This window comes from Lentzea sp. NPDC051208, assembly GCF_040682435.1.
Classification (GTDB): domain Bacteria; phylum Actinomycetota; class Actinomycetes; order Mycobacteriales; family Pseudonocardiaceae; genus Lentzea; species Lentzea kristufekii.
Genome location: NZ_JBFBAW010000020.1, coordinates 108084 through 150187 on the forward strand (window position 1 = coordinate 108084; position 42104 = coordinate 150187).

At 71.3% G+C, this 42104-nt stretch carries 41 protein-coding genes and 2 pseudogenes (1 of these 43 only partly in view); 18 read left to right on the forward strand and 25 right to left on the reverse strand.

Features of this window, described 5'->3' with window-relative positions; all coding sequences use genetic code 11:
* Positions 1-376 carry the start of a SpoIIE family protein phosphatase gene (locus tag AB0M48_RS37020; protein WP_363851131.1) on the reverse strand. It extends 1238 nt beyond the left edge of the window, so the window shows 376 of its 1614 coding nt (coding positions 1-376); its start codon is at positions 374-376; its stop codon lies off the left edge, out of view.
* A gap of 443 nt (positions 377-819) precedes the next feature.
* Between AB0M48_RS37020 and AB0M48_RS37025 the strand changes: the two genes are divergently transcribed.
* Genes AB0M48_RS37025 through AB0M48_RS37035 form a run of 3 tightly spaced genes read left to right on the forward strand, consistent with a single transcriptional unit; the run spans position 820 to position 2927 of the window.
* Complete coding sequence (locus tag AB0M48_RS37025; RefSeq protein ID WP_363851134.1) at positions 820-996, forward strand: hypothetical protein; 177 nt, start codon at positions 820-822, stop codon at positions 994-996.
* Positions 997-999: 3 nt separating this feature from the next.
* The gene (locus AB0M48_RS37030) at positions 1000-1332 is read left to right on the forward strand and encodes a metalloregulator ArsR/SmtB family transcription factor (RefSeq protein ID WP_363851137.1); all 333 of its coding nucleotides are present in this window, start codon (positions 1000-1002) and stop codon (positions 1330-1332) included.
* Positions 1329-2927: a SulP family inorganic anion transporter gene (locus tag AB0M48_RS37035; protein ID WP_363851140.1), complete on the forward strand. Its 1599-nt coding sequence runs from the start codon at positions 1329-1331 to the stop codon at positions 2925-2927. The genes AB0M48_RS37030 and AB0M48_RS37035 overlap by 4 nt, the downstream gene beginning before the upstream one ends.
* 3 nt (positions 2928-2930) lie before the next feature.
* Here AB0M48_RS37035 and AB0M48_RS37040 read toward each other — a convergent pair whose 3' ends face one another.
* Together AB0M48_RS37040 and AB0M48_RS37045 are read right to left on the reverse strand one after the other, a co-directional pair.
* Complete coding sequence (locus tag AB0M48_RS37040) at positions 2931-4100, reverse strand: hypothetical protein (protein ID WP_363851143.1); 1170 nt, start codon at positions 4098-4100, stop codon at positions 2931-2933.
* Positions 4101-4292: 192 nt separating this feature from the next.
* Positions 4293-5210 (reverse strand): LysR family transcriptional regulator, encoded by a 918-nt coding sequence (locus AB0M48_RS37045; protein ID WP_363851146.1) that lies wholly within the window; start codon positions 5208-5210, stop codon positions 4293-4295.
* Positions 5211-5316: 106 nt separating this feature from the next.
* Here AB0M48_RS37045 and AB0M48_RS37050 point away from each other — a divergent pair, with 106 nt between their 5' ends.
* From AB0M48_RS37050 to AB0M48_RS37075, 6 genes are read left to right on the forward strand one after another with little or no spacing between them, the layout of a single operon-like run.
* On the forward strand, positions 5317-6294 hold the full coding sequence (locus AB0M48_RS37050) for a fumarylacetoacetate hydrolase family protein (RefSeq protein ID WP_363851149.1): 978 nt from the start codon (positions 5317-5319) through the stop codon (positions 6292-6294).
* A complete protein-coding gene (locus tag AB0M48_RS37055) occupies positions 6291-7244 on the forward strand; it encodes a cyclase family protein (RefSeq protein ID WP_363851152.1) in 954 nt (317 codons plus the stop codon). The genes AB0M48_RS37050 and AB0M48_RS37055 overlap by 4 nt, the downstream gene beginning before the upstream one ends.
* Positions 7245-7257: 13 nt before the next feature.
* Complete coding sequence (locus AB0M48_RS37060; protein WP_363851155.1) at positions 7258-8382, forward strand: FAD-dependent oxidoreductase; 1125 nt, start codon at positions 7258-7260, stop codon at positions 8380-8382.
* Entirely contained in the window at positions 8379-9383 is a 1005-nt protein-coding gene (locus AB0M48_RS37065) for an amidohydrolase family protein (protein WP_363851158.1), read from the forward strand. The genes AB0M48_RS37060 and AB0M48_RS37065 overlap by 4 nt, the downstream gene beginning before the upstream one ends.
* A complete protein-coding gene (locus AB0M48_RS37070; protein WP_363851161.1) occupies positions 9380-10318 on the forward strand; it encodes a VOC family protein in 939 nt (312 codons plus the stop codon). The genes AB0M48_RS37065 and AB0M48_RS37070 overlap by 4 nt, the downstream gene beginning before the upstream one ends.
* Position 10319: 1 nt before the next feature.
* Positions 10320-11243 carry a fumarylacetoacetate hydrolase family protein gene (locus AB0M48_RS37075; protein WP_363851164.1) on the forward strand — a complete coding sequence of 308 codons (924 nt, stop codon included), beginning with the start codon at positions 10320-10322 and terminating at the stop codon, positions 11241-11243.
* Between the two features lie 278 nt (positions 11244-11521).
* Here AB0M48_RS37075 and AB0M48_RS37080 read toward each other — a convergent pair.
* The 3 genes and pseudogenes from AB0M48_RS37080 to AB0M48_RS37090 all read right to left on the reverse strand — a co-directional run.
* Positions 11522-11617: pseudogene (locus AB0M48_RS37080) on the reverse strand (oxidoreductase); the annotation flags it as partial.
* Positions 11618-11656: 39 nt separating this feature from the next.
* On the reverse strand, positions 11657-12859 hold the full coding sequence (locus tag AB0M48_RS37085) for an MFS transporter (RefSeq protein ID WP_363851254.1): 1203 nt from the start codon (positions 12857-12859) through the stop codon (positions 11657-11659).
* A gap of 177 nt (positions 12860-13036) precedes the next feature.
* Positions 13037-13909, reverse strand: coding sequence for an alpha/beta hydrolase (locus tag AB0M48_RS37090; protein ID WP_363851167.1), 873 nt, complete (start codon positions 13907-13909; stop codon positions 13037-13039).
* Between the two features lie 132 nt (positions 13910-14041).
* Between AB0M48_RS37090 and AB0M48_RS37095 the strand changes: the two genes are divergently transcribed.
* Positions 14042-14665, forward strand: coding sequence for a hypothetical protein (locus tag AB0M48_RS37095; RefSeq protein WP_363851171.1), 624 nt, complete (start codon positions 14042-14044; stop codon positions 14663-14665).
* Positions 14666-14687: 22 nt separating this feature from the next.
* Here the strand turns inward: AB0M48_RS37095 and AB0M48_RS37100 are convergent, their stop codons facing one another.
* From AB0M48_RS37100 to AB0M48_RS37120, 5 genes are all read right to left on the reverse strand, one after another.
* A complete protein-coding gene (locus tag AB0M48_RS37100) occupies positions 14688-15074 on the reverse strand; it encodes a hypothetical protein (RefSeq protein WP_363851174.1) in 387 nt (128 codons plus the stop codon).
* A gap of 20 nt (positions 15075-15094) precedes the next feature.
* Positions 15095-17680, reverse strand: a complete 2586-nt coding sequence (locus AB0M48_RS37105; RefSeq protein WP_363851177.1) for a CHAT domain-containing protein — start codon at positions 17678-17680, stop codon at positions 15095-15097.
* Entirely contained in the window at positions 17677-18144 is a 468-nt protein-coding gene (locus AB0M48_RS37110) for a hypothetical protein (RefSeq protein WP_363851180.1), read from the reverse strand. Before AB0M48_RS37110 ends, AB0M48_RS37105 begins: the two co-directional genes overlap by 4 nt.
* 240 nt (positions 18145-18384) lie before the next feature.
* Entirely contained in the window at positions 18385-18711 is a 327-nt protein-coding gene (locus AB0M48_RS37115; protein WP_363851182.1) for a hypothetical protein, read from the reverse strand.
* A gap of 148 nt (positions 18712-18859) precedes the next feature.
* Entirely contained in the window at positions 18860-19804 is a 945-nt protein-coding gene (locus AB0M48_RS37120) for an acyltransferase domain-containing protein (RefSeq protein WP_363851185.1), read from the reverse strand.
* A gap of 304 nt (positions 19805-20108) precedes the next feature.
* Here AB0M48_RS37120 and AB0M48_RS37125 point away from each other — a divergent pair, with 304 nt between their 5' ends.
* Together AB0M48_RS37125 and AB0M48_RS37130 are read left to right on the forward strand one after the other, a co-directional pair.
* Positions 20109-21632, forward strand: coding sequence for a non-reducing end alpha-L-arabinofuranosidase family hydrolase (locus AB0M48_RS37125; protein ID WP_363851188.1), 1524 nt, complete (start codon positions 20109-20111; stop codon positions 21630-21632).
* Between the two features lie 268 nt (positions 21633-21900).
* Positions 21901-22512, forward strand: coding sequence for a glycoside hydrolase family 11 protein (locus AB0M48_RS37130; protein WP_363851257.1), 612 nt, complete (start codon positions 21901-21903; stop codon positions 22510-22512).
* An 86-nt stretch (positions 22513-22598) separates the two neighbouring features.
* Here the strand turns inward: AB0M48_RS37130 and AB0M48_RS37135 are convergent, their stop codons facing one another.
* Entirely contained in the window at positions 22599-23159 is a 561-nt protein-coding gene (locus tag AB0M48_RS37135; protein WP_363851191.1) for a hypothetical protein, read from the reverse strand.
* 28 nt (positions 23160-23187) lie between these two features.
* Here AB0M48_RS37135 and AB0M48_RS37140 point away from each other — a divergent pair, with 28 nt between their 5' ends.
* Entirely contained in the window at positions 23188-23589 is a 402-nt protein-coding gene (locus AB0M48_RS37140; RefSeq protein WP_363851194.1) for a helix-turn-helix domain-containing protein, read from the forward strand.
* Positions 23590-23643: 54 nt separating this feature from the next.
* On the opposite strand, the gene AB0M48_RS37145 is transcribed toward AB0M48_RS37140, so the two are convergent.
* The 3 genes from AB0M48_RS37145 to AB0M48_RS37155 form a co-directional block, all read right to left on the reverse strand.
* Positions 23644-23937, reverse strand: a complete 294-nt coding sequence (locus tag AB0M48_RS37145) for an STAS domain-containing protein (RefSeq protein ID WP_363851197.1) — start codon at positions 23935-23937, stop codon at positions 23644-23646.
* The gene (locus tag AB0M48_RS37150; RefSeq protein ID WP_363851200.1) at positions 23867-28090 is read right to left on the reverse strand and encodes a SpoIIE family protein phosphatase; all 4224 of its coding nucleotides are present in this window, start codon (positions 28088-28090) and stop codon (positions 23867-23869) included. The genes AB0M48_RS37145 and AB0M48_RS37150 overlap by 71 nt, the downstream gene beginning before the upstream one ends.
* Positions 28091-28220: 130 nt before the next feature.
* Entirely contained in the window at positions 28221-29063 is an 843-nt protein-coding gene (locus AB0M48_RS37155; protein ID WP_363851203.1) for a YhjD/YihY/BrkB family envelope integrity protein, read from the reverse strand.
* A 21-nt stretch (positions 29064-29084) separates the two neighbouring features.
* Between AB0M48_RS37155 and AB0M48_RS37160 the strand changes: the two genes are divergently transcribed.
* A complete protein-coding gene (locus AB0M48_RS37160; RefSeq protein WP_363851206.1) occupies positions 29085-29807 on the forward strand; it encodes a CDP-alcohol phosphatidyltransferase family protein in 723 nt (240 codons plus the stop codon).
* Here AB0M48_RS37160 and crtI read toward each other — a convergent pair.
* From crtI to AB0M48_RS37185, 5 genes are read right to left on the reverse strand one after another with little or no spacing between them, the layout of a single operon-like run.
* Entirely contained in the window at positions 29769-31241 is a 1473-nt protein-coding gene (gene crtI / locus AB0M48_RS37165) for a phytoene desaturase family protein (RefSeq protein WP_363851209.1), read from the reverse strand. The two genes, AB0M48_RS37160 and crtI, sit on opposite strands and share 39 nt — an antisense overlap.
* Before the next feature lies 1 nt (position 31242).
* Positions 31243-32361, reverse strand: a complete 1119-nt coding sequence (locus tag AB0M48_RS37170) for a glycosyltransferase family 2 protein (protein ID WP_363851212.1) — start codon at positions 32359-32361, stop codon at positions 31243-31245.
* Positions 32358-33194, reverse strand: a complete 837-nt coding sequence (locus AB0M48_RS37175) for a carotenoid biosynthesis protein (protein WP_363851215.1) — start codon at positions 33192-33194, stop codon at positions 32358-32360. Before AB0M48_RS37175 ends, AB0M48_RS37170 begins: the two co-directional genes overlap by 4 nt.
* Positions 33191-34708: an FAD-dependent oxidoreductase gene (locus AB0M48_RS37180; protein WP_363851218.1), complete on the reverse strand. Its 1518-nt coding sequence runs from the start codon at positions 34706-34708 to the stop codon at positions 33191-33193. The genes AB0M48_RS37175 and AB0M48_RS37180 overlap by 4 nt, the downstream gene beginning before the upstream one ends.
* 11 nt (positions 34709-34719) lie before the next feature.
* On the reverse strand, positions 34720-34929 hold the full coding sequence (locus AB0M48_RS37185; protein ID WP_319984716.1) for a DUF2795 domain-containing protein: 210 nt from the start codon (positions 34927-34929) through the stop codon (positions 34720-34722).
* Between the two features lie 617 nt (positions 34930-35546).
* Between AB0M48_RS37185 and AB0M48_RS37190 the strand changes: the two genes are divergently transcribed.
* From AB0M48_RS37190 to AB0M48_RS37200, 3 genes are read left to right on the forward strand one after another with little or no spacing between them, the layout of a single operon-like run.
* Positions 35547-36407, forward strand: a complete 861-nt coding sequence (locus tag AB0M48_RS37190; protein WP_363851222.1) for an alpha/beta hydrolase — start codon at positions 35547-35549, stop codon at positions 36405-36407.
* A gap of 28 nt (positions 36408-36435) precedes the next feature.
* Positions 36436-36999 carry a redoxin domain-containing protein gene (locus tag AB0M48_RS37195; protein ID WP_363851225.1) on the forward strand — a complete coding sequence of 188 codons (564 nt, stop codon included), beginning with the start codon at positions 36436-36438 and terminating at the stop codon, positions 36997-36999.
* Positions 36996-37838 carry a cytochrome c biogenesis protein CcdA gene (locus AB0M48_RS37200; protein ID WP_363851228.1) on the forward strand — a complete coding sequence of 281 codons (843 nt, stop codon included), beginning with the start codon at positions 36996-36998 and terminating at the stop codon, positions 37836-37838. Before AB0M48_RS37195 ends, AB0M48_RS37200 begins: the two co-directional genes overlap by 4 nt.
* 1 nt (position 37839) lies before the next feature.
* On the opposite strand, the gene AB0M48_RS37205 is transcribed toward AB0M48_RS37200, so the two are convergent.
* From AB0M48_RS37205 to AB0M48_RS37220, 4 genes are read right to left on the reverse strand one after another with little or no spacing between them, the layout of a single operon-like run.
* The gene (locus AB0M48_RS37205; RefSeq protein WP_363851231.1) at positions 37840-39099 is read right to left on the reverse strand and encodes an APC family permease; all 1260 of its coding nucleotides are present in this window, start codon (positions 39097-39099) and stop codon (positions 37840-37842) included.
* A 55-nt stretch (positions 39100-39154) separates the two neighbouring features.
* The gene (locus tag AB0M48_RS37210) at positions 39155-39535 is read right to left on the reverse strand and encodes a VOC family protein (RefSeq protein ID WP_363851233.1); all 381 of its coding nucleotides are present in this window, start codon (positions 39533-39535) and stop codon (positions 39155-39157) included.
* Complete coding sequence (locus AB0M48_RS37215) at positions 39532-40299, reverse strand: ArsR family transcriptional regulator (RefSeq protein WP_363851236.1); 768 nt, start codon at positions 40297-40299, stop codon at positions 39532-39534. The genes AB0M48_RS37210 and AB0M48_RS37215 overlap by 4 nt, the downstream gene beginning before the upstream one ends.
* Positions 40300-40354: 55 nt before the next feature.
* Positions 40355-41254 (reverse strand): NmrA family NAD(P)-binding protein, encoded by a 900-nt coding sequence (locus AB0M48_RS37220; protein ID WP_363851239.1) that lies wholly within the window; start codon positions 41252-41254, stop codon positions 40355-40357.
* Positions 41255-41341: 87 nt separating this feature from the next.
* On the opposite strand from AB0M48_RS37220, the gene AB0M48_RS37225 reads away from it, so the two are divergent.
* Positions 41342-41905, forward strand: a complete 564-nt coding sequence (locus tag AB0M48_RS37225; RefSeq protein WP_363851242.1) for a helix-turn-helix domain-containing protein — start codon at positions 41342-41344, stop codon at positions 41903-41905.
* A gap of 19 nt (positions 41906-41924) precedes the next feature.
* Here the strand turns inward: AB0M48_RS37225 and AB0M48_RS37230 are convergent.
* Positions 41925-42104: pseudogene (locus AB0M48_RS37230) on the reverse strand (IS982 family transposase); the annotation flags it as partial.

The following is a 42104-nucleotide window of genomic DNA, read 5'->3' on the forward strand; positions in this document are numbered from 1 at the left end:
ACGGGAACAGGTTGAGCAGCAGCTGCTTGGTGGCGCTCCCCGCCTCGGTGCTCATCTCGATGTCGCGGTGCACGGCGCCGGAGGTCAGCACCTCGGCGATGAGAGGTTCCACGGTCGCCGTGTAGGCGGCCGGAAGCACCTCGTTCATCATGCGCCCGGCGTGCTCACTGGTGGCCGGATCGCCGTGCACCGACAGGTATGCCGGGTTGACGTAGAGGAACCGCATCTGCGCGTCCACCACCGCGAAGCCGACGGGCGCCCGCTCGAGCACCGCCGTGATGTCGAGCAGCGATCCGCCGGACCCGGCGATGCCGCGCGCCATCTGGATGCTGCCTGCCTGCGCGGCCTCGAGAAGCTCCGCGTCTTTCCCGTCCACGGACCACATGACTGCTGGTTCCTCCTGTCTCACCACACAGGTCTGACTCCAACTCCTTTGCGTGGCAGTACTTGCGGCGACTTTGATACCCGGCTGGGCGCACTGGTAAACAAGATCGGTCGCCGGCGCCACAGGCTTCGAGGCGAATCGCCGGTCTCCTGCGGAGGGGAGAACACGGAGGAGCGGCGGCGCGATGGTGTGATCGTGACAATCTGCGCCGCGCGCCGCCGCCGCTCTCCAGCGTCCTGAACGGTGCTTCCGGGCGACAGGGACTTCCGACTCCGTCGAACGGCCCCTCGTGATCTGACGTCAACGCCGGTGCTGCAACGACAACCGCCGTTCGGTCGAACCGATCACCGCCCGGCGACGCCGGGTGCGTCACAGCCGGCGGAGTTGTAGCATGTCGAATTGAAGAATTCTTCAATTCGACAGGTCGTGGTGCCGTGAACGAGTTCGAGGACAACCTGCTCGCCCGCGTGGAGCAGGCGGAACAGGCGGTGCGGCAGGCGTTGCAGCAGCAGGACGAGTACGGCGCCGAGGTGCACGGCGCTGATCTCGCCAACCTGCGGCGCCTGGCGGCCGAGCACGGAGTGCCGATCGGCGCGCCCGAGGAGGGCTGAGCGGTGCCGGTTCCGCTGTACCAGGCGAAGGCCGAGTTCTTCCGGATGCTCGGCCACCCCGTGCGCATCCGGGTGCTGGAACTGTTGCAGGACGGCCCGAAGGCGGTGCGTGAGCTGCTCGCCGAGATCGAGGTGGAGCCGTCCAACCTCTCCGCGCAGCTGGCCGTGCTGCGCAGGTCCGGCATCGTGACGGCGACCCGCGAGGGGCCGACCGTGGTCTACGCGCTGGCGGGCGCGGACGTGGCCGATCTGATGAAGGCGGCGAGGAGGATCCTCACCGAGCTGCTGGTCGGGCAGAACGAGTTGCTCGCGCAGTTGCGCGAGGACTCCGCGTGAGAGCGTTCCTGCCGGCGAAGGCGGACTGGTCTGCCGCGACACCGAGGGACGTCGTCGCCGGTCTCACCGTCGCGGTCGTGGCGTTGCCGCTGGCACTGGGGTTCGGGGTGGCGTCGGGACTCGGTGCCGCCGCGGGCCTGGCGACCGCGATCGTGGCCGGCACCCTGGCCGCGGTCTTCGGCGGCTCGAGCCTGCAGGTGTCCGGGCCCACCGGCGCGATGACCGTGGTGCTGGTGCCGATCGTCGCGGCGTTCGGGCCGGGCGGTGTGCTGACCGTCGGCCTGCTCGCCGGCGTGCTGCTCCTCGCCCTGGCGGTGGCCAGAGCCGGGCGCTACATGCGGTACGTGCCCGCTCCGGTGGTCGAGGGCTTCACCCTCGGGATCGCCGCGGTCATCGCGCTGCAACAGATCCCCGCGGCGCTCGGCGTGCCCACCCCGGACGGGCACAACGTCGTGGTGAACGCCGTCCGCGCGTTCGGGTCCGGCCCCGCTCCGCCCGCCGTCGCCCTCGCGGGCGGAGTCGTCGTGATCATGCTCGTCGGCGCCCGCTGGAAACCGGCGATCCCCTTCTCGCTGCTGGCCGTCGCGGCAGGCACGGTGGTGGCGGAGATCTGGTCGCTTCCCGTGCCCCGGATCGGCTCGTTGCCCGCGTTGCTCCCCGCGCCGTCGCTGTCCTTTCTGGACTTGGGTGCGCTGTGGTCGCTGCTGCCGTCCGCTGTCGCCGTGGCCGCGCTCGCCGCCCTGGAGAGCCTGCTGTCCGCGACGGTCGCCGACGGCATGAGCGTGAACCAGCGGCACGACCCGGACCGCGAGCTCTTCGGCCAGGGCATCGCGAACGTCATCACGCCGATGTTCGGCGGCGTGCCCGCGACCGCGGCGATCGCGAGGACGGCGGTCAACGTCCGGTCCGGTGCGACCTCGCGGCTGGCGGCCCTGGTGCACGCCCTGACGCTCGCCGTCATCATGCTGGCCGCGGCCCCCGTGGTCGGCCGCATCCCGCTGGCCGTGCTGGCCGGTGTTCTGCTCGCCACCGCGGTGCGGATGGTCGAGGTCGGCTCGGTCCGGGTCCTGATGCGCGCGAACCGTTCCGACGCGGTGGTGCTCGCCCTCACCGCGATCGCGACACTGGCACTCGACCTCGTCACCGCCGTGATCGTCGGCCTCGTCGTGGCGGGAGCGCTGGCGTTGCGAGCCGTCGCCAGGTCGGCGCGGATCGACGAGGAACCGCTGGAGCCCGGCGACCACACCCTGGAGGAGCACGAACTGCTCGCCCAGCACATCGTCGCCTACCGCCTGGACGGACCGCTGTTCTTCGCCGCGGCACACCGCTTCCTGCTGGAGCTCACCGAGATCGCGGCGGTCTCCGTGGTGATCCTGCGCATGTCCCGCGTGTCCACGATGGACGGCACCGGGGTGCTGGTCCTGCGCGACGCCGTCGAGAGGCTGGAGCACAGGGGCGTCACCGTGCTGCTCTCCGGCGTGCGCGAGGAACACCGCCGCCAGCTGGAGACCCACGGGGTGCGCACGTTCGCCAGCACCCCCGAGGCCATCGAGCACGCGCGGAACCACCTGCGCCGCAACGGCACCCTGCCCTGACGGTCAGTGGTCGTACATGCGCTCCAGCGCCGCGCGGCGGGTGGTGACGTCGTCCGGATCGTCACCGAAGACGAGCAGGTGCAGCGTGGTCTGGTTGATCGGGTTGTCGGTGCGGCGGGTGTCGTGGCCGCCGGTGACGAGGAGCCCTCCGCGCAGCAGTGCGGGCCTCAGCGCGGCCAGCAGTGCGGCGACGGGGGCCGAGGTGGTGATCTTCGTGGACTCCGACGGCCGGTCCAGGGCGTCGGGGCGGATGGTGTGCAGCGCCAGCAGCGGGATGGACCCGCTGGTGATGCGGAAGTTGAGGTCGAGCATGACCATTCTGCCGTCCTGGGTCTGCGCGCAGTCGAGGCTGCACATGCCCCGGTAGCCGACGTCGGCGGCGCGCTGGGCGATCGCCAGGCACTCGGTGAGCAGGTCGGCGGGCAGGGGGATGACGAGTCCGAAGCGGCCGCCGGTGTAGACGCCGTCGGCGTCGATGCGCTGGTCGGTCACGGCGAGCAGGCGGGCCTTGCCGTCGGCGGCGACGTAGAGCTGGACGCCCCAGTTGCGGTGGATGTCGAGGTACTCCTCGACGACCACCTCGCTGAGGATGTCGGTGAACGCGGGCAGGTTCACCAGCTCGCCGGCCCGGTGCAGGTAGACGTCGAGGCTGGCGCCGTGCGCGGCGTTGGTGGCGGCCTTGAGGACCCAGGACTTCTCGGCGGGGGTGGCCTCGGCCAGTTCGCCGATGGTGACGATCTGCCGGCGGGCCTGGAAGCGCGGGTCGACGAAGGTGCTGATGCTGGCTTTGTTGTTGAGGTAGCCGACGAGCTCGGCGCTCTTCACGGAGCGTTCGTCCGGGTACAGGCTGGTGGGCTGTGGATATTCCATGGACATGAGCAGGCCGTCGCTGAGCGCTTCGGTCACGCGGGTGGCGAACTCGGCCTCGGTGCGGAACTCGCGCGGGTCGGTGCCGACGGGCAGGCCGCCGTCGCGGAGGGCGGCGAGGAGGTTGGGTTCGGTGCCGCCCGCGCTGCTGATGACGGGGGTGTCCGCCGCGATGGCGAGGGGACGGGCGGACAGGACGTCGCGGGTGTTGCGGTGTCTGCTCGACGGCACCGTCGGTTCCTGGGCGGGGCGCGCGCAGACGGCGATGTCGGGACCGTAGATGTCGGTGAGCGTGCGGGGGGCCACGGTCGGCGTGAGCGCGGAAGCGGTGATGGGAGATCTCCCTCGTGGGGTTGTTCCTGTACCCGGTCATGGGCGTGGAGCGGGGCGAACTGACCGGGAGCGGTGAAACGCGCCTGGATGAGGCGGCGTCCGCTCCGGGGTGAAGGCGCGCCGCCGGGGTGTGAACCGCGTGGGCGGGCGTAGGCGTCCACTGTCTCACGTTTCCCGGCTCCTGCCGTCCACGGTGAGACCGACTTTTTTGATCACCTCACGCAACCACGCATGCCCGGCGTCCTGGGCGTGCACCGGATGCCACCACATGGCCTCCTGGAGCGGCACGGAGGGGAAGGGCGAGGGCAGGACGCGGACGCCGGGAGCCGGCAGGAGCTCGACCAGTCGCCGCTGCGCGAGCGCGACGCGTCCGGTGCCGGCGACGAGCATGGGCAGCAGGTGGAACGAGGGGACCGAGATGTCCACGTGCGGGCTGATGCCGAGCATGCTCAGCTGCCGGGTCACGGGTGCGTCGTAGGCGCGTTGGTAGACCGCCCACGGCATGGTCGCGAGCTGGTCCAGGGTCAGTTCGTCGCCGATCTCGGGGTTGTCGTCGGCCACCAGGCAGACCCACTGGTCGCTGAACAGCTCCACCGCGGGATAGCCGTCGATGACGCCGTGCGGGAGCAGGAGACCGTCCACCGTGCTCAGCAGCGTGCCGAGGTTCTCCAGCAACGTCGGCGACGTCTGGTGGAAGGTCAGGTGGACTCCGGGGGCCTCGGCGTGCAGCGCGCGGGCCAGGGGGACGCCGAGGACCATCGCGCCGTAGTCGGAGCTGACGAGCGTGAACTCGCGGGTGTCGGTGGCGGGGTCGAACGTGGCCTGGCTGGTGAACACGCGTTCCAGCACGTCGCAGGCCGTGGCGGCGCGGTCGCGGAGAACGGCGCCGAGCGGGGTGAGGCTGTAGTGCGAGCCGGCGCGGGAGAGCAGCGGGTCGTCGAAGTGACGGCGAAGGCGCGCCAGGGCCGCGCTCATGGCCGGCTGCGTCAGGCCGATGCGCTGCCCTGCCCTGGTGACGTTGCGCTCCTCCAGCAGGGCGCGCAGGGCAACGACCAGGTTGAGGTCGAGATTCGACAGGTTCACCGCACCTCCAGTCATCCACAGCATGGATGGAGAGCATCAAGAACATTCATTTCCGTGATCCTCTGGTGGCGGCCACAGTAGTCCTCACGACACGGGAGGACACCTCATGGCAACACCGCCGCAACCCGTCCGGTTCGCGCTCGGCACCTTCTCCGGGACGGCAGGCCCGTCGTTCCCCGGTCTGGTGGTGGACGACCGCGTGGCCGACCTCGGCCGGGCCCTGGACTGGCGGCCGGCCTCGACGCTCGACGTCCTCGAGCGGTGGCCGGAAGTACTGCCCTCGTTGCGCCACATCGCGAGCGAGGCACAGGAGTGGCAGCCGCTGGACGGGCTGCGCGTGCACGCGCCGGTCGCGCCGCGGCAGGTCTTCCAGTCGGGAGCCAACTACCGGCAGCACGTCATCGACCTCGTGGTCGCGCACCGCCCGGCGGACTCCGCCGAGAGCGAGGAGCAGGCACGGGCGCGCGCCGCCGAGCTGATGGACCGTCGTGCGCGCGAAGACCAGCCGTACGTGTTCCTCGGTCTGCCGTCGGCGATCACCGGCCCCTACGACGACGTCGTGCTGCCGTCGTGGTGCGAGCAGCCGGACTGGGAACTGGAGCTGACCGCCGTGATCGGCACTCCGGCACACCGCGTCTCGCCCGAGGAGGCGTTGCGCCACGTCGCCGGCTACACGATCGCCAACGACCTCACGGCCCGCGATCTCGTGTTCCGCAAGGACATGCGGGAGATCGGCACCGACTGGCTGCGCTCGAAGAACGCGCCCGGTTTCACCCCGCTCGGCCCGTACGTCGTGCCGGCCGAGTTCGTACCCGAACTGTCGGACCTGCGGCTGACTCTCAAGCTCAACGGTGACACCATGCAGGACGAGTCCACAAAGGACATGATCTTCGACGTCGCCCGCATGGTCTCGTACGTCTCGCAGACCACCACGCTGCTGCCGGGCGATCTCGTCCTCACCGGTTCCCCCGCGGGCAACGGCATCCACCACGGGCGCCTGCTGCGCGACGGCGACGTCATGGAGAGCACCATCACCGGGCTGGGCGTCCAGCGCACCCGCTGCGTCGCCGAGGAGCGGGCATGAACCGCGCCGATCCCGAGTCCGCCATCGCCGAGGCGGCCGCGACGTGCTCCAACTGGGGCCGGTGGGGCGCCGACGACGTCCTCGGCACGCTGAACTTCCTCACCGAGGACCGGCGCCGCGCGGCCGCCGCGCTGATCCGCAAGGGCGCGAGTTTCTCGCTGTCGCAACGGTTCGACATGGACGGCCCGCAGAAGGGCTGGCGCCGCCGCACGAACCCGGTGCACACGATGCTGGACACCGGGACCGACGCGGCCGCGGGGCTGCAGGGCTTCCCGCACGGCATCGGGGGCGCGGACGACGTGATCTCCATGCCGTTGCAGTGCTCGACCCAGTGGGACGGCCTGGGGCACATCTTCGACCACGGCATGGCGTGGAACGGCCGTGACGCCGCCACCACCGTGACGTCCGCGGGTGACCTGGTCACCGGCATCGAGCACATGGCGGCCCACGTCGCCGGCCGCGGCGTGCTGCTCGACGTCGGCCGAGTCGTCGGTGGTGGCGAACTGCCCGACGGCTTCGCCATCACCGAGACCCACCTCGCCGCCACCGCCGAAGCCCACGGTGTCGACGTCGGCCCCGGCGACATCGTGCTCGTCCGCACCGGGCAGCTGTCCCGCGCGAGGCGGGACGGCTGGGGTGACTACGCGGGCGGGCCGGCGCCGGGACTGTCGTTCACCACCGCGCCGTGGCTGCACCGCACCGAGATCGCCGCGATCGCCACCGACACGTGGGGTTTCGAGGTGCGGCCCAACGAGTTCGACGACGCCTTCCAGCCGCTGCACCAGGTCGTCATCCCGCACATCGGGTTGCTGGTGGGGGAGATGTGGGACCTGGACGCGCTGGCCGGGGACTGCGCCGCCGACGGCGTGCACGAGTTCTGGCTGACCGCCGCGCCGTTGCCGATCACGGGAGCCGTCGGCTCGCCGGTGAACCCCGTCGCCGTGAAGTGACCGAGGAGCCTTGATGACCCGCACCGTGCTCGTCCTCGGCGGTGGCACCGCCGGGAACGCCCTGACCGTCCTGCTGCGCCGAGCCGGACACGCCGTCGACCTGGTGGAGGCCAAAGCCGACTGGAACGCCACCGCCGGATCCGGCATCACCCTGCAGGGCAACGCCCTGCGCGTGCTGCGCGAGGTCGGCGTGATCGAGGAGGTGCTGAGCGACGGGTTCCCGTTCGACGAACTGGGCATCCTCGCCCCGACCGGCGCGGTGCTGACCGTGCAGCCGACCGCCCGCATCGGCGGCGACGACCTGCCCGGCACCCTCGGCATGCAACGCCCGCGTCTGCAGCAGATCCTCATCGACGCCGTCCGCGCGTCCGGTGCCGCGGTGCGCCTCGGCCTCACCGCCACCAGCCTCGACCAGGACGGTGACGGGGTGGACGTCGGCTTCAGCGACGGCACGACCGGTCGCTACGACCTGGTCGTCGGCGCGGACGGCCTCAACTCCGCGACGCGCGCGATGATCGGTGTCGAGGAACGGCCCGTGCCCACCGGCATGGCCATCTGGCGCGCTCCGGTGCCTCGCCCGACCGGCCTCGACCACACCCAGATGATCTACGGCGGGCACTGCTTCATCGCCGGCTGCTGCCCGACCGGCCCGGACACGGCCTACGCGTACCTGGTCGAACGCAACCGCGACCGCGACACCATCGACCCGGCGGCCCACGCGAAGGAGATGCTGCGGCTGGCCCAGGGCTACGGCGGGCCGTGGCAGGAGATCCAGGCCGCGCTGACCGACGCGGCGGTGGTCAACTACACGTGGTTCGACCGCCTGCTGGTGGAGGGGCCGTGGCACCGCGGCCGGGTCGTGCTCGTCGGCGACGCCGCGCACGCCTGCCCGCCGACCCTGGCCCAGGGTGCCGCGATGTCGTTGGAGGACGCACTCGTCCTCGCCGAACTGCTGTCCACTCAGGACTCTTGGGACGACGCCCTGCTCACCGAGTACCGCGATCGCCGCTATCCACGCGTGCGCGCGGTCGTCGACGCTTCAGTCCAGCTCGGGCAGTGGCTGCTCGACGGAGTGCGCGACGCGGACGTGCCGGGACTGATCGGCCGCACGATGGCGACGCTGGCGCGGCGCCCGTGACCGCCCCGACCGTGGACGTGCACGCCCACGTCCTGCTGCCCGAGGTGGAACGGCTCGTCGCCGACGAGCCCGCGCTGGCCGCCGCCCGTGAGCTCGACGCCCGCCGCAACGGCCCCGACGCGCTGGCCGTCAACGGCCGGATGGTCCGCGACCGGCTCGGGTTGCTGACCGACGTCGCACAACGACTGTCCGCCATGGACAGTGCCGGGGTGGACGTGCAACTCGTGAGCCCTTCCCCGTCGCACTACCACTACTGGGCGGACCGCGACCTCGCCCGGACGGTGTGGGAGACCGCCAACACCGCCACTGCGAAGCACTGCGCCCACGCGCCGGACCGGCTGCGCGGCCTGGGGCTGGCGCCGTTGCAGCACCCGCACCTGGCGGTGCAGGCCCTCGACCACGCGCTGGGAGAAGGACTGGCCGGAGTGGAGATCGGCAGCCACGCACCCGGCCGTGAGTTGTCCGATCCCGCCTACGAGCCGTTCTGGGAACTGGCCGCCGAGACCGGTGCGGTCGTGTTCCTGCACCCCTTCGGCTGCACCCTGGACGAGCGCCTGGACCGCTGGTACCTGTCCAACAGCGCCGGACAGCCGACGGAGAACGCCGTCGCGCTGTCCCACCTGATCTTCTCCGGCGTGCTGGACCGCCACCCGCGCCTGCGGATCGTGGCCGCGCACGGCGGCGGCTACCTGCCCACCCACCTCGGCCGCGCGGACCACGCGTGGCGGGTTCGTCCCGACGCGAGGAGCTGCGCGCACCCGCCGAGCCACTACGCCCGGCGGCTGTGGTTCGACTCGCTGGTCCACGACCCCGCGGTCCTGCGCGAACTCGTCCGCGTCGCGGGACCGGACCGGGTGCTGCTCGGCTCGGACTTCCCGTTCGACATGGGCACCGACGACCCGGTCGCCGCGCTGCGCGCCGCTGATCTGAACGAACCCGACTTCCACGCCGTCCGCGGTGGCAACGCCGCCGCACTGCTCAACCCGAAGGAGACCCCGTGACCAGGCGACTGCTCACCCACCTGCGGCACGTCGACCTCGCCGTGCCCGACTACGACAAGCAACGGGAGTTCTACGCCGGCGTCTGGGGCCTGACCGAGGTCGCGAACGACTCCGGTCTGAGCTTCCTGGCCGCGGAGGGCTCGCCCGAGCAGTACGTGGTGCGGCTGCGCAAGGCCGACGAGAAGCGCCTGGACCTCGTCGCGTTCGGTGCCGAGAACGCGGCCGACGTGGACGCGCTCGCCGACCAGCTCATCGCCGCCGGCGTCACGCTCATCAGCACCCCGGACGAGCTCGGCACGCTCGGCGGCGGCTACGGCTTCCGGTTCTTCGACGTCGACGGCCGCACCGTCGAGGTCTCCGCCGACGTGGAGAACCGGCAGCACCGCCGCGTCGAGGAGAAGGAGGCCATCCCGGTCCGGCTCTCGCACGTGGTGCTCAACTCGCCCGACCTGAACCGGACCAGGGCCTGGTACGAGCAGCATCTCTCGTTCGCGCTGTCGGACACCCTCAGCTCGCCGCACATGGGCGAGGTCATGCACTTCATGCGCATCAACCCGCAGCACCACAGCCTCGCCCTGGCCAAGGGGCCGCACACCGCGCTGCACCACATCTCGTTCGAGATGCGCGGCGTGGACGAGTACATGCGCGGCACCGGACGCCTGCTGCGCGCCGGCGTGCGCAAGATCTGGGGACCGGGCCGCCACCTGGCGGGCGACAACACGTTCTCCTACTTCCTCGACCCCCACGGCAACACCGTCGAGTACACGACCGAGCTCGAACTGCTGGACGAGGACACCTGGCATCCCAGCGTCTACGACTTCTCGCAGCCCGAGGTCACCGACCAGTGGGGCACCGCCAACCCGATGAACGAGCTGGTGGCCAAGGAGTCCTTCAACGACCCCGACCGCGGCTGCTTCGTCGCCCCTCCGGTGTGACATGCGGTTCGCCACCTACCTCCACGACGGCCGGCAGCAGGCCGGCGTGCTGAACGACGACGAGCGGCTGCGCCCCCTCGGCACTTCGCTGATCGACGTGCTCGGCGACTTGCCGGGCGCCGCCGCCCTCGCCGGTCCGGCGGGGCCGCACGTGTCGGAGGTGCGGCTGCTCGCGCCGCTCCAGCCTCCGAACGTGCGCGACTTCGTCACCTTCGAGGAGCACGTCGAGGGCATGCGAGCGGGGGCAGGCGTGCCCGAGCAGTGGTACGCCGCGCCCACGTTCTACTTCGGCAACCCCTACGCCGTGATCGGCCCGCACGACGACGTGCCCGTGCCGCCCGGTTCGGAGGCGCTGGACTTCGAGCTGGAGGTCGCGGTCGTCATCGGACGCGAAGGCCGCGACCTCACGCCGGGGCAGGCCCGCGACCACATCGCCGGGTACACCATCTTCAACGACTGGTCCGCCCGCGACCTGCAGACCGCGGAGATGGCGGTCGGCCTCGGCCCGTGCAAGGGCAAGGACACCGCCACGACGCTCGGCCCGTGGCTCGTCACGCCCGACGAGCTGGAGCACCACCGCGACGCCGACGGCCTGCTGCGCCTGGCGCTGACCGCCGAGGTCAACGGCCGCGTGGTGGGCTCCGACCTGCTGTCCAACATGAGCTGGACGTTCGAGGAGATGGTCGCCTACGCGTCCCGGGGCACGGCCGTGCGCCCCGGTGACGTGCTCGGCTCCGGCACCTGCGGCAACGGCGGCTGCCTGGCCGAGCTGTGGGGCAGGGGAGCCGAGCGGAATCCCCTGCGCCCCGGCGACGTCGTCACCCTCACCGTCGAGGGCATCGGCGCCGTCAGCACCACCGTGGTCCCCGGAGCGGAGGTCAGGCCGCTGCCGCGCGCCCGCCACCGGCCGCGGACCAGGCCGTGACCGCCCTACGACGACGCGTTCCACCAGCTCGGGCTCGAACACCTGGCGTTCGTGGTGGTGATCGGGCCCGAGCGCTATTTCGTCGGCGTCGTCGTAACCGATGATCGCCAGCTCGCCGGGCACCGCAGCGCCGCCGCACGATCGCTCTGCAGCTGACACAAAACGGGGCCGGTGCCTGGACACCGGCCCAGTTTCCACGCGATTCGCACACGTATCGGAAGCGATTCCCACGCGCGGCAGAGATGTCCGCGGTGGGCACGAACCGTTCGGTGTGGACCTAGGTCCAGCAGACCCGGCTCGTCCTGCGGGACAACGGTGACGCGGTCACCGTGACCGGCCGGCTCGTCGCGGAACGCCATGCCGGCGCGGCTTCGGCGCGGACCATCCCGTTGGGCAGCACCAGGTCGATCAGGTCACCCATCGGCGAGCACCGGTTTCGCGTCGGTCGGCTTCACCGCTCTGGTGACCGCGGAGAGCAGGATCGAGAGGGCGGCGATCACCAAGAGCGCGGAGGAGAGACCGCTGATCGCCGCGGACAGGGCCAGAACCACCAGGGGGCACACGAACTGCCCGATGAACAGCGCCGCCGTCCACATCCCCGACGCGCGGGGGCGTTGCGCGAAGGTGAGCCGGCCCAGCGCCCAGGTGACCAGCGCGGGCAGCAGCAGGCCGTTCCCGAGACCGGTGACGGCGGCGCCGACGACGACCAGGGGAGTGCTCGGTGCGAACGCGAGCACGGCCAGGCCGATGCCGGACAGCAGGAACGCGAGGGTCACGGTGACCCCGGGCCCCCGATGTGCCAGCGGGGTGAACAGGAACGCGCCGGCGGCGGTGGCGAGCGAGGCCAGCGCGCTGATCATGCCGATGGTGGCGGACGAAACGACACCGACACCGCCCAGCACGTACGGCAGCTCGACGATCAGCGTGTAGAACACCATGCCGCCCACCAGCGTGACGCCGATGGGTGCTGCCAGCAGCCGCCACGCGAGCGCGACCCTGCTCGTGCGATCCTGACGGTCCGCGGGCTCCCAGAGGTACCGGATCGCCATCAGCGCGAGGGGCAGACTCGCGGCGTAGAGCCAGAACGGCGTGCGCCAGCCCTGGGCTCCGAGGAGCCCGCCCAGCGCGAAGAACAGCGTGGCCGCGACAGTCGTGTACACGGTCTGAAGACCGAAGTACCGCTGCCTTTGCCGGCCGTGGAAGTAGTCCGCGAGCAACGTGGTGCAGCACGTCATGATGGCGGCCTCGGCGATTCCGACGAGGACGCGGCTGGCCACGACCAGTTCCAGCGTGGGCAGCCACAGCGGTGCGGTGCCGAAGATCCCGTACGCGACGAGCCCGACGACCAGCAGCCTCTTGCGCCCGGTCCGTTCCACGACCCGACCCGCGAAGGGAGCGGTGAGCCCGATCACCAGGGCGGGCGCGGTCAGGACGATCGGGGCGAGCGCCGAAGCCCCCGGCGTCGAGGCGAACGCCTCCTGGATCGCCGGCAGGACCGGAGCGAGCAGCACCGATCCGAGCACCGGGAGACAGCTCGCGAGCAGCAGGACAAGAGCTTGGGCACGTCCCGCCGATCGCTCGCGATCAGTGAGGAGGCTGCCGCCGGGGCGTCTCAGTGGCTGCTCGGGACGTGAGGCTCGTTGCGACACAGGCATCTCCGGTGAGGTGCACCTGCCGATCTCCGATGACCGGCAACACTGGCCTCAGTTTTGGTGCGCGGGATCCCGTGCGGAAATCACTAGTTCTGACTGCGGGTATCCATCGCGTGGATGGCCGCGTCGGTCAAGTGGTGGCTAGGCGCGCGTCAGCGTCTGGGCCAGGAACGGCAGGGCGAGTGCGAGGACCTGGTCGGGCGTCTGCACGTGCGGGTAGTGGCCTGCTCCCTCGATGATCGCCAGTTCGCCGCGGCCGCGAGGCAGGTCGGCGATGACCTTCTCGCCCTCGGCGCGCGGGTCGGCCCAGTCGGGGTCGGCGGTGCCCATGACGACCAGGACCGGACACGGGACGTTGGCGAGCTGCGCCCCGGCGTCGGCGGGGCTGGTCTTGCACATGGCCTGGAGGACCTTCATCCGGCCGGGTTCGCTCAGTTTGGACTCGATGCGGGCGAGTTCGGCGTCCCAGTCGGCGGGCTTGGCCGGAACTGCCAGGTCGAGGTACTTCTTCCAGCCTTCCGAGCTGCCACCGAACATGACCTTCGCGAGCTGGGTGTAACCCGCGCGGAAACGCTTGACGCGCACCAGTCCTGCGAGGTCGAGGGACTGCGCGCGGGTGAACGGCGCGAGCTCGACGACGCCGGTGATCACGTCGGGTGCGGTGGCGGCCGCGATCGTCGCGGCGCCGCCGCTGATCGACTGGCCGATGATCACGGCGGGGCCGCCGAGGTGGCGGACCACGGCGACCAGGTCGCCCGCGATGTCGGTGCGGCTGTAGCCGTTCCAGTCCAGGCTCGAGTCACCGCACCCGCGGAGGTCGACGTTCGCGACCCGGTAACCCTGTGCGGCCAGCGCCGGGGCCAGGAAGCGGTAGGAGTGGCGGCTGTCACCGATGCCGTGCGCCAGCACGACGAGCGGCCCCTGGCCGGTCACGTCGTACGCGATGGTGCCGCCGTCGATGTTCAGGTACTCGGTCATGCCGTCCTCCGAAGCGAAGCTAATGTCGTTAGCCATAAGCTAAGCGAATTAGCCAACTCGTGTCAACGCTGCGGAGCCCAGCCGGGCAAGGCTGAGATGATCGAGAGCGCGTGGCTGCGGCCGAAGGTCGTCAGGGCGGCACCGAAGCCGGGGAAAGGACGCCACCGCGTGGAAACGGAAGAACTGCTGTGGCGCTTGGCCGACAGGTACGCGCCCGCCCCACCCGCGCGCTCGGTCGCGACCAGGCCCACGTGGTTCGACCACGCCGATGGCCTGGTCGTGCTGAACGGTCCGATCACCTGGGAGACCCCGTGGCGCGCCGAGGGCGGGTTCGACCACGCCCTGCCGCCGGGCAGCCATCCGGTGCACGTGGGTTCCGTCCGGCACACCCCGGACGGCGAGGACCCGGACGCGTCCTGGTTCACCGTCACGCTGGTCGTGATCCCGCTGGCCGAGCCCTCCCGGATCGCCGCGGCGGACTGGGACGTCCCCGGCTACCACGACGTCCACCTCGTCGAGGACTACGCCGTGCTGTGGGGTGAAGAGGCGATGCGCGCGTCGCTCCCGCACGACGAGGACGGCACACCCTCGTTCGTCCGTGACGCGCCGGCGGAGATCCGGGCCAGAGGACCGCGGCACCGGCGGGACAACTGGACGAACGTGGTGCTGGACCGGGAGACCGGAGCCAACGCCTTCGTCCTCCCCGTGCACCACGCCGAACACCTCACCGGCTACGAGATCACCGATGACCAGGGCGAACTGCTCTGCCTCGTGCCGGCGGCGTGCGAGTAGCGCCGCCGGCACGAGGGGCGGGTCAGCGGCCGGTGGTGAGCTCGTCCGGGGGGTCGCACTCCCGCACGATCCACTGGTTCTTCGCGTTGTCCCAGGAGACGCGCAGCCACTCGTCACCGCGAGGCGGGAGCCGGACCTGCTTCATCCGCTCGGTCATCTGAGAGGTCATCCGCGCCGGCATCCGCAGCACGACGCGGGTGTCGTCGGAGAACAGGGTGACCGTGCCCGAGTTCTCGATCTCGCCCTTGGTGCGCTTGCGCTCCGGCCTGGACAGCAGCTCCTTGATCTTGGCGTAGACGTCTTCACCACCCTTGGTGACGATCGCCTGGACGAACGGCAGCAGCGCCGAACCGACGGCCGCTCCCATCAGGACGTCGAGCACTCCGCGATCGGACTCGTCATCGGTCATGCCGACCATGATGCCGGAGATCAACCTCCCACGTGCACGAACGGAGCCCACTGTGCGGGGGTGCGGCTGCCGCGCACCTTCCGGACGGCCGTGTGGAGCGCGATCGCGGGTGACGAGGTCTCGGCCAGCGCGTCGTAGTAGTGGCTCGCGACGAGCTGGGCCGTGCGGTCGCCGACGGGCCAGAGGGTTCCGATGACGTGCCGGAAGCCCGCCATGTGGAAGGCGCCGGTGATGTGCAGCGACTCGTCGGTCAGCTCCGGTGGTGCCGCGCTGGTCTCGCACGCGGACAGGAACGCGATCTCCGCGCGGGCCAGGCGCAGGCGCGCGATGTCGTTCACGCTCAGCGGTTCCTCGATGTGGTCCCACAACACCAGCCGGCCCTCGCCGCCGATGCCGGAACTCGTGGCGTGACAGGCGAAGTGCACCCAGCGGTGGCGCGACAACGCTTTCAGGACCGTCTGCCGCAGCGCCCGGTCCGCGGTGAGGACGTGCGGGCGTGCGAATCGGGCCGCGATGTCGTCCGCCTCGTCCTGCGCGGCCGGGAGGTCCGGCACGCCCGGCGCCACCGGCACGGCCACGATCAACGGGTCGTCCGGCCGGGTGATCGCGGACGCCTCCCACACCGACACGAGGCTCCGGAGGGTCGGTGCGCAGGACGAGACGAACCTGTCCACCACGTCGGTGGCGGCGTGCAACGGCAGCGCGGACATCGGGCCAGTCGGGATCCACCAGAGCCGTGCCGGAGCGGTGTGGGCCGGATCGGTGGGGAGCGGCAGCCGCTCGACGACCACACGCCCCAGCCAGGACAGGACGGAGTCGATCTCGTCCGCCGGGGCGAGGCGGAACCGCTCCGCGCGGGCCGCGAGGTCGTCGAGCCTCAGCTCCGGCAGGGCGACCGGCACGACGTCCCCCTCGGCGATCACCAGCGCGTCGCACCGCAACGCACTCACGTTCACGACGACCACCGGTCCGCGCCCGACGGCGTTCACGAGCTCCTGCACCGCGGGAGGACGCAGGAAACCCGCGAAACCCGGTAGTGACCGGATGGAATCGACCAGGTGGTGCCACTCCTCGATCAGGGCGTGCCTGCGTTCGCCGCTCAGCCCGGCCTCGTCGCGGAGGAACGACGCGCTGTCCGGGGTGTCGAGCGCGGTCCGCAGCTCGTCGAACCGCCGCGCGAGATCGGGGTGCCGCTCCGCGAGATCGGTGAGTTCGGTCCTGGCGTCGAGGGCGTGCCCGAGCATCACGCCACGGCCCTGTTCCAGCAGTGCCACGGCGAGCCGCGGATCACCGGCCTGGATCGCGCAGGCCGCGGCGTCGGACGCGAGCCCGGCGAACGCGGTGAGCGCCCGTTCCCGGTCGGCCTGGGTGACGTGCCTGGGTGCGGTGCGCGGCAACAGTTCTACGGCCAGCCGGAACGCGTCCAGCGCCGCCTGCCAGTCCTGGACCCGCACCATCTCGTACGCCTGCAGCCTGGCCGCCTCCACCCGCATCCGGGGCGGGAAGCCGGGTTCCCCGGCGACCTGGCGGTACAGCGCGAGTGCCGCGGCGCCGTCGCCGGCGAAGGCGAGCGCGAGACCGTGTTTCAGCATCGCGTCGGCGCGAGTGGGATGTCCGTGCGGCGTGGACCGCACCGCGTCCTCGGTGGCACGGGCCAGCCGGCGTGCCGTGCGCCGCAACCGGAAAGGCAAGCGAGGCGCCCGGCCGGTGCCGGGCGCGAGCCGGTGCGGCGTCATGTCACCGCGGTGCGACGACACCAGTGCGAGCCGCCGGCACTCCGCCAGCACGGCGGAGCGTTCCGCGCGGTTGGGATGACCGGGCGGGCTCTCCTTCAGCGCCTGGTGAACGAGCTCGGTCGCGGTGCGCAGGTCTTGGACCCGTCCGGTCGCGCTGTGGCGGGCGAGCAGGACGAGTGCGAGGTTGGACTGGAACCGGGCGCGAAGTGAGCGCGTCCGCGCCCGCGGCACCACCGAGCCGGCCAGCACCGCGGCTTCGTCGAGCAGGCCTATGTCCCTTGTGGACTGAAATCGCAGCCGCAGTGCCTCCGCGAGGTTCGACTTGGCGTTGACCAGGTCGTCGCTGCCCGAGTCGGCGGCGTCGACCGCCTGGCGGAACAGCGCGATCGCGCTGTCCAGCGCGGAGCTGTCGCCGAAGTGCAGGTGCAGGGCGAGCAGGCCGTCGCCCTGGTTGTTCAGACGCGCGGAACGCCGGCGGTGCTGTGGACTCGTCACCTCCACCGCCTGACGGCTGGCCGCGACCGCCTCCATGAGGTCCTCACGCGACCCCGTCACCCTCCACCGCAGCCGCAACGCTCCCGCGAGGTTGGCCAGGTACGACGGCAGCCGTTCGGTGTCGCCGGGATGCCGGCCGGCCGCGTCGCGCAGCAGCGCGACGGCCTCGTCCAGGTCTCCCCGGCTGCCGAGCACCTCGTAGCGCGACCACAGCGCGATGGCGAGACCGTTCGCGACGGCCCCGTCCATCCGCGACCGCGCCAGTGCGCGGAAACCGCTGATCGCCGCTTCGAGCCGGGACTGCTGTCCCGTCAGCTCGAAGGCCCGGAAGTGCTCGGAGGCGCGCTCGTAGTCGCCGCCGCCGGAGAAGATCATGAGCGGCGGTGCCGGGCGCAGTCGGCCGCCGTGCTCGGATCACCATGTCCCACATGGCATTCGGCCATCCACGCGCCGACGCCGAGCATCAGCGGTATGTCTCCCATCGGAGTGCTCAGCGACGGGGCCTTGCCGATCGCGGGACAGGGCAGCATTCCCTGCCGCAGCACCACCGACAGGTACTCGCTGCGCACCCGTTCGACCCTGTCGTCGCCGAGCGGGAGCACGTCGCCGATCCTCGTGATCGCGAGCAGGACCGCGCAGTGCGGGCAGGCGTTGCCGTCCTCGTCCGCCACGATCTGGAACGGCTTCTTGCGATCTCCCCGGCGCGCTTCCCACTTGACGATCACGGTGCCGCCCACCTGGTACATCAGGTAGAGGTGGGTCATGTCGGGGCTGATGCCCCGCGCCACCCCGTCCGCGAAGCCTCTCGCGGTGACCTTCCGCGTTCCTCGTCCGAACATCCGGCCCCCTCTCGTCACCGGCTAGTCACACTACGTGACCATCGGTGTCGAGTGGGCCGAAACAGATGAACTCGTCGCTCCCGGCAGGAAGTTGCAAATGCGCAGGCTGTGCCTGCAAGAGCGTTCGATGGCAGAGCCGGGCACGATCGTGTCGGTGGCTCGGGGCGGGCCGCGGTGTGGCGCGACCGTGCGGATCAAGTGTGGCGAGTGCGAGGACCGCGGTCCATGGGGCAATCGCGGTCAGATCAGGCCGAGCCGCCTGGGTTCCGCGGCCGCCAGTGCCCCCTGGAGCACCGCCTGCTTCCCGCGCGGGCCGAACATCGCCTCGACCTGGCCGGGCATCGCCGCGGCCCACTGCTCGTCTCCGTTGCGCAGCGCGATGCGTCGCAGTGCCGGTGCCACGTGCGTGACCACCGGTGGTGTCACCTCGCGTCCGGCGGCGTCCTGCACTGCCGGCGCAGACCGCGATCCCGACCACGAGGTCTCGAAGTGCGTCCGCCATCCCTTCCTCTCGGCGAACTCGACTGCCACCCGCGGCTGCCGCGCCCCCTCCGCGATGTCGCCCATCGCGCTCGCCGGGCGCCGTGAGGTGCGCCCGGCAGTCCAGGTCCGCGTGGTCGACCCCCTTGGTCTGGCGATCGCTGCCACATGCCCTCTGTAGCTTCAGTGTTGACCGAAATCCAACATGCGCGCGGCGAGGACGGCGCCGGAACCGCTAGATCGGGAACCGGCCTCGGCGCCAGTGCCAGTGGCGGCCTGCCCGCAGGTGGTCGACGACCGCGCGCTGGAGCACCGTGTCGCGCGGCAATCGTTCGAGCGGGGTCGACAGCGTGCGGAACACGAACCGCCGCACCTCGACGTCGGCGTCCAGCCCTTCCTGCTCCTCGTGGGGTTCCAGCTCGAACCTCTGCTGGAACCGGACGATGTTGGAGTCCTCCGGCAGGTACTCCCGCAGCTGCGGGTCGAGCAGCCACGAGCCGCAGGAGAACGCCGTGTAGTGCTCGTCGGGGAAGTGGCGCGGGAAGAACGCGCGGGCTTCGTCGAGTGACGCCGTGACCGCTTGCGGGGTCAGCGGGCCCGAGTCGGGGATGTGCAGGGAGAGCGCGGTGTCACCGCGGTGGTGTTGAAGGCGGCCGAGTTCGTAGACGGCTCCGCGCGTGTGCAACGTCAGCCAGCTCTGCATGACCGGCCAGCCCTCGCGGTTCATCCGCCTGTCGATCGCGAGGTTGCGGCCCAGGTCGGCGAGAGTCGTCCGCGACACGGCGTCGGGGATGCCGTGCTCGCGGTGGTAGTGCGTGACGACGTCGACCAGGGCCAGGTACGCGTACACGTAGAGGTGCCGCCAGGCGGGACCCCGGTCGCGCGGCAGCGCAGGGCCGGGTGGCAGCCACTGGTGGCCGCCGAGATCGGCCCGGACCAGGGCGATCGAGCGGTCCAGCAACCAGCGCAGCTCCGGCGTCCACAGTGGAGAGTCGGCGTCCGGCCAGCCCGCCATGACCTCGGCGGCGTCGTCCGGCCGTACTCCGAGGCGGTCGAGGATCGCGGGCGCGTCGGCCTTGGCGGGCAGCGGGGCGGACGGCCGGTCACCGGCGAGCCGGTGCACGCGGCTGATCTCTTCGGCGGTGACGCCGAGCCGGGCGGCGGTGTCCTCCAGATCCACACGGACGACCCTACCGGGCCGCTGCCGCGCCGGTGCGGCTCGAATGCGCTCAAAGAATCCGTCTTTTTTAGCAACGAACAATGCGCCGACCTGCTGTGCGCGTTCCCAGTCGAACGCATTCGACAGTTCTTGACCGAGCGGAGATCATCCCTCAGAGTTGATGGAGGCGGCCCTATCCGCCGCACAGACATCTCTGTGACGTAATTGCCGTTCGCCCTCAAAGGGCGCGGCGGACCGCTCGGCGCAAGCGGTCCGCCGAACGTCGCATCTCGCGGTCTTCGCCTCAATGAAGAGGAGCACGTTCATGGCCGGATCAGGCCACCCCCCGTCCACTTCCGTTCCCCGCGCCCGCAGACGTCGCGCGGCCGGCATCACCGCCGCCGTGGCCGTCCTGATCGGCGGTCTGGTGGCGGCCTTCAGCGCGGCGCCCGTGTCGGCGGCGACCGTCGACACCACCGCCTGGTACGTCCTGGTCAACCGCAACAGCGGCAAGGCCCTGGACGTCTACAACCTCGCCACGAACGACGGCGCGCGCATCACCCAGTGGGCCCGCAACGACGGCAGCCAGCAGCAGTGGCAGTTCGTCGACTCCGGCGGCGGCTACTACCGGCTGAAGTCGCGGCTGTCGGGCAAGGTCCTCGACGTCCACAACTTCTCCACCGCAGACGGCGGCGCCATCGTCCAGTGGGCCGACTCCAACGGCACCAACCAGCAGTTCCGCCTCGCCGACTCCGACGGCGGGCACGTGCGGCTGGTCAACCGCAACAGCAACAAGGCCGTCGAGGTCCAGGGCGGCTCCACCGCCGACGGCGGCAACGTCGTCCAGTACAGCGACTGGGGCGGTGCCAACCAGCAGTGGCAGCTCGTCCGCGTCGGCGGCGGGACGAACCCCACCACCACGACGAGCAACCCGCCCGGCGGGTGCTCACTCCCGTCGACCTACCGCTGGTCGTCCACGGGCCCGCTGGCGCAGCCGAAGCAGGGCTGGGTGTCGCTCAAGGACTTCACCCACGTCCTCTACAACGGCAAGCACCTGGTCTACGCGACGACGCACGACACGGGCACGACGTGGGGCTCGATGAACTTCGGGACCTTCACGAACTGGTCCGACATGGGTTCTGCCAGCCAGAACGGGATGAGCACCGGCGCCGTCGCCTCCACGCTGTTCTACTTCGCGCCGAAGAACATCTGGGTGCTGGCCTACCAGTGGGGTCCGACCGCCTTCAGCTACCGGACGTCGAACGACCCGGCCAACGCCAACGGCTGGTCGTCGCCGCAGACGCTGTTCACCGGGAGCATCCCCGGCTCCGACACGGGCCCGATCGACCAGACGCTCATCGCCGACGACACGCACATGTACCTGTTCTTCGCCGGTGACAACGGCAAGATCTACCGCGCCAGCATGCCCATCGGGAACTTCCCCGGCAGCTTCGGCTCGTCCTGGACCCAGATCATGAGCGACACGAAGGCGAACCTGTTCGAGGGCGTCGAGGTCTACAAGGTCCAGGGCCGCAACCAGTACCTCATGATCGTCGAGGCGATGGGGTCCGGCGGGCGCTACTTCCGCTCGTTCACGTCCAGCAGCCTGAGCGGCTCGTGGACGCCGCAGGCCGCCACCGAGAGCAACCCGTTCGCCGGCAAGGCCAACAGCGGGGCGACCTGGACCAACGACATCAGCCACGGCGACCTGATCCGCACCAACCCCGACCAGACCAAGACCATCGACCCCTGCAACCTGCAGCTGCTCTACCAAGGGCGCGATCCGAACTCCGGCGGCGACTACGGCCGGCTGCCGTACCGGCCGGGCCTGCTGACGCTGCAACGCTGATCACCGGACGCACCTCCGTCCGCGAATGGGAATGATCGAAGAACGGCATCATCATTGATCCGCCGAGAAGTTTCGAAACATTATCGAAACTTCTCGGCGGTCTTATGAAGCCGGTTCGGCGCTGCTAGTGTCGAAAAAGTTTCGACCGCTGCCGTGCCCACCTCAATGCTGAGGAGTACCGCATATGGCTGAAGCCCATTTTCGACCGTCGAGCCGCAAACGCGGCCGAATGGCACTGCTCGTCAGCGGTGCCTGCACCGCGCTCGTCATGGCGATGACGCCGGTCGTCGCCGCCGCTGATGTGGGCATCGCCGCCACGTGCTCGAGCCAGACGGGCAACAACGGCGGGTACTACTACTCGTTCTGGACCGATGGTGGCGGCAGGGTCTGCATGGAGTTCGGATCCGGCGGCAACTACAGCACGTCGTGGAGCAACGTCGGCAACTTCGTCGGCGGCAAGGGATGGAGCAACGGTTCACGCCGGACCGTGAACTACTCCGGCAGCTTCAACCCGTCCGGCAACGCGTATCTGACCCTGTACGGGTGGACGTCGAACCCGCTGGTCGAGTACTACGTCGTCGACAACTGGGGCAACTACCGGCCCACCGGCACGTACAAGGGCACGGTGACCACCGACGGCGGCACGTACGACATCTACCAGACGATGCGCTACAACGCGCCCTCCGTGGAAGGCACCAAGACGTTCCCGCAGTTCTGGAGCGTCCGGCAGCAGAGGCGGACGGGTGGATCGATCACCACCGGCAACCACTTCGACGCGTGGAACCGGGCCAACATGCGGCTCGGCAACTTCAGCTACTACATGATCCTCGCGACCGAGGGGTACCAGAGCAGTGGCAACTCCAACATCACGGTGAGATGAGCTCTGCCGCGTGACGCGATCCTCCTCCGCCGGACAAGCCGCGACGCTGTCCGGTGGGGGAGGATCGCACGGCGACGGCGGGTGGGTCAGCGGCCCCGGCGGTCGAGCGCGATCCAGTTGGTCTCCCACGTCGTGCCACCGTCGCCGGAGAACGCCTGCTCGAACCTGGCCTGGTCGGGCCCCTGGCGGAAGACCAGGAACCGCACCTTGATCGGGCGGCCGCCGAGCTGGTCGTCGCCGTAGAACTCGCCTACGCCGTCACGGAATCCGCCGAACACGGCTGGTGTCAGCACACCGTCGCGCATGCCGGCGAAGTTCAGGCTCCACCGCTGGGCCTGGGGTTCGTACAGCCGCAGGTTGAGGCCCTCGACGCGTCCGCTCGGGCCGGCGATCCTCAGTTCGACGACGTTGGCGCGCCGATCCATCAGAGGACGCACGACGCTGGTCCCGCTGAACTGGAGCCAGTGGTCGGCGGACTCCGACAACGGCTCGGCGAGCACGCGCACGGTGGTGCGCCAGTCGCCTATCTCCCAGTCGAAGTCGCGTTGACCGTCGGCGGTCTGCGAGGCGTGTCCGGAGGCGGTCGTCGCGGCCACCAGGAGAACGGAGAGCACCGCGACGAGGATTCGCTTATGTGGCAGGTTCATGGCCTGACTATCGGAGCGGAGTCCGGCCGTGGACAAGAAGGCACCTGCAGGTAACCCCTCGCGCCCCAACCCGTTGCCCGGCTGCCCGATGGCCGCCGCGTTCGCCGCGATCGGCGGGAAGTGGAAGCTGACGCTGCTCTACTGGCTCGCCCACGGCGAGACCCACTTCGCCGGTCTGCGCCGCCGCGCCGCCCCGATCACGCCCAAGGTGCTGGCCGAGCAGTTGCGCGAGCTGGAGGCCGACGGACTCGTCGCGCGCGTGGAGACCGGACCGGTTCCCGCGCCCGTCGTCTACCGGCTCACCCCTTACGGGACAACGGTTCTGCCCGTCGTCGAAGGGGTGAGGGTGTGGGGCGAGGCTCATCTGCGGCGCACACGGGGGGAGGCCTCCCCGGCAGTTCTGATGAGCTGCGCGGACATGATCGCCTGAACCCCGCTGACCACCGGACGCGGTGGACAGTCCGACCGCGACACGAACCCGCTGTCACTCCTCCCTTTCCCGGACGGTGGTCATCGTGGTGAGCCCGGACATCTCGAGGATGGGGAAGAGCAACGAGGTCGCGATCAGCTCGGTCCGCTCGGCGTGCGTGAACAGCACGCTCATCCCGGCGCTGTCGATGTAGTGCACCTCGGTGAGGTCGACGACCAGCGGTCCCGTGGTGTCCGTGACAGCGGCCGCGAACGCCCGGGCGTTGCTCAGATCGATCTCACCCGCCGCCCTGATGACGGACCTGCCCTGCGGGTCGACGGTCTTGGTCAGCGTCAGCGGCGTCGTCATCGAGAATCCTCACCTGCATCGTCACGGTGGTACCGGAGGGATCGGGGCGGATGGTGACTTCGTCCATCACCGTCTGCATGATCGCGGTGCCCCGGCCGCGTCTCGTCGCGGGGTCGGTGGCCGGTGGCTTCCAGGTGCCGGTGTCGGCCACGGTCGCGAGCAACCCGGCGCCACCCGCCGTCTCCACCCGGACCCGGACGGCCTCGCGCGTGGTGTCCCGGTAGGCGTGCTCGATCGCGTTGGTGCAGGCCTCCCCGACGGCCAGGAGGACGCTTTGGGCGCGTTTCGGGGAGAGCCCGCACTCCCGCAGCCAGGTGCGCAACGCGTGCCGGGCCTCCCCGAGCCGGCCGGGCTCCGCGGGGAAGGTCATGTCCAGCGGCGCCGGGTGGCGGTACAGGAGCAGGGCCACGTCGTCGTCGTAGCCGCCTTCCGGGGCGAGAGCCGTCATGACCTGCCCGGCGAGGTCTTCCAGCCCGCTCGCACGGCCCTCCTGCACCGCGTGTGCGGCCTTGTCGATGCCCTCGGTCAGCGAGCTGCGACGGCGTTCGACGAGCCCGTCGGTGTAGGTGAGCAGCGTGGAGCGGGGCGGCAGGTGGCACTCTGCCTCCGTGCGCAGCACGCCCGGCTTCACCGCGAGCGGGATGGACCGTCCGCCTTCGAGCAGGTGGGTGGTGCCGTCGGGGAGCGCCAGGATCGCGGGCGGGTGTCCGGCGCTCGAGTAGACGAGGTGTCCGGTGGCGGGATCGAGGACTCCGCAGAACACCGTGGTGCACAAGGCGCCGGGAACGCCGTCGGCGAAGTGGTCGAGCGCCATGAGGGCGCGTGCGGGCCCGGTTTCCTGCAACAGCAGCGCACGGCAGGCGCTGCGCAGCTGACCCATCACCGCCGCGGCGCTGAGCCCGCGGCCGACGCAGTCCCCGACGACGACGCCGATGCGCTTGTCCGGCAGCGGGAACGTGTCGTACCAGTCGCCACCGATCTCGAGCGGACGCGCCGCCGGTTCGTAGCGCACGGCGAAGCCGCCGGGCAGGTGCGACGGGCCCAGGATGGCCCGTTGCAGCGCCAGCGCCGTCTCCCGCTGCTGGTCGATCTGACGCGCCCGGGACAGGCCCTGCGTGAGATGACCGGCCAGCAACGACAGCAGCAGCTCGTCCTGCTCGGTGAAGTGCGTGTGCGAGTGGAGGTGCAGCCACAGCACCATCGGTCCGTCGGGGTGCTCGACGGTGACGGCGGTGCTGCCGTCCTCCAGGGCGACGGGCGTCAGCGCGCTGTGGTCCTTCAGCGCGGCGAGCGTCGAGCGCCGGCGTACCGGCAGGTCCTCCCATTCGAGGCGCTCGGTGACGGTGGTGACCCACGGCGTCTCGTCGCGGCCGAAGACGACGGCCAGCACCTGCTCGGTCCGCCACAGGGTCTCCAGATGTTCCAGCGCGCCGGACAGAGCCTCGGAGGCGCTGGTCGCCCGGGACAACCGCACGCTGAGCTCCGCGAGCGCGGCCTCACGCCTGCGGGCGTGGTGATCGGCGGTGACGTCGCGGAACGTGCCGACCGTGACCGTCCGGCCGCTGTCGGGGTCGCGGGCGGGGTTCATGAGGGCGCTGACCCACAGCCTCCTGCCGTCGCGATGGGTGACCGGGACGGTGTGGCTGCGCTGGTCGCGCCCGGACCGCGCCGCGAACGCGTCGGCGAACCGGCGGTGCGCCTCGGGATCGGTCCGCTCGTCCGGCCACCACGGGTGCGGCACGGCGTAGGGCACGCCGTCCGCCCCGTACCCGAGGATGTCGGTGAACGCGGCGTTGACCTCGACGACGGTGCCGTCGTCGTCGCAGACGAAGAACGCCTCCTGCAGGGAGTCGATCAGCGCGTCGCGCCAGCGGGCGTGCCGGCCGCGCAGCCGGGAGAGGTCGACGTTCGCCCGCACCCGCGCCAGGAGGTCCGCGGCGGCGAACGGCTTGACGAGGTAGTCGTCCGCGCCGGCCCGCAGTCCCTCGCCGGACGCCTCCTGCCCGGCGCGGGCCGACAACAGCAGCACCGGCACGGCCATCGTGCGCGGGTCGGCCCGCAGGGCGGTGACCAGGGAGAGCCCGTCCATGCGCGGCATCATCACGTCGCTGACCACGAGGTCCGGCGGATGAGCGAGCGCCGTCTCCAACGCCGCCTGGCCGTCGTTCACGGCGCGGACCTCGTAGCCCGCCCTGAGCAGCAGCCGGGTGAGGTACTCCCGCATGTCCGCGTTGTCGTCGGCGACCAGCACGGTGGCGGGCACCTGCGGTGCGGCACCGGCGGCCGCGGTGGGCAGCAGGTCCTCGGCGACGAGGCCGGGATCCGGCAGCCAGCGCAGCGCCTCCTGCAGGTAGGGGGCGGCGATGTCGGACACCGTCGGCGGCACGGCCTCCTGCGACAGCGCCTCGGCGGGCAGGTGGTCCGTGCCGAACGGCAGCTCGACGGTGAAGCGGGTGCCCTCACCCTCGGCGCTGTCGGCCTCGATGGTGCCGCCGTGCAGGTGGACGAGCTCCTGCACGAGCGCGAGCCCGATGCCACTGCCCTCCCGCGACCGGGACCAGCTGTTGTCGATGCGGTGGAAGCGTTCGAACAACCTGGGGATCTCGTGCCGCGGCACGCCGACCCCGGTGTCGCTGACCGTCACGACGGCCTTGCCCGTGCCGCCGCGCACGGTGATGCCGACCGAGCCCTCGACGGTGAACTTGAGCGCGTTGCTCAGCAGGTTCAGCACGACCTTCTCCCACAGGCCGAGGTCGACGTGCACGGGCTCGGGCAGGGGAGAGCAGTCGATCTCGAAGCTCAGCCCCGCCCTCTCCACCGCGGAGCGGAAGACGCCGGCCAGTTCCGCGGTGATCGTCGCGAGCTCGACGGGCTGGAAGTGCGCCTGCATGCGGCCCGCTTCGAGCCGCGAGAAGTCCAGCAGGGTGTTGACCAGCTTGCCGAGCCGCAGGCCGTTGCGGTGGATGACCTCCAGCTCCTGACCCGCCTGCGGGTCCGCCTGGCCCAGCCGGTCCCGCAGGTCCTGCACCGGGCCCATGATGAGCGTGAGCGGGGTGCGGAACTCGTGGCTGATGTTGGAGAAGAACGCGGTCTTGGCGCGGTCGAGCTCGGCGAGCTCCTCGGCACGGCGTTGCTGGGCCTGGAAGTCGTGGGCTCCCGCGATGCCGGAGGCGAGGTGGCCCGCGACCAGGTCGACGAACCCGCGGTAGCCGTCGTCGAGCGGACGGTGCCTGTTCAGGCCGGCGACCAGGAACCCGTGCGGCGCGCCGCCGGACCGTTGCAGCGGCACCACCAGCGCGCCGGAGGGAGGTCTGTTCCAGTCGCCGCTGGGCAGATCGGCGAACCGTTCGCCGTCGAGCTCGACCAGGACGGAGTCGCCGCCCATCACCGCCTGCACCGGCCACACCGGTGACTCGTCCGCGGTGGAGACGGCCGCCGGAGCGACCGGATGTCCCGGCGCGATCCCCGTCGCCCCTGCCAGCCGGGCACGGCCGTGGTCGACGAGGTAGAGCAGGGTGAACGGCAGGTCGCGGCGATTGCGTTCGAGCTGCGCGCAGCCGAACGCCAGCACCTCCCGCTCCTCACGCGCGACGGTGGGATCCGAGCCGAGATCCCGCAGCGTCGCCATCCGCCGCTCACCGATGACGCGCTCGGTCTCCTCGCTGACCACGCACAACATCCCCGCCACCGCACCACGTTCGTCGCGCAGAGGGCTGTAGGAGAAGGTGTGGTAGGTCTCCTCCGAGTACCCCGAGCGCTCCAGGAACAACAGCAGGGCCTCGTCCCAGGTCGCCCGTCCGGTGCTGAGCACGCTGTCCACCCTGGGCTCGAGGTCCTGCCAGATCTCCGCCCACACCTCCGCGGCCGGTCGCCCCAGCGCCCAGGGGTACTTTCGTCCCAGCGTGTTGCGCCGATAAGCGTTGTTGCAGAAGAAGGTCAGCTCCGGTCCCCACGCCAGCCACATCGAGAACCTGGACGACAGCAGGACGCTGACGGCGGTGTGCAGGCTCTGCGGCCAGCCTTCCGGCGGGCCGAGCGGGGTGGCGGCCCAATCCACCGCGGCGAGGTCGCGGCCGATCTCCGGGTCCTCGGCGAACACGCCGGTGAGCGTGGAACGGTCGTGTTCGTGTCCTCTGCCGTCAGAGCCCCTCACGACCGTTCCCTTCGCCACACCGCGACAAGCTGACCTGTCCAGGGTGCGGACACCTGGCACGGGCTGCACAACGAGCGGGACGAGTGTGTGCCGCGACATCGTCGCACAGGGCCGGAAGATCCATTCGGCGTTACCCCTGGTGGAGCACGTCGTGCGTGCTGAGCGTGGCCCGGTAGCCGAACAGCAGCAGGGCGTGCAGCAGGAACAGCCACAGCCCGAGCGCCGCCACCGCGCCCGGGATCGCCAGGCCACCGTAGGGAATCGCCCAGTCCACGGGGATCAGCAGGAAGGTGACGAACCCGTGCAGGAATCCCGTGAGCACCGCTCCCACGGCGACCCCGGCCGCCAGGATCGTCCTGACCGGCAGCGCGACCGGCCCGACGAAGGCGAACACCAGCCCGACGGTCACGCAGATCGGGACCGTGTCGAGGTGGAACGACAGCACGACCCCCAGCACGGTCGACCAGCCCCCGGCCTCGTAGAGCGGGCCGACCACCGAGGCGAACGCCAGCGGCAGCGCGACCAGCAGGGGTGCGAGCAGGAGCACGGGGAGGAACGCGATCCGCCCGGCCCAGCCGGTCCACTTGGTCGGCCGTTCACCGGCGGCCTGCACGAGGCTCCGGCGGAGTCCTTCGCCGTAGAGCGACGCGGGGAACAGCGCGGCGGCGAGCAACGGCCAGGAGGTGGTCGTCGCCGCCTCGGCCAGCTGGACCAGCGCGGCGGTGGGGTCGTGCGCCTGGGGCAACGATCCGCCGACCGTGCGTGCGCCGTCGACCACGAGTTCCGGGCCGAAGAGCAACGCCACTCCGCGGAGTGCGATCAGCAGCAGCGGCACCAGGCCGAGCGCGGAGAAGAACGTCAGCCCGGCGGCCCACAGCAGGAGGTCCCGGCCGCGCAGCGCGCTCGACGTAGCCGCTGCCACGGCGCGGAGTACATGCATGATCGGGAAGTACCCGAACCTGCGTGAAGTCATCCACCGGCCTACCGTGGTGGCGTGACCGGTCACGAGGCGAACCCAGTCGACGGGTGGTCCCGGCTGCACGGTGAGGACGTCTCCGCGAGCAGGCTCGTCGTCGGCTGGCTGCGGTTCGTGCACGCGCTGGCCCGTCCGCTCGACCGCGTTCCTCCCGATCTGCTGTCGGTGGCCGGTGTGGTGGTCGCGGGAGGCGCGGTCGCCGCCGCCGGCGCGGGGGGACGGTGGCCCCTGCTGGCGCTGCTGCTGGTCGTGGCGACCGGCGTGCTCGACGGACTGGACGGCGCGGTCGCCCTGCGCACCGGCCGGGCGCGGCCGCTGGGCGCGGTGGTGGACGCGGTCGCCGACCGGCTGGCGGACCTGTTGCTGCTGCTGGTCCTGCTGGTGCTCGGGGTCGAGGCGTGGTGGTGCGCCGCCATCGGGGTGACCGTGTTGCTGCACGAGTACGCGCGGGCGAAGGCGCAGGCCGTCGGGATGGCCTCGGCGGGCGCGATCACCGTGGCGGAACGGCCGATCAGGATCATCGTCGTCGCGATCGCCTGTGCCGGAACGGGTCTGGCGCCCGGCGGCACGCCGGGTACCGGGTGGAGCTGGGCCGTCGTGTCGGCGCTGGTGTGGGCGGCGTGCGCCGTGGCCGGGTTCGGCCAGCTCGCCGCCGGCATCCGGCGGGAGCTCAGGGGCCGCCCCTGGACGGGACCGTTCGCGTCAGGCCGGTCCGATCATGCGGGCGACGATCCGCGCTGACATCGCCACGAGCGGCAGGCCGCCGCCGGGATGCGCCGAGCCGCCGACGAGGAACAGGCCGGGAACGGGAGCGCGGTTGGCCGGCCGGAGCAGGGCTGCCCGCGGTCCGTTGGACGACGAGCCGTAGATCGACCCGCCGACGGCGCCCGTGTCGCGCTCCCAGTCGGCCGGTGTGCGGATCACGCGCCAGCGCACCCGGTGCCGGACGTCCAGCCCGCGGCCGGCCATCACCCGCAGGACCCGATCGGCGTAGGAGTCGGCGAGACCTGGCGTGGTCCAGTCGACGTCTCCGTGGCGTGGCGCGTTGACCAGCACGAACCAGGCCTCGTCTCCCTCGGGCGCGACGGCGGGGTCGTCCGGTGCGCACACGTAGACCGTCGGGTCCGGCACGGGTCGCGGGTGGCGGCCGAAGAGGGAGTCGAACTCGTCGTCGTAGTCGGCGGGGAACAGCACGCGGTGGTGGACGGGTTCCGGGGACTTCCCCTGCAGTGCGAGCAACAGCACGAACCCCGACAGCGACGGCTGGGTCTTGCGCAGCATCCGGTGTGGACGGTGCGAGCGCCGGTCGGTGAGCAGGTCGCGGTAGAGGTGTTCGGCGTCCACATCGGACACCACGACGTCGGCGGGCTGTCGTTCACCGTCCCGCAGTCGCACGCCGGTGACTCCGCCGCTGCCGGACTCCACGGCGGTGACCGTCGCGGTGAAGCGGAAGCGCACCCCGAGGTCGACGCAGCGGCCGTACAGGGCGTCGCCGAGCCCGCGCAGCCCGCCGCGCACGTACCAGCCGCCGAACCGCTGCTCGATGAACGGGATCACCGTCATCAACGCGGGCGTGCGGCGCGGGTCGGAGCCGCTGTAGGTGGCGTAGCGGTCGAGGAGCATGCGCAGCCGCGGATCGGTCAGCCGTCGCTCGCCTGCTCCGCGCAGCGTGCGCCACGGCGCGATCGCCATCAGGTCGCGGACGCTCGCCGACCGCCGCAGCAGGTCTCGCACGCCGTTCAGCGGGTTCTGCAGCACCGGGTCGCCGACGAGGTCCCACAACCGTTCCGCGTCGGTGAGCAGCGCCCGCCACTGCCGGGCCGCCTCAGGCCCGAACGCGTCGGTCAGCGCGGCCTCCACGTGCTGCTCGGCGTGCGGCATGTCGAGCTCGGAGCCGTCCGGGAAGCGGTAGCGGCAGGTCGGCTCCACCGGCACGATCTCCACGAGGTCGTCGAGCGGTGCGCCCGTGGCCGCGAAGAGGTCGCGGTAGACGTGGGGGAGCGTCAGCAGCGACGGTCCGGTGTCGAACGTGAAGCCGTCGCGCCGCAACGTACCGAGCTTGCCGCCGTGGCCGGCGGCCTGCTCGTACACCGTCACCTCGTGTCCGGACTTCGCCAGCCGCGCGGCCGCGGCCAGTCCGCCCATGCCCGCACCGATCACCGCTACCCGTACCACGTCAGCTGCTCTCCCGCAACGATCGGCCCTTCCAGCGCAGCCGCCCTGCCCGCCGGGCTCGCCACGACCGCGCGACGAGCGTGAGCAGCACCCCCACCGACACGGGATGGGCGAGGGCGTCGGGCCACACCCGTCCACCGGTGTGCCGTGCCGTCACGACCCTGGTGAGCACGCCCGCCGCGTATCCGGCAGCACCGGCGCGCGACCCCGTGAGCGCGGCGATCGGCGGCAGGACGTACAGCCACGCGAGCACGACCGACAGCGCCGCCGCGGCCACCGGGGTGCCGGTGGCGGACCACAGCGACTTCTCGTACCCGTCCCGGACCCCCGCCCAGTCCTCGTACATCCGGCAGACCGCCACGGTGCTGCCGTCGACGACCACACCGCGGCCTCCGCTGCGCTTGACCGCCCGCATCAGGGCGATGTCGTCGAGCACCGCCGTGGCGATCCCCGCGAAACCCCCACTGCGCTGATAGGCGGCGGTGTCCACCACGAGGAACTGCCCGTTCGCCGCGGACAACGACGGCCTGGGGGAGCGTTCGGCCAGTCGCAGCGGCAGGAACACCAGCCACGACCACTGCAACAGCGGCTGGACGAGACGGGCCCCGGCACCGTCGGCGAGCTGGCGCGGGAACGGCGACACCACGTCGAGGTCGTTCTCGCGCAACATCGCGACAGCCGCGGCGATCGCATGGGGCGCGAGCACGACGTCCGCGTCGACGAAGACCAGCACGTGACCTTCCGCCAGTTCGGCCAGCCGGGCGCACGCGTGGGGCTTGCCGGGCAACCCGGCCGGTGGCGCATCGCCCGTGACGACACGCAGCCGCGGGTCGTCACCCGCCACCCGGCGCACCTCGTCGGCGGTGCCGTCGGCCGAACCGTCGTCGAGCACGATGATCTCCAGCTCGGGCACCCCGCGCTGAGCCCGCAACGACCTGATGGTCGGCGCGATCCGGTGCGCCTCGTCCCGCGCGGGCACCAGCACCGACACCTTCTCCTGGCACTGGGGCGGATCCGCCGCCGGCACCCGCATCAGCCGCGCGTTCACGAGAGCGTGCGCCGCGGCCACAAGAGAGCCGACGGCGGCAGAACGCACCGCGGCGCCGAGAAGTCTTCTCACCGATGTGCCCGCCACAACGTGAACGCGAACGGCACGGCCACCACTCCCATGAGCAGACCGGCGACCAGGGACACCGCGGGCCGGTCGAAGAACGCCGCGTGCGCCCACACCGAGGAACCGTAGGTCCACAGGTACAGCACCGGAGCGGGCCCCGCCCGCAGGTCGAGCTCCCTGGTGACGCGCGGCCGCCCGACGCTCCAGTGCAGCGCGGTGATCATCAGTGCCGCGACCAGCAGCCAGCCTGCGTAGTTGGTCAGCGGGACACCGTCCACACCGGGCAGTGCCGGGCTGGGATCGGCCCACACCCAATGCCCGGCGTCGACCATCTGCGGATCGAGGAACACGTCCCACGACGCCAGGGCCCACGCGCCGATCACGACGACCAGCCAGGCCGGGCGGGCCATCCGCAGTCGCGCCGCGAGCGACCGCCCGACGAGCAACGCCGGCCAGCACATCATCACCCACGCCAGAGCCACGACCACCGGCACTCCGGCGACGTCCAGGCCGAGCGTGCCCGTGTAGCGGTAGTCGCCGAACGGAAAGCCCGTGTGCACACCGATGGTCTCGGCCAGCAGGCCGCCGCCTCCGGCGATCGCCACCAGCAGGGCCGCCGCTCGCGGCCCGAAGCGGGCGAAGGCGTCGCACACCGACGCCACGGCGAACGCGATCACCGACGCCACCGTGGTGAAGAGCCTCGCCTCCGGCTCGGTCATGGAATAGACGATCTGCGCCAGCACGACGAGCGCACCGCAGATCCACGCCACGGCGCGCAAAGCACCGGCGTACCTGCGCACCGCGGCACCCGAAGCGCCGCGTTCGACGCCGACGTTCACGCAGACCTCCGCCTGCGCGCGGCCGCACGCAGGAGCGGGACACGGCCTTCCACCGGGACCGTCCAGAGGTCGGTCCCGGTCACACCCCACCGGCCGAGCAGCTGGTTGGCGGCGGCGAAACCGGTCGTCGCCGCGCGCTCCATCAACGCCACCGGCAGGTCGATGCGCACGAGATCACCCGCCAGCACCAGGAAGTCGTCCGGCGTGCTCACCCGCGGCCTGTCCTCGTAGCCACCCGCGGGGAACAACGGGCAGTCGGAACGCCACTCGTGCCGTTCGTCGATCACGGTGGCGCCCTTGGTCTCCGGGTAGACCTCGGTCAGCTGCTCCCAGAGCCGCAGCCTGGCCTCGCCCTCGTCCACATCGGACGGTATGGCGTAGCCGTGCAGCTCCACCACCGAGCCACCGGTGCGCGCCGCCCAGGCCCTCGCCTCGTGTTCGTAGGCATCGAGCACGCTCACGTTGTCGAGCAGGTCGTACCCGCTGGTGCCGATGAAACCCGGCCGGTCGACCGGCCGGTCCAGCCAGTACCGCGACACCAGGAACGGTGGCGCGGTCCGCAGTCCCGCCACCTGTGCGCGCCAGCCGGCGTCTCCGAGGTCCGGTGATGACTGCACGATCCCGCGCAGTCCTTTCACGTCGGCGGCGAGCACCACGGCGTCGGCGTCGACCACGCCGTCTCCGGTGGTGACGGTGAAACGCCTTGCCCCGCCCCGTTGCACCGACTCCACGTCCACACCTGTGCGCACCTCGGCGCCCAGGTCGACGAGGCGGTGACCGAGCGGATCCCACAGGCCGTGCGGGAACGGGTCCGCCGCGACGTCGAAGAGCAGTCCCTCGTTCGAGCCGAGGAAGTAGATGTGGAACATCACGGCGAGCTCGGCGGCCGACATGTCCCGCGGATGCGCGAAGAAGCTGCGGGAGAACACTTCGAACGCGAGTGCGTGCGCGGCCTCCGGAAAGCGGACGCGCTGCAGGTACTCGGCGGCGTCGATGCCGTCGAGCTCGTCGTAGACGCCCGGCACGGACACGTCCAGCAGCTTCAGGGCCGCCTCGGGGTTCATGTCCGGCAGATCACGCCAGCGGAACGTCGGGCTGCGCCGCAGGAACGCCAGCACGTTCCACGGTGCCGTCGTCGGCATGCCGGCGAAGGAGTCGCGGTCGCCCCGCGCGTGCCACAACGGGTAGTCGGCCATCGGCGTGAGCGCCCGGCCGTCCGGATCGACGCGCCTCAGCAGCGCACGCAAGTTGTAGTACTGCCGGAAGAACGCGTGGAATCCACGCGTCATCGTGACGTCGCTGCCGTCCGCCAGCCGAGTGCGCCAGCCGCCGATCCGCCCGCCCAAGTACGACTCACGTTCGTACAGCACGACACGCGCACCGCGTTCCGCGAGCAAAGTGGACGCCGCGAGACCCGCGATGCCACCGCCCACCACAGCGACCACCGGCACGTCGCCGGTGAGGCGGGGACGTCCCGCTCGTGCGGGAAGCCGCACCGCCTTGCGATCCTTCATCGGGTTCCTGTTCAGGCTTCGCGGTCCTGGTCGACGGCGATCACGCCGAGCACCTCGTCGAACGACTCGTACAGGCCGTCCGGAACGGAGTGCAGCGCGTGCACGGTGTCCTCGTCGGCGTTGTTGCGTGACGCGTGGTCGACCAGCTGCCCCTTGTCCGCGGGGTAGGTCACGTCGTCCAGCGCGGTGCGCAGGCGGTCGACTGTCGTCGTGTCGCTCATCGTTCTCCTCCAACTCGGCTCCTGACGCCTCCGGTTACCCACGCTTTCCCACCGTTAACGCACAGGCGTCGCCAGTCGGCGGGGCTTGGTACAGCCCGGTCTCCAGCCGGGGTTCCCGAGGTGGTGCGGCCGTTCTCCAGCGGCCAGTTCCGCATCGCCCACGATGCCGCGCGGGCGTGTGCCTCGATCCCGGCACCGCCGCTCCTGGCCGGGGCGCCGCACGACTGCTGAACGTGCTGCATCGTTGCTGTGGCAGGGCTTCTGGCTCACGGCGTCAGACGTTCGTGCCGAAGAGCGCGTGCACCCGCCCCGGGGACCGTTCCACCGACGCCAGGTTGCGCCTCGGGACGGGGGAGAGGTCGAAGAACCCGGTCTCCCGGGCGCGCCCGGCCGCGGTGCGGCGGAGCCGGATCCGTCGACCAGCGGGTGCTTCGACGGGCCGGCCGGCGGCGCGAAGATCCGGTCGGCGGCCGCGTGCACGGTCCTGGTGACGGAGACGCTTCTCTTGGGCACGCTTCCAGCCAAGCACCGGCGACCGCGCCTTGCATGACGGGCGCCGAGATCCCCGGTCGGCGCGCCGTTTGTTCAGTGCGCTGAGCATCTGCATAATGCTCAGCGTGCTGAACGATCTGACCTGGCCGCGTCGCCTGGCGGCCGCGGCCTGCGTCGGCGTTCCGCTCGTCCTCCTGGTCGCCGGGTGGGGCCCGTTGACCGCGGGGCACCCCGCTCATCTCGTGCTGTTGGTCGTGGCAGCCGTGGGCGGCGTCATGCTCGCGATGTGGCGGCGAGCCCCGTCGTGGCTGGTCGTGGCGTCCGCGGTCGTCCTGCTCGCACCGCTGCTGTACCTCCAGCCGTTCCGGGCCACTCAGGCCGGGGCCGGGGCGACGGTGCTGCGGCCGGACGGTCCGGTGCGGGCCGGACTGGTGTTCCACCCCGGCGCGAGAGTCGACTACCGCGCCTACCTCCCGCTGCTGCGTCGCGTCGCCGCGCAGGGATTTCTCGTGGTCGTGGTGAAGGAACCGCTGAACATCGCACTGCTGAGCGGTGACACGGCGCCGCTGCGTGCCGAACATCCCGAGGTTCCGGTCTGGGCCGTCGGCGGGCACTCCCTGGGAGGCGTGGCCGCGGCACGGGACGTCCTCGCGGACTCGTCGGTGCGGGGCTTGGTGCTGTGGGCGTCCTACCCGGTCGACGACCTGTCGGGTCGCGGCGGGCTCGACGCGTGGTCGATCCACGGCCGGCAGGACGGCTTCACGACACCGCAGGACGTCGCCGGCTCGCGGAACCTCCTGCCGGCGGACACGCGGTTCGAAGAGGTTGCCGGGGCCGTGCACGCGTTCTTCGGTGACTACGGCGACCAGCCGGGCGATGGCGTGCCGACCGTCTCCAGGGCCGAAGCCCAGGACGAGATCGTCGCCCACACCACGGCCGCCCTGGCCGAACTGGGTCGTTCGGTTTCCGCGATTCGTAATAACTGACGGTGCTGCCTTGCGGCACGATCACACCATGCCCGGAATTCGTGTCACGGCTGTCTCGTTCGCCCTGCTCGCCGTCCTGGCCGCGTGCGGCAGCCCGGCGAGCTCACCCGCTCCCGCGTCGGCTCCGCCGGCCACGTCCTCGGAGAGCACCGTGCCGTCGCCGAGCGGCACCTCCGCGGTGGCGACCGCGCCGGACCAGCTGAAGTTCACCGCCAAGACCCTCGACGGCAAGGACATCTCCGGGGCGGACCTCGCCGGCAAGCCGGTCGTGCTGTGGTTCTGGGCGCCGTGGTGTCCCAAGTGCCAGCGAGAGGCGCCGGGCATGGCCGCGGCCGCGAAGGAGCACGGCGAGAAGGTCACGTTCCTCGGAGTCGCCGCGCAGGACCAGGTGCCGGCGATGCAGCAGTTCGTGCAGCGGTACGGGCTGCAGTCGTTCCAGCACGTCGCCGACGTCGACAGCGCGGTGTGGAAGCGCTTCGGCGTGACCGCCCAGCCCGCGTACGCGTTCGTCAGCGCGGGCGGCGAGGTGGAGATCGTGACGAAGCAGCTGTCCGAGCAGGACCTGAAGCAGCGGCTGAGCGCGCTGGCATGACGCAGACACTGCTGGTGGCCTTGGTGGCGGGCATGGTCGCCACGGTCAACCCGTGCGGGTTCGCGATGCTGCCCGCCTACCTGGCGCTGGTCGTGACCGGCGCCAGCGAGCAGTCCCGCGCCCGGCTGCTGACCAGGGCCGTCGTGTCCAGCGCGATGATGACCCTCGGGTTCGTCACCGTGTTCGGCCTCTTCGGCCTGGCCTTCTCGGTGGTCGCCTCGTCGGTGCAGCGCTACCTGCCGTTCGTGACCGTCCTGATCGGACTCGTCCTCGTCGTGCTGGGTGTGCTGCTGGTGCTGGGCCGGGAGATCACGGTGCTGGTGCCGAAGCCGGCCAGGGGAGCGCCGAACCGGCACGTCGGGTCGATGTTCGGCTACGGCGTGGCGTACGCGATCGCGTCGCTGTCCTGCACCATCGGCCCCTTCCTCGCCGTCGCGGGATCGACGCTGCGCAGCGGCGACGTGCTGGACGGCGTCACCGCGTTCCTCGCCTACGCGGCCGGCATGGGCCTGGTGGTGACGGTGCTCGCGGTCGCCACCGCTCTGGCCAGCGACGTGGTGACGCGACGGGCCCGGTCGCTGCTGCCGCACGTGTCCCGGCTGGGGGGCGTGCTGCTGGTGCTCGTCGGGGCGTACGTGGCGTACTACGGCGTGTACGAGCTGCGGCTGTTCTTCGGGGACGGCGATGCGGTCGATCCGGTGGTCGACGCCGCTGGACGGCTGCAGGGATTGTTCGTCGACCTGTTCACCACGATCGGACCGGTGCCGTTCGTCGTCGTGCTCGCAGTGCTGGTGGCGGGCAGCGTGGTGCTGGTCCGGAGGCGCAGCCGGACGCGCTGAGTCAGCGGCGCCGCACGAACAGACGCCCCAGAAGGCCCACGGCGAACATCGCCAGTCCGGCGATCACGGACGGCAGGGGCAGGGTCGCGACGAGGGTGACGCAGCCGGCGGCGCCGAGCACGTTGAGCGCGCGGGGCCAGCGGCGTTGCTCGTCCGGCTGGCTCGCGGCGGAGAGGTTGGCGATCAGGTAGTAGACCAGCACGCCGAACGACGAGAACCCGATCACGGACCGCAGGTCGGTGGTGAACACGAGGACGCTGACGACGACGGCGAGCGCGATCTCGGCGTGGTGGGGCACCTGGTAGCGGGGGTGGACGGCGGCCAGCCAGTGGGGCAGGTCGCGGTTGCGGGCCATCGCGAGCGTGGTGCGGCCGACGCCGGCGATGAGCGCCAGGAGCGCACCGAGACTGGCCAGCGCCCCACCGATGCGCACGACCGGGGCCAGGCCGGGTGAACCGGCGGCCGTGACGGCCTCGGTCAGCGGCGCTGCCGCGGCGGCGAGCCGGTCGGGACCCGCGGCGAGCAGCGCGGCACCGCCGACGAGGACGTAGACGACCACGGTGATGCCCAGGGCGATCGGGATGGCACGGGGGATGGTGCGCTGCGGGTCGCGGACCTCCTCGCCCATGGTCGCGATGCGGGCGAACCCCGCGAAGGCGAAGAAGAGCAGCCCGGCGGCCTGCAGCGTTCCGTAGATCCCGCCGGTGCCCAGCGCGTGCCAGCCCCCGAGGTTGTCCGTGGTCGCCGCGCCTCCGGCCGCGATGCCGGCGAGGATGGTCGCGAGGGCGATCAGGGTCGCGGTGACGAGGACACGGGTGAGGGCGGCGGTTCTGGTGACACCGCGGTAGTTGAGCGCCGCGAGACCGATCACGCCCGCGACCGCGACGAGCCGTTGTGCCCACCAGGGGCCGGGGACGGCGTAGGTGGCGAACGTGAGCGCCATCGCGGCGCAGGACGCGGTCTTGCCGACGACGAAGCCCCAGCCCGCGGTGAAGCCCCACCAGTGGCCGAGCTGTTCGCGGCCGTAGACGTAGGTGCCGCCGGACGTCGGGTAGGTCGCGGCGAGCTGCGCGGACGCGGTGGCGTTGCAGTAGGCGATGACCGCCGCGATCACCAGGCCGATCAGCAACCCGGTGCCGGCGGCCCGCGCGGCGGGACCGAAGGCGGCGAACACCCCGGCGCCGATCATCGAGCCGAGGCCGATGACCACCGCGTCCCTCGTGCCCAGCCGGCGCGCCAGTCCTGGTGCGGGTGAAGTCACCGTACGTCCTCACGTTCCCGATCGTCGTGCCGATTCGTGTCGTGCGCCGCGGAGATCATCGCCGTGGCTGGAAGAGTTCGACGAAGTTCCCGGCGGGATCGATCAGCAGGATCTGACTGCCACCGGGCCCGGTGACGACGTCGTTGCGGAAGCGGATCCCGGCCTGGCGCAGCCGGGCGATCTCGGCGTCCAGGTCGTCCACGACCAGGTGGATCCGGTTCCAGCCGCCTGCCGCGGGAACCTCGCCGTCCGGCATGGGACGCCCGCCGGAGCTCGCCGGGCCGGACAGCAACAGCCGCAACGGCCCGCGCACGACGTCGGCGAAGGCCGGAGCCGCCGACGAGCGGAGGGTGAACCCGAGATGGGTGGTGTAGAAGTCGACGGCGGCCTGGACGTCGTCGACCAGGTAGCGCACGTGCGCGAAGTCCTCGGTCATGATCGCGTCTCCTGTGTGTGGGCGAGGTCCTGCAGCAGGAACCCGATCCGGGTCGACAGTTCCTCTGCCGTGCGGCTGAAGGCGGGGTAGCCGGCCTCGGGGGAGTCACCGGCCGCGGAGGGGTCGGGCATGCTCCAGTGCACGAGATCGGACGTGCCGGGGAACTCCGGGCACACCTCCCTGACCTTGTCGCACAGGCTGATGACGTGGTCGAAGCGCTGCCCGGCGAACTCGTCGAAGTGCTTGCCGCGGTGTCCGGACAGGTCGATGCCGTACTCGTGCATCACCGCGACCGCGTTGGGGTGCAACGGTTTCGGATGGCTGCCCGCACTCATGACCTCGACCTGCGGCGCGCGGTGGCGCAGGAGCGCCTCGGCCATCTGTGAACGGGCGCTGTTGCCGGTGCACAGGAACAGCACCCTGCCCCGGACCGCGCCCTCCGCCGGGGGTGGTGGCGGCACGAGTCCCAGGGCCGGGTGCAGGCCCTGCCCCGTGTCGGCGAGCAACTCCGCGCACCGGCCGAGGTCGAGGCGGTAGTAGGTGTCACGGCCATCAGCGGAGCTGCGGCGACCGGTTACCAGGCCCCCGGAGCGCAGCTTGCGCAGGTGGTAGGACACCAGGCTTTGCGGCTGGCCCACGGCGGTGATCAGGTCTCCGACCCGCTGGTCGCTCCGGGCCAGCTCACGCAGCAGCTCCCAGCGCAGCTGCTCCCCGGCGAGGCGGAGGAACTGCGGTGCGCCTGGGGTCCGGCGGTCGGTGGCCACGCGCCGAAACTACATCAATCTGGGTTGATTGAATACACCTGAACTGCAAATCTGCTCAGCTGTCGGTCTGCTGCCTCGCCCACTGGGCGAAGGGGGTCATCGGAATGCCGAAGCGGGCCGCGACCGCCGGGTCGGCGGCGACCTCGGTGTCGTTCATGCCCGCCTGGTTGGCCAGGAGCTGAGACAGCATGCCGCGGGCCTCGCCCTGCTCGACGGTGACGTGCTCCACGTGCGCGGGCGCGCCGGCGGCGGTCAGCGCGTCGGCCATCTCCCGCAACGACAACAGCTCCCCGGCGAGCTCGATCGCGTGGCCGTGGAAGCGGCCGGGATCGGCGAAAGCGGCCGCCGCGGCCGTGCCGATGTCGTCGGGGGTGAAGACCGCCAGGCGCTTGTCCGGGTCGAGGGCGGTCACGATCGCCTCGCCCGTCATGTTCTCGAACCAGATCGACGGGCGGCGCAGGTTGGACGCGAAGAACGCGGGCCGCAGCTCGGTCCACGCGTCGAACCCGCTGTCCGGCAACGCCTGTCCGACGGCCGCCTTGCTCAGCCAGTAGTGCGGGTCGCCCCGGTGCGCGGCTGCACCCAGCGCGGCGGCCCGCAGGTAGTCGCCGAGCCCGGACACGGAGGAGTGCACGAACTGCGCCACCCCGGCCCGGCGTGCGGCCGCGACCAGGTTGAGTCCCATCACCCGCTCGGCGTTCGACCCCAGGTCCGCCAGACTCGGCGTCTGCACCGAGAACACCGCCCTGGCGCCCCGCAGCGGGGCCACCAGCGAGTCCGGATCGGTCAGGTCGCCGGTCGCGAGCTCGGCCCCCGCCTCGGCGAGCGCCTGGGCCGCGGCCACCTCGGGCCGCCGCACCAGCGCCCGCACCGGCACCCCGTCCGCCAGGAGCCGCCGTGCCACGAACCCACCCTGCTGCCCAGTCGCACCCGTCACGACCACCACGTCCGTCATCACTGCCTCCAGTCGAAATGGGGTGTGCCCCCATTTACGGCTGCTAACATATGGGGCCTGACCCCAGTTAGCAAGCGGGAGCGGTGGATGAAGACCTTGCGGGCCGACGCCCAGCGCAGCCGTGACCGGATCGTGCAGGCGGCCGAGACCGCGTTCCGCCGGCACGGCGTGGAGGCCTCCCTGGAGGCGATCGCGAAGGACGCGGGAGTGGGCTCAGCCACCCTGCACCGCCACTTCCGCTCACGCCGCGAGCTGGTCGAAGCGGTCTTCCAGGACAGCACGAACGCGGTCGCCGCCGAGGCCACCCGCCTGGCAGCCGAACAGCCCCCGGGACCGGCGCTCTTCCACTGGCTGCAGGCGGTCCTGCGCTACACGCTGGCCAACCGGGGCCTCGCCACCACCCTGGTCCCGCTGCCGGACGAGAACCACGAGGGCTACTGCGGCCACGACGCCCTGAGCGCCGCGGCCTATCCCTTGCTGGCGGCGGCCAAGTCGGCCGGGCAGGTGCGCGCGGACGTCACCGCCGCGGACGTGCTGTCCCTCGTGAACGCCGTCTCGTTGCTGGCCGACCGGGATCCCGGAGCGGATGCCGAACGCCTGCTGGGTCTGGCGATCACCGGCATCGCCCCGAGCGCGTGCACCGAGCACTAGACGAGTAAGTCCTAACTGATCAGTGGTCATAGGCGATCAGGGATCGGGTGATGGGCTGGCCGGTGGCGCGGTTGTGCCAGATCGCGGCGGTCAACGCCAGTAGTCGCTGGGCGATGCGGGCGGTCACGCCGTCGATGGTGCGGCCGCCGTGCAGTTCGAGATCGAGCTGGCCTTTGAGTGTGTCGTTGACTGACTCGAT

Excerpts from the sequence above, each read along its gene's own strand:
- AB0M48_RS37050 (WP_363851149.1), top strand. The coding sequence starts at position 5,317 with ATGGCAACACCGCCGCAACCCGTCCGGTTCGCGCTCGGCACCTTCTCC.
- AB0M48_RS37055 (WP_363851152.1), top strand. The coding sequence starts at position 6,291 with ATGAACCGCGCCGATCCCGAGTCCGCCATCGCCGAGGCGGCCGCGACG.
- AB0M48_RS37060 (WP_363851155.1), top strand. The coding sequence starts at position 7,258 with ATGACCCGCACCGTGCTCGTCCTCGGCGGTGGCACCGCCGGGAACGCC.
- AB0M48_RS37075 (WP_363851164.1), top strand. The coding sequence starts at position 10,320 with ATGCGGTTCGCCACCTACCTCCACGACGGCCGGCAGCAGGCCGGCGTG.
- AB0M48_RS37090 (WP_363851167.1), bottom strand. The coding sequence starts at position 13,909 with ATGGCTAACGACATTAGCTTCGCTTCGGAGGACGGCATGACCGAGTAC.
- AB0M48_RS37100 (WP_363851174.1), bottom strand. The coding sequence starts at position 15,074 with ATGACCGATGACGAGTCCGATCGCGGAGTGCTCGACGTCCTGATGGGA.
- AB0M48_RS37105 (WP_363851177.1), bottom strand. The coding sequence starts at position 17,680 with ATGATCTTCTCCGGCGGCGGCGACTACGAGCGCGCCTCCGAGCACTTC.
- AB0M48_RS37110 (WP_363851180.1), bottom strand. The coding sequence starts at position 18,144 with ATGTTCGGACGAGGAACGCGGAAGGTCACCGCGAGAGGCTTCGCGGAC.
- AB0M48_RS37115 (WP_363851182.1), bottom strand. The coding sequence starts at position 18,711 with ATGGGCGACATCGCGGAGGGGGCGCGGCAGCCGCGGGTGGCAGTCGAG.
- AB0M48_RS37125 (WP_363851188.1), top strand. The coding sequence starts at position 20,109 with ATGGCCGGATCAGGCCACCCCCCGTCCACTTCCGTTCCCCGCGCCCGC.
- AB0M48_RS37130 (WP_363851257.1), top strand. The coding sequence starts at position 21,901 with ATGGCGATGACGCCGGTCGTCGCCGCCGCTGATGTGGGCATCGCCGCC.
- AB0M48_RS37135 (WP_363851191.1), bottom strand. The coding sequence starts at position 23,159 with ATGAACCTGCCACATAAGCGAATCCTCGTCGCGGTGCTCTCCGTTCTC.
- AB0M48_RS37145 (WP_363851197.1), bottom strand. The coding sequence starts at position 23,937 with ATGACGACGCCGCTGACGCTGACCAAGACCGTCGACCCGCAGGGCAGG.
- AB0M48_RS37155 (WP_363851203.1), bottom strand. The coding sequence starts at position 29,063 with ATGACTTCACGCAGGTTCGGGTACTTCCCGATCATGCATGTACTCCGC.
- AB0M48_RS37180 (WP_363851218.1), bottom strand. The coding sequence starts at position 34,708 with ATGAAGGATCGCAAGGCGGTGCGGCTTCCCGCACGAGCGGGACGTCCC.
- AB0M48_RS37185 (WP_319984716.1), bottom strand. The coding sequence starts at position 34,929 with ATGAGCGACACGACGACAGTCGACCGCCTGCGCACCGCGCTGGACGAC.
- AB0M48_RS37195 (WP_363851225.1), top strand. The coding sequence starts at position 36,436 with ATGCCCGGAATTCGTGTCACGGCTGTCTCGTTCGCCCTGCTCGCCGTC.
- AB0M48_RS37200 (WP_363851228.1), top strand. The coding sequence starts at position 36,996 with ATGACGCAGACACTGCTGGTGGCCTTGGTGGCGGGCATGGTCGCCACG.
- AB0M48_RS37210 (WP_363851233.1), bottom strand. The coding sequence starts at position 39,535 with ATGACCGAGGACTTCGCGCACGTGCGCTACCTGGTCGACGACGTCCAG.
- AB0M48_RS37220 (WP_363851239.1), bottom strand. The coding sequence starts at position 41,254 with ATGACGGACGTGGTGGTCGTGACGGGTGCGACTGGGCAGCAGGGTGGG.
- AB0M48_RS37225 (WP_363851242.1), top strand. The coding sequence starts at position 41,342 with ATGAAGACCTTGCGGGCCGACGCCCAGCGCAGCCGTGACCGGATCGTG.